The organism is Albidovulum denitrificans (assembly GCF_002973535.1).
In the GTDB taxonomy this organism is placed as follows: Bacteria; Pseudomonadota; Alphaproteobacteria; order Rhodobacterales; family Rhodobacteraceae; genus Albidovulum; species Albidovulum denitrificans.
In genome coordinates, this window is sequence record NZ_PVEP01000012.1 from 56777 (window position 1) to 105071 (window position 48295).

General features: G+C 65.6%; 46 protein-coding genes (1 of these 46 only partly in view). 23 read left to right on the forward strand and 23 right to left on the reverse strand.

Translation table 11 applies throughout. From position 1 onward, the window contains the following. The 14 genes from LX70_RS18755 to paaN form a co-directional block, all read right to left on the reverse strand. Positions 1-137, reverse strand: partial view of a c-type cytochrome gene (locus LX70_RS18755; protein ID WP_105516324.1) — the 5' portion only. The gene continues 307 nt to the left of window position 1, outside the view; 137 of the gene's 444 nt are visible here — the first part of the coding sequence; the start codon lies at positions 135-137; the stop codon falls past the left edge of the window. Between the two features lie 5 nt (positions 138-142). Next, positions 143-589 (reverse strand): c-type cytochrome, encoded by a 447-nt coding sequence (locus LX70_RS18760; RefSeq protein WP_105516325.1) that lies wholly within the window; start codon positions 587-589, stop codon positions 143-145. Continuing rightward, positions 589-1113 carry a methylamine dehydrogenase light chain gene (locus tag LX70_RS18765; protein WP_105516326.1) on the reverse strand — a complete coding sequence of 175 codons (525 nt, stop codon included), beginning with the start codon at positions 1111-1113 and terminating at the stop codon, positions 589-591. The genes LX70_RS18760 and LX70_RS18765 overlap by 1 nt, the downstream gene beginning before the upstream one ends. Before the next feature lie 30 nt (positions 1114-1143). Then, positions 1144-1734, reverse strand: a complete 591-nt coding sequence (locus tag LX70_RS18770; protein ID WP_105516327.1) for a redoxin domain-containing protein — start codon at positions 1732-1734, stop codon at positions 1144-1146. A gap of 1 nt (position 1735) precedes the next feature. Then, positions 1736-2266 (reverse strand): MauE/DoxX family redox-associated membrane protein, encoded by a 531-nt coding sequence (locus LX70_RS18775; protein WP_105516328.1) that lies wholly within the window; start codon positions 2264-2266, stop codon positions 1736-1738. Between the two features lies 1 nt (position 2267). After that, entirely contained in the window at positions 2268-3404 is a 1137-nt protein-coding gene (locus tag LX70_RS18780) for an amine dehydrogenase large subunit (RefSeq protein ID WP_105516329.1), read from the reverse strand. 271 nt (positions 3405-3675) lie between these two features. Continuing rightward, positions 3676-4590 (reverse strand): helix-turn-helix domain-containing protein, encoded by a 915-nt coding sequence (locus LX70_RS18785; RefSeq protein ID WP_105516330.1) that lies wholly within the window; start codon positions 4588-4590, stop codon positions 3676-3678. 184 nt (positions 4591-4774) lie between these two features. Then, positions 4775-6718: a 3-hydroxyacyl-CoA dehydrogenase NAD-binding domain-containing protein gene (locus LX70_RS18790; protein ID WP_105516331.1), complete on the reverse strand. Its 1944-nt coding sequence runs from the start codon at positions 6716-6718 to the stop codon at positions 4775-4777. 1 nt (position 6719) lies between these two features. Next, a complete protein-coding gene (locus LX70_RS18795) occupies positions 6720-7421 on the reverse strand; it encodes an ABC transporter ATP-binding protein (protein ID WP_105516332.1) in 702 nt (233 codons plus the stop codon). Next, positions 7408-8184: an ABC transporter ATP-binding protein gene (locus LX70_RS18800; protein WP_105516333.1), complete on the reverse strand. Its 777-nt coding sequence runs from the start codon at positions 8182-8184 to the stop codon at positions 7408-7410. The genes LX70_RS18795 and LX70_RS18800 overlap by 14 nt, the downstream gene beginning before the upstream one ends. Continuing rightward, positions 8181-9137 carry a branched-chain amino acid ABC transporter permease gene (locus tag LX70_RS18805; RefSeq protein ID WP_105516334.1) on the reverse strand — a complete coding sequence of 319 codons (957 nt, stop codon included), beginning with the start codon at positions 9135-9137 and terminating at the stop codon, positions 8181-8183. Before LX70_RS18805 ends, LX70_RS18800 begins: the two co-directional genes overlap by 4 nt. 2 nt (positions 9138-9139) lie before the next feature. Continuing rightward, on the reverse strand, positions 9140-10012 hold the full coding sequence (locus tag LX70_RS18810; RefSeq protein WP_105516335.1) for a branched-chain amino acid ABC transporter permease: 873 nt from the start codon (positions 10010-10012) through the stop codon (positions 9140-9142). A 46-nt stretch (positions 10013-10058) separates the two neighbouring features. Beyond that, entirely contained in the window at positions 10059-11204 is a 1146-nt protein-coding gene (locus tag LX70_RS18815) for an ABC transporter substrate-binding protein (RefSeq protein ID WP_105516336.1), read from the reverse strand. A gap of 31 nt (positions 11205-11235) precedes the next feature. Further along, positions 11236-12876 carry a phenylacetic acid degradation protein PaaN gene (gene paaN, locus LX70_RS18820; protein WP_105516337.1) on the reverse strand — a complete coding sequence of 547 codons (1641 nt, stop codon included), beginning with the start codon at positions 12874-12876 and terminating at the stop codon, positions 11236-11238. A gap of 100 nt (positions 12877-12976) precedes the next feature. Here paaN and paaG point away from each other — a divergent pair, with 100 nt between their 5' ends. The 4 genes from paaG (at position 12977) to LX70_RS18840 (ending at position 16287) form a co-directional block, all read left to right on the forward strand. Then, on the forward strand, positions 12977-13765 hold the full coding sequence (gene paaG / locus LX70_RS18825; RefSeq protein ID WP_105516338.1) for a 2-(1,2-epoxy-1,2-dihydrophenyl)acetyl-CoA isomerase PaaG: 789 nt from the start codon (positions 12977-12979) through the stop codon (positions 13763-13765). A 14-nt stretch (positions 13766-13779) separates the two neighbouring features. Then, positions 13780-14211, forward strand: a complete 432-nt coding sequence (gene paaI, locus LX70_RS18830) for a hydroxyphenylacetyl-CoA thioesterase PaaI (RefSeq protein ID WP_211301756.1) — start codon at positions 13780-13782, stop codon at positions 14209-14211. 28 nt (positions 14212-14239) lie between these two features. Continuing rightward, positions 14240-15550: a phenylacetate--CoA ligase PaaK gene (gene paaK, locus LX70_RS18835; protein WP_105516375.1), complete on the forward strand. Its 1311-nt coding sequence runs from the start codon at positions 14240-14242 to the stop codon at positions 15548-15550. A 137-nt stretch (positions 15551-15687) separates the two neighbouring features. Beyond that, the gene (locus LX70_RS18840) at positions 15688-16287 is read left to right on the forward strand and encodes a TetR/AcrR family transcriptional regulator (protein WP_105516340.1); all 600 of its coding nucleotides are present in this window, start codon (positions 15688-15690) and stop codon (positions 16285-16287) included. Between the two features lie 63 nt (positions 16288-16350). Here the strand turns inward: LX70_RS18840 and paaZ are convergent, their stop codons facing one another. The 9 genes from paaZ to LX70_RS18885 form a co-directional block, all read right to left on the reverse strand. Further along, the gene (paaZ, locus tag LX70_RS18845; protein ID WP_105516341.1) at positions 16351-18420 is read right to left on the reverse strand and encodes a phenylacetic acid degradation bifunctional protein PaaZ; all 2070 of its coding nucleotides are present in this window, start codon (positions 18418-18420) and stop codon (positions 16351-16353) included. Positions 18421-18471: 51 nt separating this feature from the next. Continuing rightward, a complete protein-coding gene (locus LX70_RS18850; RefSeq protein ID WP_105516342.1) occupies positions 18472-19212 on the reverse strand; it encodes a Phenylacetic acid catabolic protein in 741 nt (246 codons plus the stop codon). Positions 19213-19220: 8 nt separating this feature from the next. Next, positions 19221-20297: a 1,2-phenylacetyl-CoA epoxidase subunit PaaE gene (gene paaE, locus LX70_RS18855; protein WP_105516343.1), complete on the reverse strand. Its 1077-nt coding sequence runs from the start codon at positions 20295-20297 to the stop codon at positions 19221-19223. A 31-nt stretch (positions 20298-20328) separates the two neighbouring features. After that, entirely contained in the window at positions 20329-20844 is a 516-nt protein-coding gene (gene paaD, locus LX70_RS18860) for a 1,2-phenylacetyl-CoA epoxidase subunit PaaD (protein ID WP_105516344.1), read from the reverse strand. 4 nt (positions 20845-20848) lie between these two features. Then, on the reverse strand, positions 20849-21640 hold the full coding sequence (paaC, locus tag LX70_RS18865; RefSeq protein WP_105516345.1) for a 1,2-phenylacetyl-CoA epoxidase subunit PaaC: 792 nt from the start codon (positions 21638-21640) through the stop codon (positions 20849-20851). After that, a complete protein-coding gene (gene paaB, locus LX70_RS18870) occupies positions 21640-21924 on the reverse strand; it encodes a 1,2-phenylacetyl-CoA epoxidase subunit PaaB (RefSeq protein WP_105516376.1) in 285 nt (94 codons plus the stop codon). Before paaB ends, paaC begins: the two co-directional genes overlap by 1 nt. 53 nt (positions 21925-21977) lie before the next feature. Then, positions 21978-22970, reverse strand: coding sequence for a 1,2-phenylacetyl-CoA epoxidase subunit PaaA (gene paaA, locus LX70_RS18875; protein ID WP_105516346.1), 993 nt, complete (start codon positions 22968-22970; stop codon positions 21978-21980). A 17-nt stretch (positions 22971-22987) separates the two neighbouring features. Further along, complete coding sequence (gene pcaF / locus LX70_RS18880; protein WP_105516347.1) at positions 22988-24193, reverse strand: 3-oxoadipyl-CoA thiolase; 1206 nt, start codon at positions 24191-24193, stop codon at positions 22988-22990. Between the two features lie 164 nt (positions 24194-24357). Then, positions 24358-25182, reverse strand: a complete 825-nt coding sequence (locus tag LX70_RS18885) for a PaaX family transcriptional regulator C-terminal domain-containing protein (protein ID WP_105516348.1) — start codon at positions 25180-25182, stop codon at positions 24358-24360. A gap of 274 nt (positions 25183-25456) precedes the next feature. Here LX70_RS18885 and LX70_RS18890 point away from each other — a divergent pair, with 274 nt between their 5' ends. From LX70_RS18890 to cas2, 19 genes are all read left to right on the forward strand, one after another. Continuing rightward, positions 25457-26551, forward strand: coding sequence for a transporter substrate-binding protein (locus LX70_RS18890; protein WP_105516349.1), 1095 nt, complete (start codon positions 25457-25459; stop codon positions 26549-26551). Beyond that, positions 26548-27150: an ANTAR domain-containing response regulator gene (locus LX70_RS18895; protein ID WP_105516350.1), complete on the forward strand. Its 603-nt coding sequence runs from the start codon at positions 26548-26550 to the stop codon at positions 27148-27150. Before LX70_RS18890 ends, LX70_RS18895 begins: the two co-directional genes overlap by 4 nt. Then, positions 27143-28024 carry an ABC transporter permease gene (locus LX70_RS18900; RefSeq protein ID WP_105516377.1) on the forward strand — a complete coding sequence of 294 codons (882 nt, stop codon included), beginning with the start codon at positions 27143-27145 and terminating at the stop codon, positions 28022-28024. The genes LX70_RS18895 and LX70_RS18900 overlap by 8 nt, the downstream gene beginning before the upstream one ends. Further along, a complete protein-coding gene (locus tag LX70_RS18905) occupies positions 28024-28944 on the forward strand; it encodes an ABC transporter permease (protein WP_105516351.1) in 921 nt (306 codons plus the stop codon). Before LX70_RS18900 ends, LX70_RS18905 begins: the two co-directional genes overlap by 1 nt. Before the next feature lie 48 nt (positions 28945-28992). Next, complete coding sequence (locus LX70_RS18910; protein ID WP_105516352.1) at positions 28993-30612, forward strand: ABC transporter substrate-binding protein; 1620 nt, start codon at positions 28993-28995, stop codon at positions 30610-30612. Positions 30613-30616: 4 nt separating this feature from the next. Beyond that, complete coding sequence (locus LX70_RS18915) at positions 30617-31576, forward strand: acetamidase/formamidase family protein (RefSeq protein ID WP_105516353.1); 960 nt, start codon at positions 30617-30619, stop codon at positions 31574-31576. After that, entirely contained in the window at positions 31573-33387 is a 1815-nt protein-coding gene (locus LX70_RS18920; protein WP_105516354.1) for an ABC transporter ATP-binding protein, read from the forward strand. The genes LX70_RS18915 and LX70_RS18920 overlap by 4 nt, the downstream gene beginning before the upstream one ends. Before the next feature lie 43 nt (positions 33388-33430). Next, entirely contained in the window at positions 33431-34369 is a 939-nt protein-coding gene (locus tag LX70_RS18925; protein WP_105516355.1) for an ABC transporter permease, read from the forward strand. After that, on the forward strand, positions 34366-35208 hold the full coding sequence (locus LX70_RS18930; protein WP_105516356.1) for an ABC transporter permease: 843 nt from the start codon (positions 34366-34368) through the stop codon (positions 35206-35208). Before LX70_RS18925 ends, LX70_RS18930 begins: the two co-directional genes overlap by 4 nt. Further along, positions 35205-36860 (forward strand): dipeptide ABC transporter ATP-binding protein, encoded by a 1656-nt coding sequence (locus LX70_RS18935; RefSeq protein ID WP_105516357.1) that lies wholly within the window; start codon positions 35205-35207, stop codon positions 36858-36860. Before LX70_RS18930 ends, LX70_RS18935 begins: the two co-directional genes overlap by 4 nt. Continuing rightward, entirely contained in the window at positions 36857-38371 is a 1515-nt protein-coding gene (locus LX70_RS18940; protein ID WP_105516358.1) for an ABC transporter substrate-binding protein, read from the forward strand. The genes LX70_RS18935 and LX70_RS18940 overlap by 4 nt, the downstream gene beginning before the upstream one ends. A 63-nt stretch (positions 38372-38434) precedes the next feature. Then, positions 38435-39994 (forward strand): D-aminopeptidase, encoded by a 1560-nt coding sequence (locus tag LX70_RS18945; protein ID WP_105516359.1) that lies wholly within the window; start codon positions 38435-38437, stop codon positions 39992-39994. 155 nt (positions 39995-40149) lie between these two features. After that, on the forward strand, positions 40150-42396 hold the full coding sequence (locus tag LX70_RS18950) for a CRISPR-associated helicase/endonuclease Cas3 (RefSeq protein ID WP_105516360.1): 2247 nt from the start codon (positions 40150-40152) through the stop codon (positions 42394-42396). A gap of 342 nt (positions 42397-42738) precedes the next feature. Continuing rightward, positions 42739-43437, forward strand: a complete 699-nt coding sequence (cas5c, locus tag LX70_RS18955) for a type I-C CRISPR-associated protein Cas5c (RefSeq protein WP_105516361.1) — start codon at positions 42739-42741, stop codon at positions 43435-43437. Beyond that, positions 43434-45167: a type I-C CRISPR-associated protein Cas8c/Csd1 gene (cas8c, locus tag LX70_RS18960; protein ID WP_105516362.1), complete on the forward strand. Its 1734-nt coding sequence runs from the start codon at positions 43434-43436 to the stop codon at positions 45165-45167. Before cas5c ends, cas8c begins: the two co-directional genes overlap by 4 nt. Further along, positions 45164-46117 carry a type I-C CRISPR-associated protein Cas7/Csd2 gene (cas7c, locus tag LX70_RS18965; protein ID WP_105516363.1) on the forward strand — a complete coding sequence of 318 codons (954 nt, stop codon included), beginning with the start codon at positions 45164-45166 and terminating at the stop codon, positions 46115-46117. Before cas8c ends, cas7c begins: the two co-directional genes overlap by 4 nt. A gap of 3 nt (positions 46118-46120) precedes the next feature. Beyond that, positions 46121-46759, forward strand: coding sequence for a CRISPR-associated protein Cas4 (gene cas4, locus LX70_RS18970; protein WP_105516364.1), 639 nt, complete (start codon positions 46121-46123; stop codon positions 46757-46759). Beyond that, positions 46756-47790 carry a type I-C CRISPR-associated endonuclease Cas1c gene (cas1c, locus tag LX70_RS18975; RefSeq protein ID WP_105516365.1) on the forward strand — a complete coding sequence of 345 codons (1035 nt, stop codon included), beginning with the start codon at positions 46756-46758 and terminating at the stop codon, positions 47788-47790. Before cas4 ends, cas1c begins: the two co-directional genes overlap by 4 nt. A gap of 1 nt (position 47791) precedes the next feature. Further along, positions 47792-48082 (forward strand): CRISPR-associated endonuclease Cas2, encoded by a 291-nt coding sequence (cas2, locus tag LX70_RS18980; protein ID WP_105516366.1) that lies wholly within the window; start codon positions 47792-47794, stop codon positions 48080-48082. Positions 48083-48295 lie beyond the last annotated feature (213 nt).

Below are 48295 nucleotides of genomic sequence, written 5' to 3' on the forward strand. Positions count from 1 at the left end.
AGCCCCTGCATGCCGTGGCAGCCGGAACAGTGCAGGATGTAATTCGCGCGCGGCGAGGTCGCGGTATTGCCCGCATGGCCCGGCGTTGCCGTCGCGGCCGCAAGGAGCAGGGGGAACAGCAGAGAATACCTCATCATCCGTCTCACTCCGTCGGCGGGCGCAGCGCGGAAAGGTCGCCATGGGTCGTTCCGCTTGCCCGCATTTCGGCGATCTGATCGGCGGAAACCGCCTGATCCACGCCGCCAAGCTCGGCCAGAACCCAGCTTGTGATCGTGGCGAGGTCCGCATCCGATGTCCCGGCGACAGGCGGCATCACCAGCCCCATGTAGCGCTGGCCCCGCACCTTGATGGGCTTGGTGAACCCCTTGGTGACGATCCCGCTGATATAGGTCGGCGCATCGTCCCCCAGCGCCTGCCAGAACTCCGGCCGGTCAAGGGGCGGGGCAAGGCCGGGGGTCCCGGTCCCGCCCGTGTTGTGGCACGCCGAACAATGCGCCTCGAACAGGTCCGCCCCGTCGCTGCCCGCATCCTGCGCGAATGCGGGGGCGCAAAGCAGAGCGGCCAGACAGGCGAAAAGCCCCGGCCGCATCAATCGGCCGTACCGACGACAACCGACACCGTGCAGTGATAGCCCTTGTCGGTATTTGCGGTACACCAGTTGATATCGTTGTAAAGACCCATCTGATAGCCCGGCCGCTCGCCCTTGTTGTTGTTGCAGAAGGTCGCGGTCGGGATGAACGGCTTGCCGCAGCAGTCGTTGTAGCTGATCAGGTAGTTCTTGCCGTCGTCGGGATTGGCGCAGGTGCCGACCCAGGACACGGCCGAAACGCTGCTGCCCGGCGGGCAGGACGTCAGAGAGCCGCCCGAATCCTCGCAGAGAAAGCCGTCGATGGCACAGTGGCGCCAGTAGGTACACGGATCATCCGCGCCGCCACCCTCGGAGGCAAAGGCGCGCCGGTCGAAGGGCAGAACCGGCGAGATGGCGGCGCCCATCAGAGCAAGGCCGGTTCTGGCCAGGAACGACCGCCGGCCGTTGCGGCGGGCCGAAGACCGGATATTCGCCTCGGTCGCGCCGTCGAGGCGCTTGAGGAAGCTGTCGATGAAACGGGTCATGATAGGTTTCCTTCCTTGTGTCACGATATGTCAGGATGTCATCCCGGCCACGGCGGCCTGGTACGAGGGGATGCCGGTTTCCGAAGCGGTAAACAGGCTTTCGAGTTGTTCGCGGCTGTTCACGAGGCCCTTGGTCACGACCTTGCCGTCCTTGTCGATCAGCACGGCGAAGGGCAGCTTCGAGACCTTGAAGCTCATCCCCAGTTCCGAGGACAGGACATAGGGAAAGGCGCCGAGCTTTTCCGTCTCGATCAACCGGCGGTGCAGTTGTTCGCGCCCGTCCGAGGCAAGGATCACGTCCAGCCAGGACTGTTCGTCGGTGCGGATGGATTTCAGCGCGGGCAGAAGTGCCTTGCAGATCGGGCAGCTCGTGGACAGGAAGAAGATCAGCTGCGACCGTCCCCCCGCCTGGCCCAGCGTCAGGCCGGGGCCGTTCAGGTTGGGCAGTTCGAGGGCTGCAACCTTGTCGCCAAGGGCCGGACCCGCGTCCGAGATCATCGCGCCGACGGGCGACACACGCTCGAACAGGATGCCGATCTGGCGGGCCAGGGCAAAGATCACCCCAAGCTGGACCAGCACGACGACCCACAGCAGGATGTTGGAGAAGGTCAGGAGGGTCATGTCAGATGTCTCCCTGCCGGATATAGGGCAGATGCGAGGCGAGCCTTTCGATGATGGCGTAGATTGCCGCAAGGACGAGCGCACCGGCAATGGCGACGGCAACCTCCGGCCTTGGCAGGGCCACCGCGGGCAGGATTGCCACGGACAGCGCCATCCCGGTCAGAACCGCGTTGCGCCCCAGCGTGAAGGCCGAGACGATTTGCGGCAGCCCGCCACAGCCGCAGTCGATCCGGTCCCGGCCCCGCGCCAGCGCGGCCGCCATGATCGCGCCGTAACCGGCGAAAAGCCCCGCGGCGAGAAGCCCGCCCGCCCCGCGCCATGACGGCACCATCAGCGCCACGATCGCGGCGGTTTCGGCGACCGTCAGCGCCCGGACGATCAGGGCGGCCCAGGCATCCGGCACCAACCCGTAGCCCTGCGCGAAACCCACGGTTTCAAGGAACCGATCGACCTTGTGCCAGACGGCCCGGGCCAGCACGATCACCAGAAAACTGGTGATCGTCACCGAAAGAAGCGGGGCGAGCGACGCCATATCAGTAGTCGGTCGCGATCATGGTCGCGAAGAAGGCAACGCCTTCGCGCGCCACGCGCTCGGTCGCGCTGACGGTGTCGCCAAGCGTCACGTCGTAAAGATGCACACCGCCCAGATGATCGACACCGGCCAGCTGCGGCATGTCGCCCCCGCTGATCGCGATATTCGATTCACCGTGCGCCGCGATCCGGCCCACGACCGTGTCGGTGGCCATGTTGATCGCCCAGATCTCCTCGGCCGGGCTTTTGTGCGACCCGTCGGCGGCGTTGGAATGCATCATGACGAAGAGGGTCTTGGACGCCTCATGATAGGCCATCAGGTTATAGCCCCCCGGCGCCCAGCCATCGGCGGCGAAGTCCACCGTCTTGCTCAGGACCGGCGCGGCGCCGCTGTCATCGACCAAAAGAAGCTGGCCGCCATAGGAGACATAGGTCAGCAGACCGTCGACCCGCACCGCATTGCCGAAGATCGGTGAGGTATCGGCGTCGAAGACCTTGTCGGATTTCGCGGGCTCACCCACCGCGCCGTCGGCGGAAACGCTGTATTTCACCAGCGTGCCGTCGCCGCAGATCGTGGTGAAGGCCAGCCCTTCGGGCGCCGGATAGGCCGTCCAGCAGCCCGGCGTCGGCACTTCGGCCAGGTCCGCACCGGCGGCGAGGTCGACGATATTGACCGAGGTCGCGGGCGTCGCGTTCTGCACGATCAGATAGTTGCCGTCCGCCGACAGGTTCAGCGCGCCGCGCTGGCTTAACGTCTGGGCCATCTTTTCGGATACGACGATCTCTCGCTTGACGTTCAGCGTGGCAGGATCGAACTCCTCCACCACAGCCTCGATCGGGCCACGGGTGAAACGCTTCATGTAGACCGAGCCGGTAAAAAGCGACGTGGCGCCCGGCGTCATCAGCATCTGGCTGAACGTGCCCGACCCCATGTTGCCTTCGAGCGAAAGATCGTCGGCGTTCAGCACCGAGATCGAGCTGGGGCCGGAGATACCCATATCCATCAGATAGATATGGTTCCCTTCCGAGATACGCGCCTCGACCGCCAGGGTTTCCGGCTGAAGGTCGGTTTCCTGTGCAAGCACCTGGGCGCCCGAAGCGGCCAGGACCGAAAGTGAAAGGATGAGATGGTGTTTCATTGGCAACCTGCTGAAGTGAGTTGACGATTCATGCGGCGGTGCGAATTCACCGGTAGTCTGCAACAAGCGGAGAGACGGATTTCCCGCGCAAGCCTAGAGCGCGCCACGGTGCGCGGTGGATGCAGTCCGGCCGATGCCAGGCTTGCGGCTTTGTTCACGCGTGACCGCCTCCCCTCGGTCTTGGATCAAGAAAAGATCATAGTGCCTCTGCCGGGGTCTTGGACGACCGCGCCACAGACCTTGCGATGCGCGCCAAAAAAAGCATTGCGATTCAATGCCCTTGAAGGGAGCGAAGGCATTCCTCGTAATATCCGCCGGGCGACACATCGTAGAGTTGGCGGAAGCTGCGATTGAAATGCGACAGGTCGCTGAACCCCGCGCGATAGGCCAGATCGGAGATCGCCGGGCGAAGCTTCAGCCCCGCGGCACGGCGTAGATGGCTGACCACCAGCTTCATGCGCCGCTCGCACAGCACGCGGGTGAAGGTCGTGCCGTTGTCACGGAAATCGCGCTGCAATTGCCGACGCGACATATGCACCAGCCCGGCAAGCCGCTCGACCGTGAAGTCGCTGTCGGCCACATGCCGTTCGATGGTGTCGCAGATATAGCGGAACCTGCCATGCCGGTTGCGGAACCCGGTGACGTCACCGCTACGGTCTTCCGCACGAAACATCATCGCGATGAAGTCGAACAGGTAATCGGCATGGGCCTCGTCCGGCCCCTCGCCGTCGATCAAGGCCGAAAGACTTGCCCTGAGCGGATGCGCACGCGCGATCCGCCGCCCCGTGGCCGGATCGCGGGTTCCCCCTTCAAGGCACAGGCTGCGCGGCAGATGCACCGACAGGAACGATGCCGCGCGGCCGTTGAAGTTCAGCTCTGCCGTCCGGGTCGAATCCATCAGCAGGCTGTCACCGGGCGTCAGCACCTCTTCCCGGCCATTATGTACCACGTTCATCTCGCCCGATTTCGGCATCAGCAGGAACAGGTATTCGTGGTCATCCCGGCGGATGCCGACGCGCTGCCGCTCGATCTGGTCGATCTCGCATTGCATCTCGGCGATATCCACACCGTGACGGCGGCGAAGCTGGAAATATCCAACGTTCTTGCGCGCGTGTTTCAGTGGCGTGCTGTAGTAATGCCCGCAATTGGACAGGATACAGTTGTTCCACTCCTCAAAACACATCATGGCCTTTCCCTCCCAAAAAAGGCGACATGCAGCTTTGCTTCCTGACTGATCCCCGCCGTCCTCCCGACGGCTGGGCCTGCTGTCCAGTCAGGCTGCGCAGATGCGGGCAATACTGCGCCGCGGCTGCCATTCGATCAATAGCGCATCGGGCATTATCTTCCGATACCGCCGCGGCGCCCTGGGCCTATTCCCGCGCACGGGTGGCAAACATCGGCCCGCCGCGCCAGCGCGGAAAGCCGTAGCCGTGAATCTCGACCAGGTCGATATCAGCGGCGGCAGAGGCAATCCCCTCTGTCAGGATGGCCTGCCCTTCCGCCGCCATTTCGGCGATCAGCGCCGGTGCGATCTCTGCCCGCTCCATCCCCCGCCCGGGCGTGATCCATGCCCCGATCAAGCCGGCCACCACGGACGAGGGCCGGGCTGCGCGATCGTCCGCCGCATAGTCATACCAGCCGCCCCCGGTCTTCTGCCCCTTGCGCCCCGCGCGCACGAGGATGTCGCCAAGCGTCTCCGGCACGGCCTGCCCCGCCGCCCGCGCGCCCTCGCGTTGGAGGTAGGCGATGTCGAGCCCGCCCAGATCCTGCGCCTCGAACGGACCCATCGCAAAACCGTAATCGCGCATCGCCGCGTCGATGTCGGCAATCGCCACGCCGCGCCGCACCAGCGCTTCGGCCGCCATCCGGTAGCGTTTGAGGATGCGGTTGCCGATGAAACCCTCGCAGATCCCGGCCTTCACCGGCATCTTTCCAAGCAGCCGCGCCAGCGCAAAGCCGGTGGCAAGCGTCTGGTCGGAGGTCTCGGGGACCGGCACGATCTCAAGCAGTTTCATCACGTTGGCCGGGCTGAAGAAATGCAGTCCCAGAAACCGCGCGGCCTGCGGCAGGCCCTCGGCAATCAGCCGCGGGTCGAGGTAGGAGGTGTTGGTCGCCAGCACCGCATCGGCGCGGCAGTGCCGCCCCAGTTCGGCAAAGACCGCGCGCTTCACGCCGATCTCCTCGAACACCGCCTCGATCACGAGGTCCACATCGGACAGGGCCGCGTAATCGGTCGTCCCGGTCACACCGTCGGTCAGCGCCTGCGCCTGTGTCGCGGTCAGCTTGCCGCGCTTGACGGCGCCGTCGAAGGTCCGCGCGACATTGGCAAGGCCGCGCGCCACGGCCTCCTCGTCACGTTCGATCAGGATCACGGGCAGGCCCGCACCGCGCAGGGCCGCGATGATCCCTGCCCCCATCGTGCCGCCGCCGATGACGGCGGTGGAGCGGAGCGGCAGCGGCGCGACCTGACGCAGGGCGGCCGGTCGCGGGGCGGCACGCTCGGCGAAGAAGACATGCCGCAACGCCGCCGCCTGTTCCGACCCGCGCAGGTCAAGAAAGGTCGCACGCTCCTGCGCCATCGCCTCGTCAAAGGGCATCTCCGCCGCCTTGCGCAAACAGTCCAGCGCGCGAAGCGGCGCGATGGCGCCCTTTGCGGTCCTGGCGACGGCTTTCTCCCTCGCGGCCCAGAAAGCCGCATCGGGCGCCACGACCGGACGGGCCGAAACCGGCATGGGCAAAGGCTTTGAAAGCGCCACGCGCGCGAAGGTCACGGCGCCGTCCCGCAAATCCCCCTCGACGACCGCGTCGATCAGCCCGGCGGCGCGGGCCTTTTCGGCGCGGATCGGCTTGCCCGACGTGACCAGATCGACCGCCGCCTCAACGCCTGCCAGCCGGGGCGTCCGCACCGTACCGCCCGCCCCCGGCACGATGCCCAGCGTGACCTCAGGCAAACCGACCGACGCCCCGGGCACGGCAACCCGGAACCGGCAGCCCATGGCAACCTCGAACCCGCCGCCAAGCGCCGAGCCATGGATCGCGGCGACCCATGGCTTTGCCGCGCCCTCGATCCGCGCGACAAGATCGGGCAGATGCGGTTCCATCGGCGGCTTGCCGAATTCGGCCACATCGGCCCCGGCGATGAAGGTACGGCCCGAACAGATCAACACCACCGCCTTCACCTGCGGATCGGCGTCGAGCGCCCCGACGGCGTCCCACAAACCTTGACGCAGCGCCTGGCTCAGCGCGTTGACCGGCGGGTTGTCGATGCTGACCAGGGCGATGTCGCCCTCGTAGGTGGTGGTGACGACGGGCATTTCAGATCCCCAGATAGGCCTCACGGATACGCGGATCGGCGATCAACTCTGCCGCCGGTCCCTGCATCGTGATCTGGCCGGTTTCCATGACATAGCCCCGGTCGGCGATCTTGAGCGCGCCAAAGGCGTTCTGCTCGACCAGAAGCACGGTGACGCCAAGCGCCTTGAGGCTTTTGACCACATCGAAGATCTGCGCCACGATGATCGGCGCGAGACCCATCGAGGGTTCGTCGAGCAACAGGCACGACGGCCGCCCCATCAGCGCGCGCGCCATCGCCAGCATCTGCTGCTGACCGCCCGACAACCCGCCCGCCGCAAGGTTGCGCTTTTCGCGCAGGATCGGGAACATCTGGAAGGCGTCTTCCATGTCCTTCCCGACCCGTTCGTCGCTGTAAAGGAAAGCGCCAAGGCGCAGGTTTTCCTCGACGGAAAGATTGGTGAAGATCTGCCGCCCCTCGGGCGATTGCGCCAGGCCGCGGGCAAGGCGTCTGTGGGCGGGAACCGTGGTCATCGCCTCGCCCCGGAAGGTAATCGTGCCGGACGAAACCGGCTGCACCCCCGAAAGGCAGCGCAGGAGCGTGGTCTTGCCCGCGCCATTCGCGCCGACCACGGTGACGATCTCACCGCTGTCGACATGCAGGTCGATGCCGTGCAGCACCTCGATGCGCCCGTAGCGCGACCGCAGCCCCTCAACCGTCAGCATGCTCAGCCTCCGTTCCCAGATAAGCGGCGATCACGTCGGGGTTGCGGCTGACCTCGGCGGGCGCGCCTTCGGCGATTTTCTCTCCGTGGTCGAGGACGACGATATGGTTCGAGATACGCATCACCATCTTCATGTCATGCTCGACAAGAAGGATGGCGACACCGGACGCCGCAACCTCGGCAATGAGATGGTCGATCTCCTCGGTCTCCACCGCATTGCAACCGGCGGCGGGTTCGTCCAGCAGCAGCACCTTCGGCTGCATTGCCAGCGCCCGCGCAATCTCAAGCCGTTTCAGCGACCCGTAGGACAGGCTGCCCGCCTCGCGGTCGGCCGCGCGTTCCAGACCGACCCGCGCCAGCAGTGCGCGTGCGCCCTCCTCGGCCTGCCGCGCCCGGCGCCGCGATCCGGGCAGGTTGAACAGATCGGCCAGCACCGGGCCGCGCTCCTGCAAATGGAACCCGGTAACCGCGTTTTCCAGCACCGTCATGTTCTGGAAGATTTGCAGGTTCTGGAAGGTGCGCGACAGGCCGCGCTGCGCCAGGCGGAAGGGCTCCATCCCCGTCACCGGCTCGCCCGAAAGCGCCACGCTTCCGGCGCCGGGCTGATAAACCCCCGAGATCATGTTGAAAAGCGTGGTCTTGCCCGCGCCGTTCGGCCCGATGACCGAAACGATCTCACCCTGTTTGACCGAAAAGCTCACATCATTGACGGCACGAACGCCGCCAAAGCTGATGCCAAGGCCCTGAATCTCAAGCAGGCTCATTCGTCCCTCCCCCGAAGTCGGCGCAGGATCGAGGGTACAAGGCCCTCGGGCAGGAAGATCATGACAAGCATCATCACAAGGCCGAGGATAAGTTGCTCATACTCGGCGAAGACCGTCAGAACCTGCGGCAGAAGCGTCAGGACCCCGGCCCCGAGGATCGCGCCGGGTACGGAACTGACCCCACCCAGGACCGCCATCGTCACCATCTCGACCGAATGCAGGAAACCCGCGACATCGGGGGTGATGAACTTGTTCTGCAACGCCAGGAGCGATCCCGCGACCGAAGCGTAGATGGCCGAGATGACGAAGGCCTGCAACTTGACCCGCGCGACGTCGATGCCGACGGTCCCGGCCGCCACCTCGGACCCGTGCAGCGCCCGCAGCGCGCGGCCGGTCGGGCTTGAATGCAGGTTCAGCGCGATCCAGGCGCCGATCAGCAGGCAGATCCCCGTCACGACATACCAGAATTCGCCATTCGTCAGGTTCAGGCCCCAGTCTTTCAGCAACCCGCGGAGCCCGAGATCAGGCACCTCGATCCCGTCCGGCCCCCTCGTCAGCGCGCGTTCGTTGTTCAGTACCATCGCCACGAGGATGCCGAAGCCAAGCGAGGCGACGCCAAGGTAATACCCCTTGAGCCGCAGGATCGGCCGCCCGACCAGATAGGCCAGCACACCCGAAACCGCCGCGCCCAGCACGACCGCCAGCGCGGGCGGCACGCCCCAGTGGACCGGGGCAAGCGCGCAGGCATAGCCGCCGATCCCCGCGAACCCGGCATGGCCAAGACTGATCTGCCCGGCATAGCCGGTCAGGATCACGATGCCCGTGACCGCAAGCCCGTTGACGAACAGAAGCGAGCCTACGCGGAAATAGTAGCCGGAAGGAAAGAAGAAGGGCGTCACCGCGATCAATGCGGCGAGAAACAGGAGGGTCCAGTATTTCGTGGAAATCCGCATGGTCACACCCGATCCGTGGATTTGCGTCCGAACAGGCCCTGCGGCATGAAGAACAGAACGGCCAGAATGATGATGAAGGCCGCCGCATCCTTGTACTGCGACGAAAGATACCCCGCCGTCAGCGCCTCTAGCAGGCCCAGGAGAAGACCGCCGACAAAGGCCCCTTTGGGGTTGCCCATCCCGCCCAGCATCGCCGCCGCAAACCCCTTCAGCGCCAGCGCAAGGCCCACGTCATATGAGGTCAGCGTGATCGGCGTCACCAGCACGCCGCCAAGCGCCCCGATCGCCGCCGAAAGCGCGAAAGAGAGCGTCATCACGAATTTCGTATTGATGCCGACAAGCTGCGCGGCCAGACGATTGTTCGACGTGGCCAGCACCGCGCGACCAAGAAGCGTCTTGGTGAAGAAAAGCCACAGCCCGACAAAGATCGCGATCGCGCCCCCGATCACCCAAAGGCTTTGCGTCAGGATGGTCGCGCCCAGCACATGAATCGGATCGTCGCCCGAGAAGGCCGGAAAACTGTGGATCTGCTTGTCGAAGACAAGCTGCGACGCGCCCCGGATAAAGATCGAGGCACCGATGGTGATGATGATAAGCGACACGACGGGCGCTCCGCGGGCGGGTTCGATCGCCAGACGGTTCAGCGCGACGCCCACCGCCGCCGTGACCGCGACCGCGATCAGCGCCGCAAGTGGCAGCGGCAGCCCTGAGGCATGGGCAAAGACGGTGATCATGCCGCCCAGCATGACAAATTCGCCCTGCGCGAAATTCACCACACCCGAGGCGTTGAAGATAATCGTGAAGCCCAGGGCGACAAGCGCGTAGACCGCGCCCACCGTCATCCCTGAAAACACGAATTGCAGAAGTTCGGACATGCCGCGCCCTCCCGGCGGATGGCTGGCCCCCGAAGGGGCCAGACGCTTACTCGACGATGGTCCAGCCGCCGTCCTTGACCTCAAGCATTCGGAAGGCCGACAGGTCGAGACCAAGGTGGTCTTCGGGCGACATCGTGTAGATGCCGGTGGTCCCGACAAGGCCGCTCGTCGCTTCCAGCGCATCGCGGATCGCGGCAGGCTCGGCCGAACCGGCGCGGGTGATCGCGTCGACGACCAGCGCGAGACCGTCATGCGCGTAGCCGCCGAAGGTGCTGACGGGTTGGTTGTATTTCGCCTCGTAGGCGGCCTTGTACTCGGTCACGACGGGCTTTTGCGGGTCGCTCTCGGGCAGCAGGCCCGCAACCAGAAGCGCGGTACCCGGCAGGCGCACGCCCTCGGCGGCGTCCTTGCCCGCAAGTTCGATGAAGCTGTCCGAGGCCACGCCATGCGACTGGTAAAGCGGCAGTTCGATCCCCAACTGGCGATAGTTGCGCGTCACGATGGCCGGGCCTTGCCCGAAGCCCGGATTCAGCACCGCCTGCACGCCGTCGGCGTTCTTGATCTTGGTCAGCTGCGCCGTCATGTCGGCGTCTTTCGGATCATAGGTTTCGTCCGCGACGATCTCGATCCCGTAATCACCCACCACGTCCTTGCACTGGGCCTGCATCGACGCGCCGAAGCCGTCGGTGCCAGAGATCAGGCCAACCTTGGTGAAGCCGCGCGCCTGCATGTCGGTAAAGATCTTCTGGCAGGCCATACGGTCGGTATGGGGCGTCTTGAAGGTAAAGGTCTTGACCGGCTGGATGATGTCGATCGCACCGGCGAGCGAGACGAAGGGGATCTCCGCATCCTCGGCCACCGACAGGATCGCCATCGTCGTCCCGGTGGTCGAGCCGCCGACGATCGCCTGCACTTCGTCATCCTCGATCAGCCGGGTGGCGAAGGTGCGCGCCTTGTTGGCGTCGCCGCCGTCGTCATAAAGGACAAGCTCCACCTGTTCGCCATTGATGCCGCCCTTGGCGTTCAGGTCCTCGACCATCATCTCAAGGGTCTTCGCCTCGGGGTCGCCAAGGAAGGCCGCCGGGCCGGTGGACGAAACCGAGGCCCCGATCCTGATCTCGGCCTGCGCCGCGGTGGCAAGGCCGAGCGCGACAAGCGCTGCGGGAACGGTCGTGGTCAGTGTCTTCTTCATCAGTCTTCTCCTCCCAGTGAGTGTAGTGAAATCAGTGAACGGGTCGGCGCCACATCACCCGGCGGAAGCGCGGAGTGACAAAGGCGGTGTCGGTCAGGCTGGCATTGCCCGCAGGGTTGGCCCCGGTGACGTGAAAGTCGCTGAAGGCTGCGGACTGGTTGACGTAGATCGCGCCGGTCAGGTTGATCGAAAGGTTCACCCCGGCCTGTGTGAACGCGGCGATGGCACGGGTGATGCGCGCCTCGTCGGTGTCGTAAAGCGCGGCGGTGATCGCGCCCTTCCGGCGCGCAAGATCGGCCGCGCGGGCAATGCCTGTGTCGGCATCCTTCACCGCCACGATGAAGGAAACCGGCCCGAAGCATTCATCCCCGCAGGCCGCATCGTCCTCCGTCAGGGCAAGGATCAGCGGCGAGGCGATCCGCCCCTCCCCCGCCGTATCGCGCAGCACCCGGCCAAGCCCGCGCGCCCTGGCAAGACGGTCCAGCGTGGCAGGATTTGCGATCGCGCCAAGCACCCCCGCCGCCCGCGCCGGATCGGCCAGCAGGTCATCGACGGCGGCGACGATGGCGCTTGCCACCTCGTCGAAACCCTTGTGTCCCTGATCGGTGTCGATCCCGCCCTCGGGGACATAGATATTCTGCGGCGCGGTACACATCTGCCCGGAATAGAGCGCCAGCGAAAAGGCGATGTTCGCGCACATCCCGTCAAAGTCGTCGCTGGCCGCGATGGTGATGGTGTTGACGCCCGTCTCTTCGGTGAAAAGCCGCGCCTGTGTCGCGTTCGCCCGTAGCCACGCGCCGAAGCTGCTCGATCCGGTATAGTCGATCAGCTTCACCTCGGGGCGTGTCGCCAGATCCTGTGTGATCTCGGCACCCGGCGCATCGACGGCCAGCAGAACGGCATCACTGGGCAGCCCCGCCTCGGCCAGCACTCCGCGCAGGACGCGGACCGTCAGGGCCAGCGGAAGGATCGCGGCGGGATGCGGCTTCACGATCACCGGGTTGCCGGTGGCAAGGCTTGCGAAGATGCCGGAATAGGAATTCCACGTCGGGAAGGTATTGCAGCCGATCGCCAGCGACAGCCCGACCGGCACGATCGCCCAGTGCTTTTCCAGAACGATCGGCGCCGCCTTGCCTTGCGGCTTCTCCCAGCGCGCATCGGCAGCAAAGCGCGTCATCTCGTCCCACGCCATCGCGACCGCCTCAAGACCGCGATCCTGTGCATGGGGGCCGCCCGCCTGAAAGGCCATCGCAAAAGCCTGGCCGGTGGTGTGCATCACCGCATTGGCCATCTCGAAGCTGATCTTGTTGAGGCGGGAAAGCGCCTCAAGGCAGACGCCCACCCTTGCCTGCGGCCCTGCGGCCGCGAAGGCCGGGCGCGCCGCCTCTGCCGCCGCGATCAGCCCCCCGACGGGGGCTGCCGGATAGGTGATTCCCAGGTCGCCGCCGAAGGGAGAGACCTCGGCGCCAAGCCGGTGCGTCTCGGGGTGGCCCGGCAGATCGAAGGGCTTGTCCTTCAGCGCGGCAAAGCCCGCCGCCCCCTCCTCACGCGCGCAATCTCCGTATATCTTGCCGCTGGGGATCTCGGGAAAGGGCGACCAGCATTCGCGCAGCCGCAGCGCCGCGACGGCGGCGTCAAGCATCGGCTGGTGGCGCCCGAACTGCGCTGGCATGGTGTCCTCCCTGAACTTGAGTTTATCATTGACCGGCCGGTCGGTTTATGCAACGAAAATCTTCGAGGGGTCCCGAAAACCCGGAGGGAGGGAGGTCAGAATGACAAAAACGGTGCTGAGCGTGCTGACCGGGGGCGTCTTGAGGGTGACGCTCAACCGCCCGGAAAAGCTCAATTCCTTCAACGAGGAAATGCACCTGGACCTGCGTGCCTGCGTGCAGCGGGCGCATGACGATCCCGAGGTGCGCGCGGTCCTGTTGACCGGCGCCGGGCGGGGATTCTGCGCCGGTCAGGACCTGGGCGACCGCGACCCCCGCAAGGGCGGCCCCGCCCCCGATCTGGGCCACACGATCGCGACCTTCTACAACCCCACGCTGCGGCTGATCCGGGCGCTTGAAAAGCCGGTGGTCTGCGCGGTGAACGGCGTGGCCGCGGGCGCGGGCGCCAATATTGCCTTCGCCTGCGACATCGTGCTGGCGGCGAAATCCGCGAAGTTCATCCAGGCCTTCTCCAAGATCGGCCTCGTCCCGGACGCCGGCGGAAGCTGGAGCCTTGCGCGCATTCTGGGCGAACCGCGCGCGAAGGCGCTTGCGATGACGGCCGAACCGCTGATGGCCGAGAAAGCGGCCGAGTGGGGCCTGATCTGGAAGGCGCTCGACGATGAAACCCTGATGCCCGAGGCAGAGGCGCTTGCCGCCGCGCTCGCCGCCGGACCGACGCTGGGCCTTGGCCTGACCAAACGCCTGATCCAGAGCGCCGCGACCAACAGTCTCGAGACCCAGCTGGACCTCGAACGCGATTGTCAGCAGCAGGCCGGGCGCAGTGCCGATTATGCCGAGGGCGTCACCGCCTTCCTCGAAAAACGCAAGCCGGAGTTCCGCGGCCAATGAAACCGATATCCCAGATGACCCCGCAAGAGATCGCCGAAGCCTCGGCCCGCGCCATGTGGAACGACGACTCCGCCAGTCAGCGTCTGGACATGGCCCTCGACCACATCGCGCCGGGCGAGGCGACGCTGTCGATGACCGTCACCGACGCGATGTCGAACGGTCATGGCAACTGCCACGGCGGCTTTATCTTCACGCTCGCCGACAGCGCCTTCGCCTTTGCCTGCAACAGCTACAATCAGGTCACCGTGGCGCAGCACTGTTCCGTGACCTACCTGATTCCCGGCCGGATCGGCGACCGGCTTACCGCCATGGCAAGAGAGGTGTCGCGCCGCGCCCGCTCGGGGATCTACGACATCCGCATCACCAACCAGAACGGTGAGCATGTGGCCGAATTCCGTGGCCATTCGCGGACCGTGAAAGGCACGCATCTTCCGGTCGAAAACTGACCGGACCCGCATGATCAGGGAGGAAACCATGCAAGAACTGTCCCCCAATCCCAAAGACCTCGACCCGATCGAAACCGCCTCGCGCGATGAGATCGAGGCATTGCAGTTCCACCGCATGAAGCGCTCGCTCAAGCACGCTTTCGAGAATTCGCCCTTCTACCGCAAGCGCTTCATCGAACACGATGTCCACCCGGAAGAGCTGAAATCGCTGGGGGACATCGCGAAGTTCCCCTTCACCTACAAGCAGGACCTGCGCGAGACCTATCCCTTCGGCATGTTCGCCGTGCCACAATCAAGGCTGGTGCGCATTCACGGCTCTTCCGGGACGACGGGCAAGCCGACCGTCGTCGGCTATACCGCGAACGACATCGAGGTTTGGGCCAACCTGATCGCGCGGTCGATCCGGGCGGCCGGCGGGCGGCCGGGCGACATGCTGCACAACGCCTATGGCTACGGCCTTTTCACCGGCGGCCTCGGCGCGCATTACGGGGCCGAGAAGCTCGGCTGTACCGTGGTGCCGATCTCGGGCGGCATGACAGAGCGGCAGGTGACGCTCATCGACGATTTCAAGCCGCGCATCATCATGGTGACGCCGTCCTACATGCTCTCGATCCTCGATGAGTTCCGCCGCCAGGGCCTCGACCCGCGCGAGAGTTCGCTGGAAATCGGCATCTTCGGCGCCGAACCCTGGACCAATGCGATGCGCGAGGAGATCGAGCAGGCATTCAACATGCAGGCCGTCGACATCTACGGGCTGAGCGAGGTGATGGGTCCCGGCGTGGCGCAGGAATGCGTGGAGACCAAGGACGGGCTGCATATCTGGGAAGATCACTTCTATCCCGAAATCATCGACCCGGTGACGGGCGAGGTGCTGCCTGACGGCCAGATGGGGGAACTTGTGTTCACCACGCTGACCAAGGAAGGGCTGCCGATGGTGCGCTACCGCACCCGCGACCTGACCCGCCTGCTGCCCGGCACCGCACGTTCGATGCGTCGGATCGAGAAGATCACCGGCCGCTCGGACGACATGATCATCCTGCGCGGCGTCAACGTCTTCCCGACCCAGATCGAGGAACAGATCCTGAAATGCGCGGGCCTCGCGCCACATTTCCAGATCGAGCTGACACGCTCGGGCCGGATGGACAGCATGACCGTCCATGTCGAATGCACCCCCGACCGGGCCGACACGGCGGCCCGCGCGGCCTCGGCCAAGGAACTTTCCCATCACATCAAGAGCGTGGTCGGCGTTTCGACCAGCATCGAGGTCAGGGATCCGAACGCCATTGCCCGTTCGGAGGGCAAGGCAAAGCGGGTTCTCGACAACAGACCGAAGGAATGACCCGCCAATCGGCCGTCAGACGGTGACACTCCACCGCGACGGGGTTAAACGACCGGGGGCAGCTGCCCCCCAATCTCTTCCGCCCAGGCTTTCAGTTCCGCCTAGCGGACATGACAGGAACGGCTTGAAGGGACACCATGGCCCGCACAAGAGCAACGGATTTCGACGAGAAGCGGCGCGGCCTTCTGGAGCATGCGGCGACGGTCTTTGCCGAGCAGGGCATGGAAAAGGCCTCCATGGCGCAGATCGCGGCGCATGGGCAGGTCTCCAAGGCGCTGCTCTACCACTACTACCCCAGCAAGGACGCGCTGATCTTCGCGATCATCATCACCCACCTGGAGGAACTCGATACCGCGATCGAGGCTGCCCATGATCCGGCCCTGCCGCCGCAGCAACGCCTGCGCAAGCTGGTCGGAGCAGTGCTGGAAAACTACAGGGGCGCCGACAACGAACACAAGGTCCAGCTGAACGCGACCTCGGCGCTGTCCGACGAACAGAAAGCCGCGATCCTCTCGATCGAACGCAGGATCGTCCGCCGTTTCGCGATCGTCCTGAAAGAGATCAACCCCAATCTCGACAATCCCGAACGCCCGCTGCTGACGCCTGTCACCATGTCGCTCTTCGGTATGATGAACTGGGTCTACATGTGGTTCAGGGATGGCGGCCGGATCAGCCGTGAAGACTATGCCGACGTGGCGACGACACTGATCCTTGAGGGGATCAAGGCCGTCCACTGACGCCCCGGCCCGGCACTTGCCGGGGCGGGGCGGGGTCGGCAATGAAGCCGGCGCAGGCACGGCTCATTCGGCAGCCTCCGCCGGGCGCAGGGGCCAGCGCTTTGCCACCATCGTCAGCACGTCATACTGCGCGACGACCTCGCCCTTCTGGTTGGTGACCTGACAGTCCCATCGCACCTCGCCATGCTCGGCGTTTTCGCGCGGGTTGATCTCCTTGCAGGTCAGGCGCACTTGCAGGCTGTCGCCGAAATAGACCGGCGTCAGGAACCGCAGGTTGTCGACGCCGTAATTGGCCAGAACCGGGCCGGGGTTCGGCTCGACGAACAGCCCCGCCGCGAAGCTGGCGATCAGGTAGCCATGCGCCACCCGGTCGTCGAAGAACGGATTGGCCTTCGCGGCGGCGCTGTCCATATGGGCATAGAACGTGTCGCCCGTGAACCGGGCGAAATGCTCCACGTCCTCCTGGGTGACGGTGCGCACCGCCGTGACAAGCTGATCGCCGATCCTGAGGTCGGAAAGCGCCTTGCGGAAGGGGTGCGTCCCCTGCGTTGCGGCGGCACCCTCGATCCAGCGCCCGGTGACGGCAGAGAGCATCCGCGGCGCGCCCTGAACCGCGGTGCGCTGCATGTAATGCTTCACCCCACGCATCCCGCCCATTTCCTCGCCCCCGCCCGCGCGGCCCGGACCGCCATGCACCAGCGGCGCCAGAGGCGATCCATGCCCGGTCGAGGTCTTGGCCGATGCGCGGTTGCCGATCAGCACACGGCCATGGAACGGCGCGAGACCCAGCACCGCCTCTTCGGCCACGCGGGCATCGTCGGTGAACACCGACGAAACAAGCGACCCCTTGCCCATCTGCGCCAGCGCCACCGCTTCGTCGAGCGTGTCGTAGGGCATCACGGTCGATACCGGGCCGAAGGCCTCGACATCATGTACCGCCGTCGCGGCGAAGGGCGTATCGCAATACATCAGGACCGGGTTCAGGAAGGCCCCCTTTGCGGCATCGCCCGAGGTCACGCGCACCTCGTCGGGGTTGCCCGCGACAATCTCGGCATCGGCCTGAAGCTCGCGGATGCGCGCGCGGACCTCCTCTCGCTGGTCAAGCGAGGCGAGCGCGCCCATCCGCGTCCCCGCATCGCCCGGCAGACCAAGGGCGGTCTTGCCCAGCCGGTCGCGCAGCGCCGCGATCAGCGCCTCAACCTGTCCGCGCGGCGCGATCACCCGGCGGATGGCGGTGCATTTCTGCCCCGCCTTCGCCGTCATCTCGCGCGCGACTTCCTTGACGAAAAGATCGAACTCCTCCGTACCCGCCACCGCGTCCGGCCCAAGGATCGTGGCATTCAGGCTGTCGGCCTCCATCGTGAAGCGCACGGAATTGGCGATGATCGCGGGGTGTGTCTTCAGCTTGCGCCCGGTCGAGGCCGAGCCGGTGAAGGTGACGGCGTCCTGCCCGCCGACATGATCCAGAAGATCGCCGACCGACCCGCAGATCAGTTGCAGCGCGCCCTCCGGCAGAAGGCCCGTATCGACGATGCGGCGCACCATCAGTTCGGTCAAATAGGCGGTCTGGCTGGCAGGTTTGACCACGCAGGGAACCCCGGCCAGCAGCGTCGGCGCGATCTTTTCCAGCATCCCCCAGATCGGAAAGTTGAATGCGTTGATATGAATGGCCACGCCGTGCAGCGGCGTCAGGATGTGCTGGGCGCTGAAGCTCTGACCCTTCGACAGCGGCTCCACCTCGCCGTCGGTCAGGACGCGGGTATTGGGAAGTTCCCGCCGCGCCTTCGAGGCGAAGGTCAGCATCGTGCCGATGCCACCCTCGATGTCGATCCAGCCATCGGGCCGGGTGGCGCCGGTGTGCAGGCTTTCGGCGTAAAAGACCTCTTTCTGTTCCATCAGCGCAAGGCCAAGCGCCTTGAGCATCCCTGCCCGTTCATGGAACGACATGGCGCGCAGTTTCGGCCCGGCAACCCGGCGGCCGTGATCAAGGACGGCGGCAAAATCGAGCCCGCGTGAATCGATCGTGGCCACCGGCACGCCGGTCGCGGCGTCAAGCAGGGTCTGCCCGTCGCCGCTGCCGGGGGTCCAGCCTCCGCAGACATAGCTTTCAAGGCGGCGCGGCGCGGCGGTCATGGGCGTTTCCTTCGCAAAATGGGCGCGGGGCCTGTTCCCGCGCCGGATGGGTCAAAGGCCGATAGCGGCGAGTTGGTCGGAGACGAGCGTCTCCCACCGGGCAAGAAGCTGTTCGTTCGGCGTGTGGCGCAGGCCGAACTTTGCCAGCGTATCGAAGCGGGCCGACCCCGCCACGCCGAAGCCGGCCGCAACGCGCGGGCGCCAGTAGTCCAGCGCCGCGCGCACATCCCCGGACGCACCCAGCTTCGTCAGGCCCTCAAGCCCCAGTTCGGCATGGCGTGCCTCACGCGGGGCAATCTCGCGGAAGACCTCGGCGAGCGGACCATAGGAAACGCGCGTCAACTCGGTCATCTGCACGCCGGTCGCCAGACCCTGCAAGACATTCATCACCACCGCATCGGTCCAGCCGGTGATCGGGTAATGGAACACCGACAGGCGCATGTCCCCGGCCTGCCGGGCGGTGCCAAGATCGGCATCGCGCGCGACGCGGGCGGCCCAGTCGTGGCTGGCCTGGTAGCGCGCGGCATCGGTGCCGAAACTTTCCATCACGCCCAGAACACGTTCCGCGTGGTCGGCCTTCTCCAGCGTGATCCGGCTTGCCGCGATCCGCTCCTTGATGCCGGGCGCGAAGTTGATGGCATTGGCGAACCCGGCCGAGGCCGCAAGCTCACTGTCGACGAAGCTCGACATCAGCCGCATCAGCTCACCCCGGTAACGGGCGAGAACGTTGCCGGGCGCGGTCAGGACGCCGCCCTGGGCCAGGTAGTCTTCGATGTTCATGGTATCAGACATGTCTGCCCTCATTCGTCATAGGTCACGACAACGCGGTCGCTGAGCGGATGCGCCTGGCAGGACAGGACGTAACCCGCACGGACCTCGTAGTCTTCGAGTGCATGGTTGATGAGCATCTCCACCTCGCCCTCCAGCACCTTGCAGCGGCAGGTGGAACAGATACCGCCCTTGCAGGAATAGGGCGCGTCAAGATCGGCGGCCAACGCGGCCTCAAGGATCGACTGCCCCTGGCGCGGCATCTCGAAACTGCGGGTAGTGCCGTCCAGCGTCACGGTCGCCTGCGCCCCGCTGCCCGGCGCGACGGCGGTTTGCGAAACCGCCTTGACCTTGGCGCGGCCCGGCTGGCCCGAGGCGAACAGTTCGAACTTGATCTGCGCATCGCTCAGCCCGTGTTCGCGCAGGCTGGCGGCGATGGCCAGCATCATCGGCTCAGGCCCGCAGATAAACGCGGTATCGACGGCCTTGGCGTCGATCCAGTGGGTGAACAGCGCCTTCATCTTCCCGGCATCGACAAGGCCGGTGAACAGGTCAATCTCCTGCCCTTCCTGTTCAAGAACATGGATCACCGAGAACCGGCCAAGATAGCTGTTCTTCAGATCCTCCAGTTCCTCGCGGAACATGATCGAACTGATCTGGCGGTTCGCATAGACCAGCGTGAACTGCGATTTCGGCTCGCGCGACAGGACGGTGCGGATGATCGACAGGACCGGCGTGATCCCCGACCCGCCCGCAAAGCCGAGGTATTGCCGCGCCGCCGCCGGGTCGAGGTCGGTGTGGAACCGGCCCATCGGCGGCATCGCCTCGATCTCGTCACCGGGGGCGAGGTTTTCGTTCGCCCAGGTCGAGAAGGCACCGCCATCGACACGCTTGATGCCGACCTTCAGGCAGCCGTCATCCAGCCCCGCGCAGATCGAGTAGCTGCGGCGCAATTCCTCGCCGTCAAAATCGCGGCGAAAGGTCAGGTACTGGCCCTGCCTGAAGTCGAAAAGCGCGCGATCCTCGTCGCGCGGGGAAAGGGTGACGACCACGGCGTCGCGGGTTTCGCGGCGGATCTCGGTGACTTTGAGCGGATGGAAGCGTGCCATTGAAGTTCGTTCCTGTCAGGTCGGGGCATCGTCAGATGCATTTGAAGTAGTCGAAGGGCTCAAGGCAGTCCTTGCAGCGATAGCTTGCCTTGCACGGGGTCGAGCCGAACTGGCTGATCTTCTCGGTATGGGTCGATCCGCAGCGCGGGCAGGCGATGGTCAGGTTCGTGCGCCCCGAAAGCCGCGCGACACGTCCGGCGAGAACACCATCGGCGGCGGTGCCGTCGACAGGTGGCGCGATGCCATAGGCGCGCAGCTTCTCGCGCCCGTCCGCCGTCACCCAATCCGTCGTCCAGGGCGGCGAGAGACGGCGTTCCAGCCGCAGCTTCTCGATCCCCCGCTCGCGCAGCGCCGCCTCGATGTCGAGGTTGATCACGCTCGTCGCCGGGCAGCCGGAATAGGTCGGCGTCACGGTGACGACCAGGGTATCGCCCTGCCACTCGACATCGCGGATGATGCCCAGATCGGTCAGGCTGATGACCGGGATCTCCGGGTCGGGTACCTCCGACAGCCAGTCCCAGACCTGTTCTACACGCGCGGCCGACATGGCGTCACCAGGTCGCATCCGGGTAGGCGCGTTGCAGGAACTGCATCTCGGCCAGAATATAGCCCAGATGTTCCGAATGAACGCCCTGCTTGCCACCCCCCGTCCGGCCGACCCCGTGCTGCCAGGTCTGTCCCGGCATGTCGAGTGTCGCTTCGGCGAGGACGGCATCGACCGTCGCCTCCCACGCGGCACGAAGGCTTGACGGCAGGGGCGCGATCCCTGCCTCGGCCATCGCACGGTCCACGTCGTCATCGGCGAAAAGCTCACCCGTATAGGGCCAGAGCGCCGTCAGCGCCGCCGCCATCCGGGCGTGACTTTCCCCGGTTCCGTCACCAAGCCGGATCACCAGATCGGCCGAGCGTTCCAGGTGATAGGCCGCTTCCTTCTCGGCCTTCGCCGCGATCTCCGCGACCCGCGTATCGGAGGACTCCTTGAGCGCGCGCAGAAGCTCGATATGGAAGGCGTCGAACAGGAACTGGCGCATCAGCGTATGGCCAAAATCGCCATTGGGACGTTCCAGAAGCAGCGCGTTGCGAAACGCCGCCGCGTCGCGCCGATAGGCGAGGTGATCGGCGGTATTGCCCTTGCCCTCCACCTCGGCCGCATATTCAAGCCAGAGCGCGCATTGCCCGATCAGGTCAAGCGCCTGGTTGGCCAGCGCGATATCCTCTTCCAGCACAGGCGAATGCCCGCACCATTCCGACACCCGGTGGCCAAGGATGAGCGCGTTGTCGCCAACCCGTTCCAGCCACTCCAAAAATGCGGCCTTGTCGGCCGCTTTCACCGCGGCGCCCATCACATATGCCCCACTTCTTCGGGAATGTCGAAGAAGGTCGGATGACGATAGACCTTGCTGTTCGACGGCTCGAACAGCGGACCCTTGTCCGAGGGCGCCGATGCGGTGATGTCGTTCGACTTCACCACCCAGATCGAAACGCCCTCATTGCGGCGGGTATAGACGTCGCGGGCATTGCGGATCGCCATCTCGGCGTCCGGCGCGTGCAGGCTGCCCACATGACGATGGTTAAGGCCGTGCTGACCACGGATGAAGACTTCCCAAAGGGGCCATTCACTGGACATGAGTTCCTCCCAGAAAAGAGATTTGGCGGTGACGGGCCGACCGGCCCGCCGGATCATTCTGCGGCGACGGCTGTGCGCGCGGCGTGCTTTTCGGCATGGGCCATCAGCCCGTCGCGGAACCAGGCGCCGTCCTCCCAGGCCTTGACCCTTGCGCCAAGGCGTTCCTCGTTGCACGGGCCGTTGCCCGCGATCACCTCGAAGAACTCCGACCAGTCGGGTTCCGAAAAATCGTAGCCGCCCTTCTCCTCGTTCCATGCGAGGTTGTCGTCGGGGATGGTCAGGCCAAGGTATTTTGCCTGCGGAACCGTCTGGTCGACGAATTTCTGCCGCAGCTCGTCATTGGTGTTGATCTTGATCTTCCACTGCATCGACTGCGCGGAATGGACCGAGTCCTTGTCGGACGGGCCGAACATCATCAGCGCCGGATACCAGAAGCGGTTCATCGCATCCTGCGCCATGGCCTTCTGCGCATCCGTCCCCTTCAGGCACATCTTCAGAAGGATGTCGTAGCCCTGGCGCTGGTGAAAGCTCTCTTCCTTGCAGATGCGGATCATCGCACGGCTGTAGGGACCGTAGGAGGTTTTCTGCAACTGCACCTGGTTCATGATCGCGGCGCCATCGACCAGCCAGCCCACCGCGCCGATATCGGCCCAATTCAGGGTCGGATAGTTGAAGATCGACGAATATTTCATCTTGCCCGAATGCAGCAGCGCCAGCAGGTCGTCACGGCTGACCCCAAGCGTCTCGGCCGCGGAATACAGGTAAAGCCCGTGCCCCGCCTCATCCTGCACCTTGGCAAGCAGGATCGCCTTACGCTCAAGCGTCGGCGCGCGGGTGATCCAGTTGCCTTCAGGCAACTGACCCACGATCTCGGAATGCGCGTGCTGCCCGATCTGGCGGATCAGCGTCTTGCGATAGGCCTCCGGCATCCACTCCTTCGGCTCGATCTTCTCGCCCCGGTCGATGCGGTCCTGAAAGGCGATCTCTTCGGGCGACATCTCCTCGCGCGATTTCATCCCCTCGGATTTGACCATCTGTGCATACATGGCGGCTCCTCCCCTGCTCAGACGCGTTCGATGATGATCGCGATGCCCTGCCCCACCCCGATGCACATCGTGCAAAGCGCATAGCGCCCGCCTGTGCGGTGAAGCTGATACATCGCGGTGGTGACAAGCCTGGCCCCCGACATGCCAAGCGGATGGCCAAGCGCGATCGCGCCGCCATTCGGGTTCACATGGGCCGCGTCGTCGGGCAGGCCGAGATCACGCAGCGTGGCAAGCGACTGGCTCGCGAAGGCCTCGTTCAGTTCGATGACATCCATCTGGCCGATGGTCATACCCGCGCGCGCCAACACCTTCTTTGCCGCCGGCGCCGGGCCGATGCCCATGATCCGCGGCTCGACCCCGGCCGCCGCCATCGCGATGATGCGCGCCCTGGGCGTCAGTCCGTGCCGTTCCGCCGCCGCGCCCGACAGGATCGCAAGCGCCGCGGCGCCATCGTTGACGCCGCTCGCATTGCCCGCCGTGACCGACAGGTCCGGGCCGTTCACGCCCTTCAGCTTCGCCAGCGTTTCCGCCGTCGTGCCGGGGCGCGGATGTTCGTCGGTATCGACGACGACAGGGGCGCCCTTGCGCTGCGGGATCGTCACCGGAACGATCTCATCGGCGAAGACCCCGGCCGCCTGCGCCGCGGCCCAACGGGTCTGGCTGCGGGCGGCGAAGGCATCCTGATCGGCGCGCGAGATGTTGAAATCGGCCGCCACGTTGTCGGCCGTCTGCGGCATGGAATCGGTACCGAACCCGGCCTTCATCTTCGGATTGACGAAGCGCCAGCCGATCGTCGTGTCATAAACCGCGTTGGCCCGCGAAAAGGCCGCATCGGCCTTCGGCATCACGAAGGGCGCGCGGCTCATGCTTTCGACACCGCCCGCGATGACGAAATCGCAGTCGCCCGCCTTGATCGCCCGCGCCGCCATGCCGACAGCGTCCATACCCGACCCGCAAAGCCGGTTCACCGTCGTGCCGGGAACGCCGATCGGCAGGCCTGCCAGCAGCACCGCCATCCGGCCGACGTTGCGATTGTCCTCGCCCGCCTGGTTGGCACAGCCGTAGATCAGGTCATCGACCGCCGACCAGTCCACGCCGGGATTGCGCTCCATCAGCGCCTTCAGGGGGATCGCAGCAAGATCGTCCGCCCGGACCGAGGCCAGCGCCCCGCCGTAACGGCCAATGGGCGTGCGCACCGCGTCACAGATGAAGGCGTCCTGCATGCCATTCCTCCCTTGTGAAATTCGGGGTGGCCGATGATTCTCCCAATTCATAGACCGACTGGTCGGTTTATATATTCTGTAACATCACAAGAAAAGCAAAAAATAGCCGCCTCGTGTGATGTTTTGTTGCGCCCATGTTCACACCCCGCAAATCAGTGCGTGTCTCACGACAGGCTTTGAAGGCGTCCGATGCTGATCGGGGTCTGGTCCGGCAACCTGCCCCCGGCACCTTCGAACCGCGCCCCGATCCAGCCTTCGGCAGGCGGCGTCAGGCGCAAGTATAGCATACGGAAAAGGCTGCGAGCGGCATGTCCCTTCCAGTCGGGCGGAAGCGCCACCGCTGGCAATCTCGGGTCGCGCAACACCACGCCGCGGAACGCATGCACAAGAAGAAGCCGCAGCACCAAGGAGCATTCGTCAGAAAGCCGGCCCGCCGCGGCGACAGGGCTGAATCGTGACAGGAAATCCGCATATCTCGCGTCAAGCGCGGTCAGGTCCCAGAACTGCGCGACCTGCGCGACATCCGCCGGGTCGTCCGCGTGAAAGCACATGGCCCCGTCGGGCGGCGTCTGGCCGCGATCAGGGCGAATGAAGACGGAACCGCCCATATGCCCCATCCGCTGCCGCCAGGCATCGTCCGGCGAAAGCCCCGGCGCATGAAGGATCTGCCAGCCGGAACCGGGAACCTCAGGCGCGTAAAGCAATCCGGCCGCCTGATCGAACTCGCGCTGCGCCGAGGCATCAAGCCGGTAATAGCTGTGCCGCCCGACCCGCTCTCCGCGAAGCCGGTTCGCGGCGACGAGGCGCGAGACGGCCGTGCGCACCAGGGATTCGTTGATGCCGACCCGATCGCAAATCTCGATCAGCGTCCCGGTCCAAAGAACGCCGCCGCGCGGCACGACCACGTCGCCATAGATCGTGACGATGAAAGACGCCGCCCTGACGTCCAGGTCCTTCAGAACCGCCGTGACAAGTGGTTCTTCCGCCATGACCTGCCCCCGCTGCTCAATGTTCTCATGCGATGATGAATGGCAATAAGGCATGGAACAGGGTTGCGCCACAAAGGATCGCCCCGCAGGTTCCCCGCCGCACCGGAAGGGCCTTGATCTTCCCGCCATCCAGAAATGTTTGCGACGGAACCCTTGACCGATGGGCCATCAGGCCTTCTGATAGGCGGCACATATCTGGCAGTCAGGCCCCGATTCCCGATGCGCGCAACGGCGTGGCGACGGGAATGCGGGGCTTTCTTGCTTTTGGGGTGGTATGAAACGGCGCATTGACCTTGGGCTTCTCTATTCCCGCTACGGCAGCTACTCGCTGATGTCCGAGGCGTGCCGGACCGGCGTGTTGACCGCCGTGGCCGAGGTGAACGGCGATCCGGCGATGGACATCCGCTTTGTCCCGGTCGAACGCGACCCCGGCGGCAATATCGACCGTTATGCCCCCCTTTGCGATGAGATCCTGAACGAAAGCGGCGCCCGGCACGTCCTGGGCTGCGTCACCTCCTGGAGCCGGAAAGAGGTCATCCCGACGCTGGAACGGGCGCGCGCGACGCTTTGGTATGTCGTCCCCTATGAGGGGTTCGAGGCCTCGGACCATGTCGTCTACACCCATGCCTGCCCGAACCAGCACCTTCTGCCGCTTCTGGGCTGGACCTTCGGCCAATACGGCAAGCGCGGCTATCTGACCGGGTCGAACTACATCTGGGGCTGGGAGATGAACCGCCTTGCCCGCGAGGTCATCACCGAGGCTGGCGGCGAAGTCATGGGCGAACGCTACCTGCCCATCGGGTCAACCGACATCCGCCGGATGATCGAGGAGATCCGCGCCGCGCGGCCGGATTTCATCCTCAACAACCTGATCGGCCAGACACAGTACCTGTTCCTTCAGGCCTATGCGGACCTTGGGCGCGAGGACCCGCATTTCGGCCCCGCGACCTGCCCCATCCTGTCCTGCAACCTGACCGAATGCGAACTGCCCGCCATCGGCCCCGCCGCCGAAGGGCTGATCGCGGCGGGTCCCTATTTCCGCGGCGGCACGGATGGCGCGCAGCCGGGGCGCTTCGGCTCCTCGCATGAGGCGGCAGGCCATGCGGCGGTCTGGATGCTGGCGCGGCTTCTCAACCAGCAGCCGGGGGCCGAAACGCTGCCCGTCTCGGCACTTCTTGCCAACCACGGCACCGCCGAAACCGGTATCGACCCGCGCACGCATCACACCGTCCTGCCGGTCCTGATCGGCCAGGTGCATGACGGCCGCTTCAAGGTCAGAAAGGATTTCGGCCGGGTGGCGGGCGATCCCTACCTGACACGCGGCCGCGATCACGCCATGGCCGCGCCGAAACTGCGGGTGGCGAAATGAAGCGCCGGATCCGCAGCCAGAACCTTGGTGGCGCGCGCGCGATCGTGCTGCACCGGCCCCACCCCACGGTTCAGGCGCTGGAACGCCAATTGGGCGCGATCGGCCTTGTGGTCGAACAACACTGGCCGGACCTGCCGCCCTCGGCCATTGCGGCGGATTTCATCTTCTTCGACGCCGATCTCGGCCATGATCAGCAATTCCCGTGGGAGGACGGCAATCCACCGATGCCGATGATCGCGTTGATCGGGTCCGAGGCACCCGGTCGGATCGAATGGGCGCTGAACGCGGGGGCGGATGCGCAGCTTCTCAAGCCCGTGGGCGATGGCGGAGCCTTCTCGGCCCTTCTGACCGCGCGCGCCGCCTTCGAGGCGCGCCAGGCGCTTGCCGATGAGATCGAGGCGCTGCGCCGAAGGCTCGATCAGCGCCAGACCGTCGTGCGGGCGGTCGCGATGATGATGAGCCTTGGCAAGACCGAGGATGAAGCCTATGGCCAGCTGCGCCAGATGGCCATGGCCTGGCGGATCAGCTTCGAGGCGGCAGCGGAACGGCTGGTCGCGGCGCAGGGCGGGCCGCGCGCGGTGGATGCGGCGGATGACTGACGCGGCTGTCCCCATCGCGCGCCCCGCGACGGCGCTGGCGCGGCTGATGCGGCGCAAGCTGGCGCTTATCGGCCTCGCGATCATCCTGATCGTCACGCTTGGCGCGGTTTTCGCACCCTGGATCGCCCCCTATTCGCCCGACGAACAGCTTTTCGACGGGCTGACGATCGAAGGCGCCCCCCTTGCGCCGAATGGCAGCTTCCTGTTCGGGACCGACCTTCTGGGCCGCGATCTTCTCAGCCGTATCCTGTACGGCGCGCGCACCTCGCTTATCATCGGGGTGGTGGCCAATGGTGCGGCGCTCATCATCGGCACGGTGATCGGGGTCACGGCGGGGTTTTTCCGGGGCTGGGTCGGCGCAATCCTGATGCGCTTTACCGACCTGATGATGGCCTTCCCGGCGCTTCTGCTGGCGATCTGCCTTGCCGCGATCTTCACGCCCTCGCTCTGGATCGTGGCCATGGTGATCGCGCTGGTGAACTGGGTCCAGACCGCGCGGGTGATCTTTACCGAAACCACGGCGCTGTCCGAGCGGGAGTTCATCGCCGCCGAACGCAGCCTTGGCGCCTCGACCCCGCGTATCCTCTTCCGTCATATCCTGCCGCATCTGGTGCCGATGATCATCGTCTGGGGGACACTCGGGATTTCGACCACCGTGCTGCTTGAGGCGACGCTCAGCTATCTTGGCGTGGGCGTGCAGCCGCCGACCCCAAGCTGGGGCAACATCATCTTCGAGAACCAGACCTATTTTCAGGCCGCGCCCTGGCTGGTCTTCATCCCCGGCGCGGCGATCCTGCTGCTGGCGCTGGCCTTCAACCTTGTGGGTGACGCGCTGCGCGACGTGCTGGACCCGACGCAGCGGGGGGCAGAGTGATGGTCGCCTACCTGATCCGCCGTCTTGTCGCCGCCTTCCTGATCCTTCTCGGCGTCGCCGCGATCACCTTCTTCCTGCTCTACGTCCTGCCTGCCGACCCGGTGCGCCAGATCGCGGGCCGGTCGGCCACCGCCCAGACGGTCGAGAACATCCGCCATCAGCTTGGCCTCGACCAGCCGTTCCTGGTGCAGTTCGGCCGCTATCTGGCGGGCCTGACACAGGGCGATCTTGGTCATTCCTACCTGCAAAAAACCGATGTCGGGACGCTGATCGGGGCGCGGCTGCCGGCCTCTCTTCTCCTGATGGCGGGCGGCATCTTCTGCGAACTGGTGATCGGGCTGACGCTGGGTGTCATCGCCGCGCTGCGCCGGGGGTCGGCGCTTGATCAGGGGCTGATGGTGGGCAGTTTCGTCGCCGTCTCGGCCCCGCAATTCGTCGTCGGTCTGCTGTTGCTTTACATCTTCGCCGTCAAGCTCGACTGGTTCCCGATCTCGGGCTATGGCAGCTTTTCCAACCTCGTCCTGCCGTCGGTCACGCTCGGCATTCTCGGATCGGGCTGGTACAGCCGGATGATGCGTTCGTCGATGATCGACGTCCTGCGCGCCGACTATATCCGCACCGCCCGCGCCAAGGGCCTTGGCCGCGCCCGCGTCGTGCTGCGCCATGCCCTGCCGAACGCGATCCTGCCCATCATCGCGATGATCGGGATCGACATCGGCATCTTCATGGGCGGCATCGTCGTGGTGGAAAGCGTCTTTGGCTGGCCCGGCATCGGCCAACTGGCCTGGCAGGCGATCCAGCGCGTCGACATCCCGATCATCATGGGCGTCACTCTTGTTTCCGCCACCGCGATCGTGCTGGGCAACCTTCTGGCCGACCTCATCACCCCGTTCATCGACCCACGCATCCGCTTGCGATGAACCCCGCCACCACAAACCAACAAGAACCGAACCAACAGGAGAGAGAACATGAAGAAATGGCTTGCCGGCACCGCGATTGCCCTGACGCTCGCGCTTCCCGCCGTCGCGCAGGATGACACCCTCGACCCGAACGCCAGACCGGGCGGCGGGATCATCATCACCTACAAGGACGATGTTGCCACGCTTGACCCCGCCATCGGCTACGACTGGCAGAACTGGTCGATGATCAAGTCGCTTTTCGACGGGCTGATGGACTATGCCCCCGGCACGACCGAACTGCGCCCCGGTCTGGCGGAAAGCTATGACCTGTCCGAAGACGGGCTGACCTACACCTTCCATCTGCGCCAGGGCGTCAAATTCCACAACGGACGCGAGATGACGGCAGATGACGTCAAATATTCGCTCGACCGGGTGACCGATCCCGCGACGCAATCGCCGGGCGCGGGGTTCTTCGGCTCCATCCTCGGCTATGACGCGGCTGCCGACGGCTCCGCCAAGGGGCTTGAGGGCGTGAAGGTCATCGACCCGGCGACGGTGCAGATCACCCTGTCGCGCCCCGACGCGACCTTCCTTCACGTCATGGCACTGAACTTCGCCTCGGTCGTGCCGCAAGAGGCGGTCGATGCCGCGGGCGGCGATTTCGGCAAGCAGCCCGTCGGGACCGGCGCCTTCAAGCTGGCCGACTGGACCATCGGGCAAAAGCTGGTCTTCGAGAAGAACGCCGATTACTGGCGCGAAGGCATCCCCTATCTCGACACCGTGACCTTCGAGGTCGGGCAAGAGCCGATCGTGGCGCTGCTGCGTCTCCAGAAGGGGGAGGTGGACGTCCCCGGCGACGGCATTCCGCCCGCGAAGTTCACCGAGGTGATGGGCGACCCGGCGCAGGCCGCGCGGGTCGTGGAAGGCGGCCAGCTTCACACCGGCTACATCACGCTGAACGTGACGACCCCGCCGCTCGACAAGCTTGAGGTGCGTCAGGCGATCAACATGGCGATCAACAAGGACCGCATCGTCCAGATCATCAACGGCCGCGCCAAGCCCGCGAACCAGCCGCTGCCACCGTCGATGCCGGGCTATTCGACCGATTACAAGGGCTACGCCTATGATGTCGAAGGCGCGAAGAAACTGCTGGCGGATGCGGGCCTCGCCGACGGGTTCGAGACCGAGCTTTACGTCATGAACACCGACCCGAACCCGCGCATCGCCCAGGCGATCCAGCAGGACCTGTCGGAAATCGGCATCAAGGCGTCGATCAAGTCGCTGGCCCAGGCCAATGTGATCGAGGCCGGCGGCGCCGGAACCGCGCCGATGATCTGGTCGGGCGGCATGGCCTGGATCGCGGACTTCCCCGATCCGTCGAACTTCTACGGCCCGATCCTTGGCTGCGCGGGCGCGGTCGAGGGCGGCTGGAACTGGTCGAAATACTGCAATGAGGCGGTCGATGCCGACGCGGTCAAGGCCGACAGCTTCAATGACCCCGCCGATCCCGCGCGCCTCGCGCTGTGGTCCGAGGTCTACCAGAAGGTCATGGAGGATGCCCCCTGGGTCCCGGTCTTCAACGAGGAGCGCTATACGATGAAATCCGAACGCATGGGCGGTGCGGATAACCTTTACGTCGATCCCGTCTCCATCCCCGTCAACTACGACTACGTCTACGTCACCGAGTAAGACCATGTGCAAGGCCTGCAACTACACGATCCACGCGGCGCAACACCATTTCGGCTGGGACAATTCCATCGCCCCGGTCGAAAGGGTCGCGCCAGGATCGACGATCCTTTTCAACTGTCATGACAGCTCTGCGGGCCAGCTTGGCCCGCGGTCCACGGTCGCCGATGTCACCGCGCTCGACTTCGGCAAGATCAACCCGGTCTCCGGCCCGATCTGGATCGAGGGGGCCGAACCCGGCGACGCGGTGAAGGTCACCTTCGAAAGCTTCGCCCCGCAGGCGCGCGACGGGCGAGGCTGGGGCTGGACGGCGAATATTCCGGGCTTCGGCCTGCTTGCCGACCAGTTCACCGAAGCGGCGCTGATCACCTGGTCCTTCGATCCCGGCACGATGGCGCCCGCCATGTGGTCGAAGGAGGGGCGCGTGCCGCTGAAGCCCTTCACCGGGACGATCGGCAATGCGCTGGCCGAACCGGGCGCACATTCCATCGTGCCGCCGCGCCGTGTCGGGGGCAACATGGACATCCGCGACCTCGCCGCCGGCGCAACGCTCTGGCTGCCGGTAGAGGTGGCGGGCGCGCTCTTCTCCGTCGGCGACACCCATGCGGCGCAGGGCGATGGCGAGGTTTGCGGAACCGCCATCGAAAGCCCGATGGACGTGGTGCTGACGCTTGACCTTGTGAAGGGCGCGAACCTGCCCCGGCCCCGGTTCGAAACCCCCGGCCCGGTCACCACGCACCTTGATGCCAAGGGCTATGAGGTGACGACGGGTATCGGGCCGGACCTGATGTCGGCGGCTCGCGACGCGGTGGCCTATATGGTCGATCACCTTTGCGCCACGCGCGGCATGACGGCGGTCGATGCCTATATGCTCGTCTCCACCTGTGGCGATCTTCGCATCTCGGAAATCGTCGACATGCCGAACTGGGTGGTCAGCTTCTATTTCCCGCGCGTCGTCTTCGAATGAGCGCTGCGGAGGATATACCGCCGGGGGCGGCCACCGCCCCTGACACCCCGGTCCTGTCGGTCGAGGGGCTGACCGTCTCGGTCCGCGCGAACGGCGCCGAACGACCGTTGGTGGAGGACCTGTCCTTCACCCTCAGGCGGGGCGAAACGCTGGCCATCGCGGGCGAAAGCGGGTCGGGCAAGTCGATCACCTCGCTGGCCATCATGGGCCTGTTGCCGCCGCCCGCCGTGCGCGCTTCGGCCGGGCGGGTGATCTTCGGGTCAAGCGACCTGCTCGCCCTTGGCGAGGCCGGGATGCGCCGCATCCGGGGCGACCGGATCGCGATGATCTTTCAGGAGCCGATGACCTCGCTGAACCCGGTGATGACCATCGGCGCGCAACTGGTCGAGGCGCTGCGCGAACATGAGGCGATATCAAGGGCCGAGGCGCGGGCGCAGGCGCTTGCCGCGCTGAAATCGGTCCGCATCGCCCAGCCGGAGCGGCGGCTTGACCAGTATCCGCACGAACTTTCCGGCGGCATGCGCCAGCGGGTTATGATCGCCATGGCGCTGGCGCTGAAACCCGACGTGCTGATCGCGGACGAACCCACGACCGCGCTTGACGTGACCGTGCAGCGCGAGGTGCTGGACCTTTTGCGCGATCTGCAACGCGACATGGGGACGGCGATCATCCTCATCACGCATGACATGGGCGTCGTGGCCGAAATGGCCGAACGGGTCATCGTGATGCGCAACGGCCGGATGGTCGAACAGGGCGCCGTCAGCCAGATCTTCGGCACCCCGCAAGAGGCCTATACGCAGGAACTTCTGGCCGCGGTGCCGCGCATGGGCGACGGCGCGACACGGCCCGGCCAACCCGCGTCAGACACCACCCCGCCCCCGGTCGCGCGTCTGGACCGGGTCGATGTGCGCTTTGACATCAGGGGCGGGCTTCTGGGCCGCGTTACCCACCGCGTCCATGCCGTCGAACATGTCAGCTTCGACATTCGCGCGGGCGAAACCTTCGCGCTTGTCGGCGAATCCGGTTGCGGCAAGTCCACCATCGCCCGCGCCATCGCGGGGCTTGTGCCGCATGAGGGTCATCTGGAAGTCGCGGGCCGGGTGCTGAAAGGGCTGGATGCCGCCGGGCGCAAGGCGATCCGGCGCGATGTCCAGATGGTGTTTCAGGACCCGATGGCAGCGCTTGACCCGCGGATGCGGGTCGGCGCGGCGGTGGCCGAACCGCTGGTGATCCACGGCATCGGCACCGAAGACGAACGCCGCGCCCGCGCCGCCGATCTGTTCGCCCGCGTCGGCCTGCCGCCGGAGGCGGTGGAGCGTTACCCGCACGAGTTTTCCGGCGGCCAGCGGCAACGGATCTGCATCGCCCGCGCGCTGGCGCTGAATCCCAAGCTCATCATCTGCGACGAAAGCACCTCGGCGCTGGATGTGTCGGTGCAGGCACGGGTCCTCGACCTGCTCGAAGCGCTGAAGCGCGAATTCGGCATCGCCTATCTCTTCATCAGTCACGACATGGCGGTGGTGGAAAACATCGCCGACCGCCTGGCCGTGATGTATCTTGGCCAGATCGTCGAGATGGGCAGCCGTGCCCAGATCTTCGGCAACCCCCAGCATCCCTATACCCGCCGCCTGATCGAGGCGGTTCCGGTCCCGGACCCCGGCCATGTCCGCGCCCCCGCCCCCCGCCTGTCCGGCGAGGTGCCAAGCCCGATCCACCCCGTCGGCAGCGGCCCCCGTCGCCTTGACCTTTGCGACATCGGCGGTGGGCATCTGGTGGCCGGGGACAGGGCGGCCAAGGAGGCCGCGGCATGACAGGGCGAAGCCTTCCAGCCTCTGACCCGACGGGAGCGTTCTGATGCGCCGTTACCGTTTCGTCCTCTTCCGCCCGTTTCAGTTCATCCCGGTCCTGTTCGGCATCTCGATCATCACCTTCATCCTCGTCCGGCTGATCCCCGGCGATCCCGCCCGCATCCTGCTGGGTACGCGCGCGACCCCGACCGCCATCGCCAACATCCGCGCCCAGTACGGCCTCGATGAGCCGATGTGGGTGCAGTACCTCTATTTCCTGAAGAACCTCGCCGCGGGCGAGATGGGCAAGTCGACGCTGTACAAGATCGACACGCTGAAACTGATCGTCACGCGGATCGAACCGACGCTGGCGCTGGTGGTCGCGGGGGTGGTGCTGGCGCTGGTGATCGCAGTTCCCTTCGCCGCGATTTCGGCGCGGCGGCAGGGGACGGCGGCGGATCACGCGATCCGCATCGTCTCAACCGCCGGGATCGGCTTTCCCTCCTTCTGGCTGGGGGCGATGCTGATCATCCTCTTCGCCGTGCGGCTCGACTGGCTGCCGGTCTCGGGCTATGGCAACAGCCTTGGCGACAAGCTTTTGCACCTGATCCTGCCCGGCCTGACCATTGCGCTTTCTCTCTCGGCGGTGATCGCCCGGTCGCTGCGCGCCGGGATGATCGCGGGGCTGTCCTCTGACGTGGCGGTGGCGGCGCGGGCGCGCGGGATGCCCGAAAGCGTGGTCTTCTGGCGCCATGTCGTGCCAAACGCGCTGGTGCCGACGGTGAACCTTCTGGCGGTCAATATCGGCTGGCTGATCGGCGGCACGGTCGTGGTCGAAAGCGTCTTCGCGGTGCCGGGTCTGGGGCAGCTTATGGTCCGGGGCATCTTCAGCCGCGACTACATGGTGGTGCAGGGCGTGGCGCTGACCTTCGCGGTGGCGACGGTCCTTATCAACTTCCTCGCCGATATCGTCACCGTCGCGCTGGACCCGAGGGTGGAGCTATGAGCGCGATCCCCCTCTCCCCCCGCTGGAGCGCGCGGTTCGGGCGCCAGCCGATGCTGTTGACGGGGCTGGCGATCCTTGGCGCCTTCGTTGCGATGGCGCTTCTCGCCCCCCTCATCGCCCCCTATGACCCGATCTATCAGGACGCCGCCGTCAAGCTGCAACCGCCCTCGCTCGCGCATCCGTTCGGCACCGACAATTTCGGCCGCGACGTGCTGTCCCGCGTGATCTGGGGCGCGCGGATCGACCTTCAGATCGCGGTGATCGGGGTGATCTTTCCTTTCCTGATCGGTACCGCCATCGGCACCATGGCGGGCTTTTTCGGCGGCTGGGTCGATGCGCTGTTCATGCGCATCATCGACGTGGTTCTGGCCTTTCCCTTCCTCGTCCTGATGCTGTCGATCATCGCCATCCTCGGCCCCGGTCTGGGCAGTTTCTACATCGCCATGGCGCTGGTCGGCTGGGTCAGCTACGCGCGCCTGATCCGGGCGCAGATCCTTGTCCTGAAGACACAGGATTTCGCCGTCGCGGCCGCGAGCCTGGGCTTTTCGCGCCTGCGGATCATGTTCCGCCATCTGCTTCCGAATGCGCTGGCGGGCTCTCTCGTCTTTGTCATGTCGGACGCGGTGCTGGTCCTCCTGAACGGCGCCGCGATCAGCTATCTTGGACTTGGCGTGCAGCCCCCCGTCGCGGAGTGGGGCGTGATGGTTGCCGAGGCGCAGGGCTTTATCACACAGGCCTGGTGGATCACGCTGTTCCCCGGCCTTGCCATCGTGACGCTGGCCTTCGGCTTTTCGCTGACCGGCGACGCGCTGGCCGACCTTCTGGGGGTGCATGAATGACCGCGCATCTCGACATCGACGGGCTTTCGGTCACCTTCCGGGATCATGATGAGGAGCGGCCGCTGCTTGAAGACGTCTCGCTGTCGCTGACGCGCGGAGAGATCCTTGGGCTGGTGGGGGAAAGCGGGTCGGGCAAAAGCCTGCTGTGCCGCACGGTGATCGGCCTGATGCCCTCGCGCAAGCTCTATGTCACCGGGGGCAGCGTCCGGCTTGACGGGACAGAGATCCTTGGCCGCGACATGGGCGCCATCCGGGGCCGACGGATCGGGATGATCTTTCAGAACCCGACAAGCCATCTCGACCCCGTGATGACAATCGGCAACCAGATCCGCGAAGGGCTGAGCCGTCACAAGGGCCTTGACGATCGCACTGCGAAGGCCGAGGCGATCGCCCTTCTCACGCAGGTCGGCTTCCCCGACCCGCCGCGTGCCTTCGCCTCCTACGCGCACCAGTTTTCCGGCGGCATGCGCCAGCGCGCGATGATCGCCGTTGCCCTTGCCTGCGACCCCGAAATCCTGATCGCGGATGAACCGACCACGGCGCTTGACGTGACGGTGCAGGCCCAGATCCTGCGCCTGTTGATGGAGCTGCGCGACCGGCGCGGGCTGTCGATCATCCTCATCACCCACGACCTTGGCGTCGTGGCCCAGACCTGCGACCGGATCGCGGTCATGCGTCACGGCAAGGTGGTGGAGACGGGTGAGAAACGCGCGCTGCTGGCCGATCCGCAGCATCCCTACACAAGCGAACTCATCGCCTCGCACCCTTCGATGCCGCATCCCGAGGATACAGTCACCGCCCACCCGCATGACCGGAGCCCGGTTTTCGAGATCGACGATCTGGATGTCAGCTTTCCGGTCGGCGGCGGTTTCCTGACCGGAAAGCGCGAGGTCCGCGCGGTCAAGGGCGTCAGCCTGCGCATCTGGCCGGGGGAAACGGTGGGCATCGTCGGGGAAAGCGGATCAGGCAAAAGCACGCTTGCCCGCGCGATGCTGGGTCTGACGCGGGTCAGCGCGGGCGAGATCACCTTTGACGGCAAGGTGCTGACGAAAGAGCGGGACAAAACGCTCAGGGCCTTGCGCAGCGATGCGGCGATGGTGTTTCAGGACCCGTTCAATTCGCTCAACCCGCGCCTGACCATCGGCCAGACCCTGGCCGAGGTCCTGAAGACGCAAGGCGAAACGCCGCCCGACCAGATCCCCGCACGGATCGGCGACCTCCTCGACCTCGTGGGGCTGGATCGCGGCTTTGCCAGACGCCGCCCCCGCAGCCTGTCGGGCGGGCAGTGCCAGCGGGCCGGGATCGCGCGGGCGCTGGCGGTCAATCCGCGCGTCATCATCGCCGACGAATGCGTCGCGGCGCTGGACGTGACGATCCAGGCGCAGATCGTCGACCTGTTCCGCGACCTGACGGCGCGCACCGGGCTGACGCTGGTCTTCATCGCCCATGACCTCGCCATCGTCCGCAACCTCTGCGAGCGGGTGATCGTCATGCATCATGGCGAGGTCGTCGAGGACGGGCCGTCGGCCCGCGTCTTCCACCGGCCCGAACGCCCCTACACCGCCGCACTGATCGCGGCCATTCCCGACATAAACCCGGATCGCCCCCTCAACGGCGGCCAACCCTTAACCCGACAGGAGTATGCGACATGATGAAAAACCTCACCCGCGCGGCCATCCTTGGGCTCGCCATGACAACCGGGCTTGTCTCCATCGCCGAGGCGCAGGGCGTGCTGACCATCGGCCGGCGCGAGGACAGTTCCACCTTCGACCCGATCGCCACGGCGCAAAACATCGACTTCTGGGTGTTTTCCAACGTCTTCGACGTGCTGGTGCGCGTGGACAACGCCGGCCAGAAACTGCTGCCCGGCCTTGCCGAAAGCTGGGACGTGTCGGACGACGCGCTGACCTATACGTTCCACCTGCGCGACGCGAAATTCTCGGACGGTACGCCAGTCACATCCGAGGATGTCGCCTATTCGCTGACCCGCATCCGCGACAGCGAACTGTCGCTCTGGTCGGACAGCTACAAGATCATCAAGGACATGCAGACACCGGACGCCGCGACCCTGGTCGTCACCCTCGACGGCCCCTCGGCACCGTTCCTGTCGACCCTTGCCATGCCCGGCGCCTCGATCATCTCGAAGGCGGCGATGGAAAGCATGGGGGAAGAGGCGTTTGCCGAAAAGCCCGTCGGTTCGGGCGCCTTCACCGTGGACGAATGGCGCCGCGGTGACCGGGTGATCCTGAAGAAGAACCCCAATTACTGGGATGCCGCCAATGTCAGCCTCGACGGGGTCGAATGGATCTCCATGCCCGACGACAACACGCGGATGCTGGCCGTGCAGGCGGGCGAGCTTGACGCCGCGATCTACGTCCCCTTCTCGCGCGTGGCCGAGCTGAAGCAGGACGCGAACCTGACCGTAGTCGTCGATCCCTCGACCCGCGAGGATCACCTGCTGATGAACCAGGAACACGCGCCGCTGGACAACGTGAAGGTGCGCGAGGCGATCGACTATGCCATCGACAAGGCCGCGATCGTCGACACCGTGACCTTCGGCATCGGCGAGGTGGCGAATTCCTACATTCCGAAGGGCGCGCTTTATCACAGCGACGACAACGGCGCGCGCGGCTTCGACCCGGAAAAGGCCAAGGCGCTTCTGGCCGAGGCGGCCGCCGGGGAGATCAGCCTCGACTATGTCGTGAACGCCGGGAACGAGGTTGATGAGCAGATCGCCATCCTGCTGCAACAGCAACTGGGCAATGTCGGGATCACCCTCAACCTTCAGAAGATGGACCCGAGCCAGACCTGGGACATGCTGATCAACGGCGAATACGATCTGTCGGTGATGTACTGGACCAACGACATCCTCGACCCCGACCAGAAGACGACCTTCGTCCTGGGCCATGACGTCAACATGAACTACATGACCCGCTACCAGAACGACGAGGTCAAGCAACTGGTCGCCGACGCCCGGCTTGAGATGGACCCGGCAAAGCGCGAGGCGATGTATGCGCAGATCCAGAAGCTCGCCAAGGCCGATGTCCACTGGATCGACCTCTACTACAGCCCCTACATCAGCGTGACCCGCAAGGGGGTTGAGAACTTCGGCCAGAACCCGCTGGGGCGCTTCTTCCTGGAAGAGACGAAAAAAACCTACTGAGCAGCGCGCGGTGGCCCCCTTCGCGGGCCGCCGCCTTCCCCCTGTCTTGAGAGGATATGCGAGATGACCGAGATCGACCTTCCCGCGCTTGAAACCGCGCTCGATGCGCTGCCCAAGCGCCACCCCGGCCCCGGCGGCGTCGCCGGCGTCGTCAAGGACGGCAAGGTGGTCGCGACCCGCGCCTGGGGCTATGCGAACCTTGATACCGCCGCGCCGATGACGGCCGCGACGCGGTTGCCGATCTGCTCGATCTCGAAGCAGTTCACCTGTCAGGTGCTGCTGGCCTCGGTCGACGATCCCGCGCGGCTGGATGGCCGGATCGCGGATTTCCTGCCGAACTTCACCGGCCCCTTGCCCAGCCTGCGCCAGCTTTGCGACAACCAGTCGGGCCTGCGCGACTACTGGGCGCTGACCGTGCTGCAAGGAGGCAAGGCGGAGCAGGTCTTCGCGCGCGAGGATGCGCTGCCGCTGATCGCGCGGATGAAGACCGGGCATTTTCCGCCCGGCACCGCCTATTCCTACTGCAACTGCAACTATCGCATCGTCTCGGAACTGATCGAGGCAGAGACGGGCGAGGATCTCGAAACCCTCTACCGCCGCCATGTCTGGGGTCCGGCGGGGATGAAGACCGCTGTCCTGACCTCGGACACCCGTTATCCCGAGGATGGCGTGGTGGGCTATGAAGGCAGCGATGCGACGGGCTTCTTCCCGGCCGACAATGCGATCTTCTGGATCGGGGACGCGGGGATTTCCGCCTCTCTCGACGACATGCTGGCCTATGAACGCTGGATCGACGCCACCCGCGACGATGAAAGCAGCCTGTACCGCCGCGTCTCCGTCCCGCCAACCTATGCCGACGGGTCACCCGCGACCTATGGCTATGGCCTCGCCCGGCATGAGGTCGCGGGGCATGACTTCACCGGCCACGCCGGGGCGCTGCGCGGCTTTCGGGCGCAACGCCTGAACGCGCGCGACGCCCGCCTGTCGGTGGTGGTGATCTTCAACCACGAAGGCGACACCTACGGCGCGGCGCAGGGCCTGATTGAGGCGGCACTTGGCTACAAGGCGCCTGAACCCGCGCCGATCCCCGACGGCTGGGACGGCCAGTGGCTTGCCGATGACGGCCTGCTGGTCCAGATCGCAAGCGGCCGCCGCAGCGCGACGCTGGCCTATGCGACCGGGGGAGAGACGGTCACGCTGGCGCCCGACGGCACGCTGGGCGCCCCCGGCGCGATCCTTTCGCGCCAGGGTGACGCGCTGAGCATGTCGCGCCCGCGCGACAACACCGCGCCGAAGCTGACCCCCTTGTCAGCCACGGAGACGGGCGACGGCATCGAAATTGCGGGCCGGTACACGTCCGCCGAACTCGGTGCCGATATGGTCATCGAGGCCAGGGACGGCGCCGCCTTTGCCCGCTTCGAGGGCCTGCTTGGGCAAGGCCGGATGGAGCGGATGGAACCCGCGGGCAAGGATGTCTGGGCCGTCGCCACCCGACGCTCGATGGACGCCCCGGCGCCCGGCGACTGGACAGCGATCATCCGGCGCGACGGGACGGGCAAGGCCAAGGGCCTGACCCTTGGCTGCTGGCTCGCCCGCGGGGTAGAGTATGTAAGGCGCGATTAGACAACCCGGTCGGGACGCGTCGTAAGGATTTGGGTCGGAGAGGGGCGCCCGGAACCGGCCCGGTGTTGCACCGCGACCAAACTTGTGGCCGCCATTGACAGCGATCCGCGACAAGGGCAGCTTTGGCTATCAAAGCTTGCCCTCCACGTTCAGACATGACTCATTTCTTTGCGCATTCCGGCGATCCTGCCGACCTTGGCACCTGGCAGACTCTGCCCGACCATCTTGACCAGACCGCGGGCCTTGCCGCGGCCGCCGCCCAAACGGCAGGGCTTTCGCGTTGCGCGGAACTTGCCGCGCGGTTTCACGATTTCGGCAAATACGACCCCGCGTTCCAGCGGCGCCTGCACGGCGACCCCACGCCGGTCGACCACTCGACCGCCGGGGCCAGCCTGCTTCTTGATCGCGCGCCAGCCGGTCCGCAACGGCTTGTGGCCGAGGTTCTGGCCGATGCGATACTCGGCCACCACGCGGGCCTGCCCGACACCAACGGTTCCGATGCCGCCCGCGCCCGGCGCATCGGCCGCTTTCGCCAAAGCGATCCTGTCCCCGCCGATATAACCGCCGCAACCCAGATCGACCTTGCGCCAGCGGTTGCCGAGATCATCGGCAAGATACGGCCGGGCGATGGCTTTGACCTCTCGGTCGCCGGGCGCATGGTGTTTTCCTGCCTCGTCGATGCCGATTTCCGCGATACCGAGGCCTTTTACGCCAGCCTCGAAGGGCGCGACATTCCCGCACGCGACTGGGCAGGGCTGCAAGACCTGCTGCCCGCGCTTACCGGCGCATTCGACACGCGCATGGCGGGCTTCGGGGCCAGCGACCTGAACCGGCTGCGCAGCGAAGTGCTGCGCCACATCCGCGCCCAGGCCGCGCTGGCACCCGGCCTCTTCACGCTGACGGTCCCCACCGGCGGCGGCAAGACGCTGGCGTCGCTTGGCTTCGCGCTCGACCATGCGGCGCGGCACGGGCATCGGCGTATCATCTACGCGATCCCCTACACCTCGATCATCGATCAGACGGCGGCGACCTTCAAAGACCTCTTCGCGGGTCTGGGCGATGTCGTGCTGGAACATCATTCCGCGATCGAGGCCGAACAGCCCGGCGCCGAGGGGCGCGACAAGGCCCGCCTGGCGATGGAGGACTGGGCGGCCCCGGTCGTGGTGACAACGAATGTGCAACTGTTCGAAAGCCTGTTTGCCGCGCGGCCGGGGCGGGCGCGCAAATTGCACAACATCGCAGGCTCGGTGATCGTGCTTGACGAGGCGCAGTGCCTGCCGCGCAAATTGCTGCTGCCAGCGCTGCGGATGATCGAGGTGCTGGCCCACCACTACCATTGCACCGTCGTGCTATGCACCGCCACCCAGCCTGCCTTCGACAGCGCGCAGCTCAGGCAGGGCGGGCTGCCACTGGCGGGGCGCGAACTGGCCCCGAACCCCGAGACGCTGGCGCAAGATCTGCGCCGCGCACGGATCGTCCAGGGCGGGCCGATGACGGATAGCGATCTGGTCGCGGCCCTCGGCGCCAGCCATCAGGCCATGGTGATCGTGAACAGCCGCAGGCACGCGCTGTCCCTGTTCGAGGCGGCGCGGAGCGAAGGGATCGACGGGCTGATCCATCTGACCACCCGCCAGTACCCCACGCACCGCCGCCGTATCCTCGCCGACATACGCGACAGGCTGAAGGACGGCGCGCCCTGTCGGCTGATCGCCACCAGCCTGATCGAAGCCGGCGTGGACCTGGACTTTCCGCGCGGCTGGCGTGCGGAGGCCGGGCTTGACAGCATCGTGCAGGCGGCGGGCCGCGTGAACCGCGAAGGCCGACGGGCGATCGAAGACAGCACCCTGACGGTCTTCGAGGCGGTCGACGACCCTGTCGGCGGAGAGATCGCGCAGCTGGCGAAGGCGATGCGCGCGGTTGCCCGTACCCGCAACGATCTCCTGGCGCCCGAGGCGATCCGGGACTGGTTCGATGAGGTCTATTGGCGCGTCGGGCCGGAACGGCTCGGCCAGCCGATGGTCGATGCCTTCGGCCTGTCGCGAAGCGGCACCGATCTGCCCTATCGCACGACAGCGGAACAATTTCGGATGGTTGAGGATCGGATGGTTCCGGTCATCGTCGCACTGGAGGGCGCGGCACGTGCCGAGGTCGCGCGGCTGGACGTCGCGGAAATCTCCTCCGGCAAGCTTGCCCGTGCGTTGCAACCCTTTACCGTACAAATACCCGCAAAGGACCGCGACACGCTGATCCGAAACGGCCATGCGGACTACCGCCGTGCCGATCTGCGCGGCGACCAGTTCTGTGTGCTGCAAACCCCCTCGCTCTACCGCGCCGAAAGCGGGCTGTGGTGGGAGGGGGCGGATTATCTGGGCGACGACGCGCTACAGACATTCATGTCGTAAACAAACAAATCCTAGGAACTTGACAAAAGACCTCCCGCTTCCTACCTTCTGGCGAGGCGTCCTGGAGGTAAACATGAGAGTCTTCCCCCCCAAGCCATCGCGTATGCTTGAAATCGGGCTTGAATGCCTCGCGCTCGCCCTGCGCCTTGTCCTGAAACTCCTGCCGTAAGAAGCGGCAAGCAGGCGAGCGAAAGGTCATCCAATACGGATGCGGGTAGAAACCTAGGTTTTGTGTGTTGAACCAGTAGGCCCTCACCATTCGTGGTGAGGGCGCAACCTGCGGCAATATTTCGCTTGCGCAACTCGCACGTCGGGATAGCCTCACCGCATTGGGAGAAAGTCATGGCTTACGGTATTCGTCTGCACGTCTGGGGCAATTATGCCCTGTTCACACGCCCCGAACTCAAGGTCGAGCGGCAAAGCTACGACGTCATGACACCCTCGGCGGCGCGGGGCATCCTTGAGGCGATCCACTGGAAGCCGCAGATCAGGTGGGTGATCGACCGGATCCATGTGCTGACCCCGATCCGTTTCCAGCAGATTCGCCGCAATGAGGTGGGCCACAAGGCGCCGGCGGGCAAGATCAGGCAGGCGATGAACCGGGGCGATCTGGAAGGCTTGCAACTGCTGGTGGACGAGGATCGCCAGCAACGCGCCGCAACCGTTCTGGTCCAGCCCGCCTATGTGATCGAGGCGCATTTCGTGCTGACGTCCCGTGCCGATGCCTCGGACAGCGAAGGCAAGCATCTGGACATCTTCAACCGCCGCGCCGCGCGCGGGCAGTGCTTTCACCAACCCTGTCTGGGAACGCGCGAGTTTGCCGCGCATTTCGCGCTGATCGAACCGGGCGCCCCCTTGCCTGCGCGCGCGCCCGAGGCCGAGACGGCAGAGCTGGGCTTTGGCACGCCGCGCGACCTTGGCTTCATGCTTTGGGACATCGACCATGCCGCACCGGGGCGGCCGTCCCTGCTGTTTCGCGCCGGTCTGCGCGACGGCGTGCTGGAGGTGCCTGCGCCCGGCAGCCCGGAGGTAAGGCGATGAGCATGCTGGCCGCGCTGGCGCAGGCCTATGACCGTCTGCCCGACGCCCCGCCCTTCGGGTATTCGGCCGAAAAGATCGGGTTTTGCGTGGTCCTGAACGCGGATGGGTCGGTCGCCGACGTGGTGGACCTGCGCGACACGGACAAGAAGCGCAGCGCGAAGATCGTCATGGTGCCGCAAGCGAAGAAGCGCACCGTCGGCATCGACCCGAACGTTCTGTGGGACAAGACCGCCTATGTTCTGGGCGTGACGGGCGGGACGGGCAAACGTACCGCCGAGGAACACGCAAGGTTCCGGGACCAGCATCTTGAATGGCTGGCCGGTTCCGATGACGAGGGCCTCACCGCGCTTGCAAGGTTCCTGGAAAGCTGGACGCCGGATCGGTTCGTCGCGCCGCTCTGGCCCGAAGAGATGCGCGACCAGAACGTCGTGTTCCGGCTGGTCTCCGGGTTCGAATTCCTGCACGAGAGACCCGCCGCAAAGGCACTTTGGGCGCGCATCGCGGCCGAGGGCGCGTCCGAACCGCAAATCTGTCTGCTGACCGGCGCGTCAGGACCTGTGGCGCGGCTGCATCCCTCGATCAAGGGCGTCTGGGGCGCACAGAGTTCGGGCGCGAGCCTGGTCTCGTTCAACCTCGATGCCTTCACGTCCTACAACCACGAACAGGGCGACAACGCGCCGGTCTCTGAGGCGGCGGCCTTTGCCTATACCACCGCGCTCAACCGCTTTCTGTCGGACCCGAAACACCGGCTTCAGATCGGCGATGCCTCGACCGTGTTCTGGGCCGATTGCGCGGATATGGACACCGCCGCCGAGGCCGAGGACATCTTCGCCGCGATGTTCGGACGCGATACGACCAACGACGATGGGGTCAACACGGCAAAGGTCAGGGAACAGCTCGTCCAGATCCGCGAGGGGCGACGGCTTGCAGAGATCATGCCAAAGCTTGACGAGGGCGTGCGCTTCTTCGTCCTGGGCCTTGCCCCCAACGCCGCACGGCTTTCGGTGCGCTTCTGGTGGGAAGGCAGCTTTGGCACGCTGGCCGCCAACTACCAGCGCTTCATCGACGACACCGCCCTTGACCCGGCCCCGCGCACTGGATGGCCGCCGCTCTGGCGCTACCTGATCGAGCTGGCCGTGCAGGGCAAGCGCGAGAATGTGCCACCGCTGATCGCGGGCGAATGGATGCGCGCGATCCTTTCTGGCACGCGCTACCCGCTTACGCTGCTGTCGGCCACGCTGATGCGCATCCGCGCCGATGGCGAGGTGAACGCCCTGCGCGCCGCAATCCTGAAATCCGTCCTGATCCGCAACCTATCCTGGGAGGTTCCCGTGGCGCTCGATTCCGCCAACACGAACCGGGGCTATGTCCTCGGCAGGCTCTTCGCCGTCTATGAAGAGGTCCAGCGCGCAGCCCTCGGCGGCAGCGTCAACGCGACCATCAAGGACAAGTTCTACGGCGCCGCCTCGGCCAGCCCGCAAAAGGTGTTCCGCACCCTGGATTCCGGCGCACAGAACCACTTCTCCAAGCTGCGCAAGCTCAGCCCCGGCCGCGCGGTGAACCTCGAAAAGCTGATCGGCTCCATCACCGAACTGATGGATCCGGGCGCCGACCCGATCCCCGCCACGCTGAGTTCGGCCGAACAGGCGCTGTTCGGCATCGGCTATTACCACCAGCGAAGCGACTTCTTCCGCAAACACGATGACAAAAGCCCCGAGGTAACCGAATGACCACGCTTTCCCGCCGCCATGATTTCGTGCTGATCTTCGATGTCGCAAATGGAAATCCGAACGGGGACCCCGACGCGGGTAACCTGCCCCGGCTTGATCCCGAAACCAGCCACGGGCTGGTCACCGATGTCAGCCTCAAGCGCAAGATCCGCAATTATGTGGAGCTTGCCCATGCGGGTGAGGACGGGCTGCACATCTATGTCGAAGAAGGCGCGATCCTCAACGAAAAGCACCGCAAGGCCTATGTCGCGCTGCGCGGGGACGAAAAGTCGAAGAAAGACGCCAAGCTCAATCCCAAGGATGACGCCGAAGCGACCGCGCTGCGCGATTTCATGTGCGCCAACTTCTTCGACGTGCGCACCTTCGGCGCCGTGATGTCGACCGGCATCAACTGCGGCCAGGTCAAGGGGCCGGTGCAGATGACATTCGCCAGTTCCATCGAGCCGATCCTGCCGGTGGAGATTTCGATCACCCGTATGGCCGCGACCAACGAGGCCGAACAGAAGAAGCGGGCCGAAGGCGCCGAAGAGGGGGACGCGCGCACCGACAATCGCACCATGGGCCGCAAGCATATCGTACCCTATGGGCTTTACGTCGCGCACGGGTTCATCTCGGCCAAGTTTGCCGAACGCACGGGGTTCTCCGAGGCGGACCTCGATCTGCTGTTTCAGGCGCTGACCAACATGTTCGAACATGACCGTTCCGCCGCGCGGGGCGAAATGACGACACGCAAGCTGATCGTCTTCCGCCACGAAAACGCACTTGGCAATGCGCCCGCCCATGCCCTGTTCGATCGCGTGAAGGTCGGACGCAACGTCGATGGCGCGTTCCGGGCGCCCGATGACAAGGGGCTGGGCAACCTCGCCCCGGCGCGCAAGTTCGCGGACTATATCGTCGAGATCGACCGCGACGGCCTGCCCGACGGGGTCGAGATCCTGGAGCTTGTGTAAGCCATGCCCGCCGAGAGCGAACCGATCCCGCTCTCGGCGGTGCAGCATGCGGTCTATTGCCAGCGCCAGGCGGCGCTTATCCATCTTGAGCGGCTCTGGGCCGACAACCGTTTCACGGCCGAAGGGGATGTGCTTCATGCCGTCGCCGACAAGGGCGGTTCGCGCCGTGGCCGCGGTGCGCGGCGCGTGATGTCGCTGCCGATCGGGTCGGCGCGGCTGAACCTGGTGGGCGTGGCCGACCTTGTGGAGTTCACGCCCGGCCCTGACGGCGAACGCGCCTTCCCCGTCGAATACAAGCGCGGGCGCCCCAAGCTTCACCGCGCTGACGAGGCGCAGCTTTGCGCCCAGGCGCTTTGCCTTGAAGAGATGACGGGCCGCCCGGTACCCGAAGGCGCGCTATACTACGCGCAGACGAAACGCCGCGTCGCCGTGCCGTTCGACACGGGTCTGCGGGCGCTGACCGAAGCGGCCATTGCCGACCTCGCCGCCGCGCTCGCCTCGGGCGTCACGCCGCCGCCCACGCCGCACCGCGCGCGCTGCAAGGCCTGCTCGCTGCACGACCTTTGCCGTCCCGAGACCGTCGCGCGCCCGGTTCTTGCCTGGCGCGACCGAATGATCGCCCGATCCCTGGAGGGCTTGTGAAAAAGCTGCTCAATACCGTCTATGTCACCACCGAAGGGGCCGCGCTTAAGAAGGATGGCGAGGCCCTCGTCGCCGAAATCGAAGGCGCCGAGCGCGCCCGCGTCCCCATGCACATGCTGTCTTCGGTCGTGACCTTCGGCCCGATCCTGATCTCACCCGCCCTGATCGGCGCCTGCGCGGAACGCGGCATAGCCATGGCTCTGCTGGCCCGCAACGGCCGGTTTCAGGCGCGCATCGAGGGGCCGGTCACCGGAAACGTGCTGCTGCGTCGCGCGCAATACGCCCGCGCCGGGACGGGCGCGGAAATCGTGCGCTCGATCGTGCTGGGAAAGGTCTCGAACCAGCGGGCCGTGATCCGGCGGGCCTTGCGCGACTACGGCGATGAGATGAAAACCGGGACCCGTACCACATTGGAAACGGTGACGGACCGGCTGGCGCAGATCCTGCGCCGGGTGCAGCTGCGCGACGCTACGGTCGATGAGATGCGCGGTTCCGAGGGGGAGGCCGCGAACCTCTACTTCGGCGCCTTCGACCACCTGATCCGCTCGCCCGATCCCGAATTGCGCTGGACTGCCCGCTCGCGTCGCCCCCCGCGCGATGCGATGAATGCGCTTCTCTCCTTCCTCTATACCCTGCTCACCCACGATTGCCGGTCGGCCTGTGAAGCGGTCGGCCTTGACCCGGCGGTGGGCTTCCTGCATCGCGACCGCCCCGGCCGCCCAAGCCTCGCGCTTGACCTGATGGAGGAGCTGCGCGCCCCGCTGGCCGATCGTCTCGCGCTGTCGCTCGTCAACCGCCGTCAGCTGCGGGCCGGAGATTTCAAGGCCCAGGACGGCGGTGCCGTGCTGCTGACGGACGAAGGACGCAAGACCGTTCTGACCACCTGGCAGGAGCGCAAGAAGGAAGAGCGTCTGCATCCCTTCCTGCAGGAAAAGGCCCCCTTCGGTCTGGTACCCTTCCTTCAGGCGCAACTGCTTGCGCGACATCTGCGCGGCGATCTCGAAGCCTATCCGCCGTGGTTCTGGAGTTGAGATGCTGGTGCTCGTGACATATGATGTGAACACGCTCGAAGAGGGTGGAAAGAAGCGGCTGCGACGGGTCGCGAAGGCCTGCGAGGACTGGGGCCAGCGGGTCCAGTTCTCGGTCTTCGAGATTGAGGTGGACCCCGCCCAATGGACCAAACTTCGCGCACGGCTTGAGGCGATCATCGCGCCGGAACATGACAGCCTGCGCTACTACTTCCTCGGCGCGAACTGGACCCGCCGTGTGGAGCATGTGGGCGCCAAGCCCGCAACCGACCTCAACGGTCCCCTGATCGTCTGAGCCTGCGAACCCCAAGCGTGCCGCATCCCCCCTTGGGTTCGCAACACGCCCGCTCTTTGAAATCGTGGACTTTTCTTGCGAACGCGACGGCCCCGCCCCGCCCGCGATCGCAATCTTGCGCACCTTCGCAATTACAAACCGATTTACCCGGACATTCCCATGCCTTACGACCCAGACAGTCGCCCCCACCCGGGGGCGCGGATCGAAACATCC

Coding starts and splice junctions, on each gene's coding strand:
- LX70_RS18945 (WP_105516359.1), top strand. CDS start 38,435: ATGACCGAGATCGACCTTCCCGCGCTTGAAACCGCGCTCGATGCGCTG.
- LX70_RS18935 (WP_105516357.1), top strand. CDS start 35,205: ATGACCGCGCATCTCGACATCGACGGGCTTTCGGTCACCTTCCGGGAT.
- LX70_RS18760 (WP_105516325.1), bottom strand. CDS start 589: ATGCGGCCGGGGCTTTTCGCCTGTCTGGCCGCTCTGCTTTGCGCCCCC.
- LX70_RS18915 (WP_105516353.1), top strand. CDS start 30,617: ATGTGCAAGGCCTGCAACTACACGATCCACGCGGCGCAACACCATTTC.
- LX70_RS18805 (WP_105516334.1), bottom strand. CDS start 9,137: ATGCGGATTTCCACGAAATACTGGACCCTCCTGTTTCTCGCCGCATTG.
- LX70_RS18815 (WP_105516336.1), bottom strand. CDS start 11,204: ATGAAGAAGACACTGACCACGACCGTTCCCGCAGCGCTTGTCGCGCTC.
- LX70_RS18765 (WP_105516326.1), bottom strand. CDS start 1,113: ATGACCCGTTTCATCGACAGCTTCCTCAAGCGCCTCGACGGCGCGACC.
- LX70_RS18780 (WP_105516329.1), bottom strand. CDS start 3,404: ATGAAACACCATCTCATCCTTTCACTTTCGGTCCTGGCCGCTTCGGGC.
- paaI (WP_211301756.1), top strand. CDS start 13,780: ATGACCCCGCAAGAGATCGCCGAAGCCTCGGCCCGCGCCATGTGGAAC.
- LX70_RS18900 (WP_105516377.1), top strand. CDS start 27,143: ATGACTGACGCGGCTGTCCCCATCGCGCGCCCCGCGACGGCGCTGGCG.
- cas8c (WP_105516362.1), top strand. CDS start 43,434: ATGAGCATGCTGGCCGCGCTGGCGCAGGCCTATGACCGTCTGCCCGAC.
- paaK (WP_105516375.1), top strand. CDS start 14,240: ATGCAAGAACTGTCCCCCAATCCCAAAGACCTCGACCCGATCGAAACC.
- LX70_RS18895 (WP_105516350.1), top strand. CDS start 26,548: ATGAAGCGCCGGATCCGCAGCCAGAACCTTGGTGGCGCGCGCGCGATC.
- LX70_RS18925 (WP_105516355.1), top strand. CDS start 33,431: ATGCGCCGTTACCGTTTCGTCCTCTTCCGCCCGTTTCAGTTCATCCCG.
- LX70_RS18920 (WP_105516354.1), top strand. CDS start 31,573: ATGAGCGCTGCGGAGGATATACCGCCGGGGGCGGCCACCGCCCCTGAC.
- cas2 (WP_105516366.1), top strand. CDS start 47,792: ATGCTGGTGCTCGTGACATATGATGTGAACACGCTCGAAGAGGGTGGA.
- LX70_RS18940 (WP_105516358.1), top strand. CDS start 36,857: ATGATGAAAAACCTCACCCGCGCGGCCATCCTTGGGCTCGCCATGACA.
- paaA (WP_105516346.1), bottom strand. CDS start 22,970: ATGTATGCACAGATGGTCAAATCCGAGGGGATGAAATCGCGCGAGGAG.
- LX70_RS18930 (WP_105516356.1), top strand. CDS start 34,366: ATGAGCGCGATCCCCCTCTCCCCCCGCTGGAGCGCGCGGTTCGGGCGC.
- paaB (WP_105516376.1), bottom strand. CDS start 21,924: ATGTCCAGTGAATGGCCCCTTTGGGAAGTCTTCATCCGTGGTCAGCAC.
- LX70_RS18800 (WP_105516333.1), bottom strand. CDS start 8,184: ATGAGCCTGCTTGAGATTCAGGGCCTTGGCATCAGCTTTGGCGGCGTT.
- LX70_RS18850 (WP_105516342.1), bottom strand. CDS start 19,212: ATGTCTGATACCATGAACATCGAAGACTACCTGGCCCAGGGCGGCGTC.
- LX70_RS18770 (WP_105516327.1), bottom strand. CDS start 1,734: ATGACCCTCCTGACCTTCTCCAACATCCTGCTGTGGGTCGTCGTGCTG.
- LX70_RS18950 (WP_105516360.1), top strand. CDS start 40,150: ATGACTCATTTCTTTGCGCATTCCGGCGATCCTGCCGACCTTGGCACC.
- LX70_RS18775 (WP_105516328.1), bottom strand. CDS start 2,266: ATGGCGTCGCTCGCCCCGCTTCTTTCGGTGACGATCACCAGTTTTCTG.
- LX70_RS18885 (WP_105516348.1), bottom strand. CDS start 25,182: ATGGCGGAAGAACCACTTGTCACGGCGGTTCTGAAGGACCTGGACGTC.
- LX70_RS18905 (WP_105516351.1), top strand. CDS start 28,024: ATGGTCGCCTACCTGATCCGCCGTCTTGTCGCCGCCTTCCTGATCCTT.
- paaE (WP_105516343.1), bottom strand. CDS start 20,297: ATGGCACGCTTCCATCCGCTCAAAGTCACCGAGATCCGCCGCGAAACC.
- paaC (WP_105516345.1), bottom strand. CDS start 21,640: ATGGGCGCCGCGGTGAAAGCGGCCGACAAGGCCGCATTTTTGGAGTGG.
- paaN (WP_105516337.1), bottom strand. CDS start 12,876: ATGCCAGCGCAGTTCGGGCGCCACCAGCCGATGCTTGACGCCGCCGTC.
- cas5c (WP_105516361.1), top strand. CDS start 42,739: ATGGCTTACGGTATTCGTCTGCACGTCTGGGGCAATTATGCCCTGTTC.
- LX70_RS18785 (WP_105516330.1), bottom strand. CDS start 4,590: ATGATGTGTTTTGAGGAGTGGAACAACTGTATCCTGTCCAATTGCGGG.
- paaG (WP_105516338.1), top strand. CDS start 12,977: ATGACAAAAACGGTGCTGAGCGTGCTGACCGGGGGCGTCTTGAGGGTG.
- LX70_RS18790 (WP_105516331.1), bottom strand. CDS start 6,718: ATGCCCGTCGTCACCACCACCTACGAGGGCGACATCGCCCTGGTCAGC.
- pcaF (WP_105516347.1), bottom strand. CDS start 24,193: ATGCAGGACGCCTTCATCTGTGACGCGGTGCGCACGCCCATTGGCCGT.
- cas7c (WP_105516363.1), top strand. CDS start 45,164: ATGACCACGCTTTCCCGCCGCCATGATTTCGTGCTGATCTTCGATGTC.
- cas4 (WP_105516364.1), top strand. CDS start 46,121: ATGCCCGCCGAGAGCGAACCGATCCCGCTCTCGGCGGTGCAGCATGCG.
- LX70_RS18810 (WP_105516335.1), bottom strand. CDS start 10,012: ATGTCCGAACTTCTGCAATTCGTGTTTTCAGGGATGACGGTGGGCGCG.
- paaD (WP_105516344.1), bottom strand. CDS start 20,844: ATGTCGGCCGCGCGTGTAGAACAGGTCTGGGACTGGCTGTCGGAGGTA.
- LX70_RS18840 (WP_105516340.1), top strand. CDS start 15,688: ATGGCCCGCACAAGAGCAACGGATTTCGACGAGAAGCGGCGCGGCCTT.
- paaZ (WP_105516341.1), bottom strand. CDS start 18,420: ATGACCGCCGCGCCGCGCCGCCTTGAAAGCTATGTCTGCGGAGGCTGG.
- LX70_RS18795 (WP_105516332.1), bottom strand. CDS start 7,421: ATGCTGACGGTTGAGGGGCTGCGGTCGCGCTACGGGCGCATCGAGGTG.
- LX70_RS18910 (WP_105516352.1), top strand. CDS start 28,993: ATGAAGAAATGGCTTGCCGGCACCGCGATTGCCCTGACGCTCGCGCTT.
- LX70_RS18890 (WP_105516349.1), top strand. CDS start 25,457: ATGAAACGGCGCATTGACCTTGGGCTTCTCTATTCCCGCTACGGCAGC.